This is a genomic window from Legionella anisa (assembly GCF_001467525.1).
GTDB lineage: Bacteria > Pseudomonadota > Gammaproteobacteria > Legionellales > Legionellaceae > Legionella > Legionella anisa.
Map to the genome: position 1 here is coordinate 1 of NZ_LNXS01000027.1, position 52,031 is coordinate 52,031.

The following is a 52,031-nucleotide window of genomic DNA, read 5'->3' on the forward strand; positions in this document are numbered from 1 at the left end:
CCCTTTGGCTCTGTTTGCAAAAGGGAATTTAAAAAAATGAGAGGATCACTCAGGGCTTCGCCTGCACCCAGGCTACATTACTGTTATCCCTGTAGACTTAGAATACTTATTTTCCTGGTTAAATTTTGTTAGGAACTCTCAGGGCTTGTCCGCGGGGTCTAGTGTTTAGTGCAGATCTCCTGGATCCCGCGGACAAGCCCGAGAACAAGTCGTGGGGGAGGGACGTTGGAGTAGAGCTGGCCAGGTTTTTCAGTGATGTGTAGAAGATTCAGTTCGTAGTACCCAGGCTCTAAGGAACGAGATTCTTGCAGAACAGTATTTTTAAAGTAGAATGAGGGTACATCATAATTATTCATTGAGTTAGCCATTCATGTTGCAGCATTACAAAACCCAAGGGGGCGTTGAAATAGAGTGCTCTCAGATCACTCTAGAGTACCAACAAGGTATTGAAAATCTTCTTGAGCATTTAGATTCACAAAGAGGAGCATTATTTGCTTCAAGTTTTGAATATCCAGGACGTTATACCTGTTGGGATATCGGTTTTTATAATCCGCCTCTAGCTGTTATTTGCAAACAGAATGTAATTCAAATTGATGCGTTAAATCATCGTGGCAAAATATTATTAACGTTTATTATTCCATTATTGGAAAATGAAGCGTCTTTAGAAGTTGTGGCGCAAAATAATGAATCCTTGCAAATCAAAATTAAGGCATCTGAACGGGTTTTCAGTGAAGAGGAGCGCAGTCAACAGCCCTCAGTATTTACGGTAATCCGTTTGATATTGTCTTTTTTTAAATTGGAAAATGAATCATATTTGGGATTATATGGCGCTTTAGGTTTTGATTTGATTTTTCAATTTGAAGAGTTACAAAAGCATAAAGAAAGAGAGCTGTCCCAAAGAGATATGGTTCTTTATCTACCTGATGAAATTTATGTAGTCAATCATCGCAAAGAAGAAGCTTTTCTTCGACGTTATGATTTTCAATTTAAAGGTCAATCAACAAAATCTTTGCCGAGAGAGGGAGTTTCTGAAGGATACCAATCACCTAATAAACCCGACAAAGAATGTGATCATATGCCAGGTGAATATGCTCAGGTTGTAAATACGGCCAAGGAGCGTTTTGCTTGTGGTGATTTGTTTGAAGTAGTTCCAAGCCAGACTTTTTACACCCATTATAAAGAGCAACCTTCTTCTTTATTCAAACAAATGCGTCGATTAAACCCTTCCCCTTATGGTTTTTTTATTAATTTGGGTGATGGGGAGTATTTGGTTGGTGCGTCTCCTGAAATGTATGTACGAGTTCAGGGAAGAAGGGTTGAAACGTGCCCCATTTCCGGAACGATTAAACGGGGCGCTGATGCAATTGAGGATGCAGAAAATATTCAGATCTTACTGGATTCAAAAAAAGAAGAATCTGAATTAACCATGTGTACTGATGTGGATAGAAATGATAAATCCCGAATTTGTGAAGCAGGCTCAGTGAAAGTTATTGGTCGTAGACAAATTGAAATGTATTCACGATTGATTCATACCGTGGATCATGTTGAAGGCATTTTAAGGGAAAACTTTGATGCTGTAGATGCTTTTTTAACTCATATGTGGGTTGTTACTGTAACGGGTGCGCCTAAAATTTGGGCTCTTAACTTTATTGAAAAACATGAAAAATCTCCTCGCAAGTGGTATGCCGGTGCGGTGGGTTGGTTTGGTTTCGATGGAAATTTAAATACAGGTTTGGTTTTAAGAACCGTACGTATCGAAAAAGGAGTTGCTGAAATTCGTGTAGGCGCCACATTGCTTTATGATTCAGTTCCTGAATCTGAAGAACAGGAAACACGCTTAAAAGCATCTGCTTTTTTAGACATGTTGCAAAAGCGAGAAGCCAACATCCAGGCAGTGACAACGAAGTTGCCTTTGATTGGAAAAGGCAAGCACGTCTTACTTATCGATCATCAGGATTCTTTTGTACATACTTTAGCAAATTATTTCCGGCAAACCGGGGCGGAGGTGAGCACAATTCGGTTTGATAGGGCTTTACATTATTTACAAAATCAAAAGTATGACCTGGTGGTTTTATCGCCAGGACCTGGTAAACCCAGTGACTTTAATCTATCTCAAACAATTGCCGCTGCTGCCTCTCGTCATATCCCTTTGTTCGGAGTATGTTTGGGTTTGCAAGGAATTGTTGAGCATTTTGGTGGCATTTTGGATGTTCTAGAATATCCCATGCACGGCAAGCCATCCATTATAAACGTTGTAGACAATCCAAAAATATTCTCGGGTTTGGGGGAGCACTTTAAAGCAGGGAGGTACCACTCACTCTATGCACGTTTAAATGCGATACCTAAAGAGTTGAAGGTTACAGCGATGAGTGATGATGGGATTGTGATGGCTATTTCGCATCAGCAGTTACCCATTCATGCAGTTCAATTTCATCCTGAAACTATATTGTCTTTAGTAAATCAAGCCGGACTCAAAATTATTAACAATTTGATGGGGATGATTTAACGTAATGCGCAATAAGATATTAATGCTTTACGCTGTATCTTTTGTTTTAGGCATTGTAGTTGGCCTTGTCGGTTCAACATTTCGCTTGTCAATAGATTTATTGGGTAACTCGCTCGATAATTTTTTTCATTTTCTTAGTCTTCATGGGTGGCCGGCCGGATTGATTTCAGGATTGGTTTCAATGATTATGGTTTATGCTGCATATTTTGTAGTGAAGCAGTTTGCACCTGAAGCATCAGGAAGCGGTGTGCCGGAGATTGAAGGCGCATTACTCCATTTAAGACGCATATCTTGGCGCCGCTTATTACCTGTAAAATTCTTTTTTGGTATTTTGGTACTCTCTGCCAAAATGATTTTGGGACGAGAGGGACCCACGATCCACATTGGAGGTAGTTTAGGAGAAATGCTGGGAGGTTTATTCAACCTGACGCGGCGTAGAAAGGACAGTTTAATTGCCGCAGGGGCTGCTGCAGGCTTAGCAGTTGCATTTAATGCTCCTCTAGCAGGGGTTATCTTTGTCATGGAAGAAATGCGAAATCAGTTCAACTATTCTTTTACCAGTTTCAGTATGGTGGTTATTTGCTGCATCACAGCTACAGTCATACTTGAATTGATAATTGGTCCCCAGCCTACGATCCCAATGAATGTATTTGAATTTCCTCATCTTGATTCTTTATGGCTATTTGCTCTGTTTGGTATTGTGGTAGGCTTTGTAGGACTTTTATTTAATCTCTCATTAATAGGTACCCTAACGCTCCTGGAGAAACTTTCTTCAAGACAAAAAACATATTACGTCTTGGCTGTAGGATTTTTGATTGGCTATTTAGCAGTACATCATCCAGAAGCTGTAGGTGGTGGCATGCACATTATTCATCAGGCATTAACCCTGTCACCAGGATTTGGTTTTTTGTTCTTTCTTTTAGTAGTACGATTTATAGGAACCATGGCCTGCTATGGAACCGCAGTTCCGGGAGGAATTTTTGCCCCGATACTATCTTTAGGTACACTTCTTGGTTTGGCGATATTCCATATTTTAGAAATTTTGCATATTGACTTTTTAACCCAACCGGGGATGTTTGCAGTGGCGGGAATGGCTGCACTTTTTGCCTCATCTACGCGCTCACCAATAACCGGAGCAGTATTGGTGGTAGAAATGACTCATAATTATTATTTAATCTTTCCGGTAATGATGGCATGCATTACCGCAACGATTGTGCTCCAGCTCACCCCCAATGGGCCTATCTATGAGCAATTATTAAATCGAGCTCTTAGTTTGGATGTTTCGAGAAAGAAAATTGCATCTAGTAAATAAAATACTGCACCCAGGCTACATTACATCCGGCCTTAATCTACATGAACAATAATTTTGCCAAAATGTGCTCCTGATTGCATGTATTGATGTGCTTCTTCAATTTGTTCCAGTTTAAATTCTGAATCAATAATGGGAGTCAATTTTTTTATTCTCAAGTTCTCTATCCACTCTTTATGAGCTTGACTCCATAATTTATTTTTTTCTTCAAGCGATTGAGAACGAAGTACAAAGCCAATGATTTGCAATCTTTTGCGCATAATCAATGCAAGATTGCACTCCACTGAACTTCCCTTCAGACACGCAATCTGGATGAGCTTGCTTTTAGGCTTCAATAAATGCAGATGCTTATTAAAATAATCACCACCTATAAAATCAACAATTAAATCAACGCTGTGATCTTCAATTAAGTCTTCAAAATCCTGTTTATGATAATTAAACACCTGATCTGCACCAAGTTTAATTGCTTTTTCTACTTTCAAATCTGTTCCTGCGGTGGTAATTACATGAGCATGGATCAATTTTGCCATTTGAATTGCCAATGAGGCGATGCCGCTTCCTGCTCCATGAATAAGCAAGGTTTGTCCCGATTGGAGCTTTCCTAAATCGAATAAACTGGCATAAACGGTTGTTAGTGCTTCAGGAAGTGCTGCTGCAAGCGAATAACTCCAATTTTCAGGGATGTGTTGGGCTAGCGATTCTTCGACAGGACAAAATTCAGCATAAGCACCACTACCGACCAATCCATAAACTTTATCACCGGGTTTGAATTGAGTGACATTTGCACCCACCTCGACTACTTCTCCGGCAACTTCCAGACCCAGAACATCTGATTCTCCGGGAGGAGGGGGGTATTTACCATAACGTTGCATGATATCTGCCCGATTAAGGGCAGTCACTTTAACACCCACTAAAATTTGTGACTGACTGTATTCTGGCTTAGGACCATTCTTGATAATCAATCGACTGTGTGGGCCTGGATTTTCTATGTATACGTAGCGCAAAATGGTTTCCTTAATTAACAATTAAATGTAGCCTGGGTGCAGCGCAGCGGAACCCGGGGGTTCTTTTAGGGATAAGCTTTTGCAAACCCGAGTTCCGCTTCACCCAGGCTACTTTACTTTAACGCAGACACTTTACTTAAAAAAACATACCTATATAATGCTTATACAGACCCTCTTATATATTGGGCAATGGCTAAATTCAATCATCAACGTCTTTCTGCTTGGCTTTTTATCATTCCACAACTTATTGTTACCCTGATGTTTTTTATTTGGCCTGCATGTAATGCATTATTGCAGTCGTTCTTTTACACGGATGCTTTTGGCTTACATAAAAAGTTTGCAGGATTTTCCAATTTTGTGGATCTATTTCTTGATCCGAGTTATAGCAAGGCAATTGGGGTAACCTTTATTATTGCTTTGAGTGTGACTTTTTTCACAATGAGTTTAGGACTCCTTATGGCCATATTAGTGAATAATAGAGGCAAGACGCAAGGGGTTTACAAATCTTTATTAATTTGGCCTTATGCTATAGCTCCTGCAGTAGCAGCAATTTTATGGCGCTTTTTATGCCATCCCACTTTAGGATGGCTGACGCAGCTTTTGCAATTATTAGGGATTAATTTTGACTATGTAAATAATGTAAACCAAGCATTTTCAGTAATTATTCTCACTGCCAGTTGGCAACAGTTCAGCTATAATTTTCTATTTTATCTCGCAGCGCTCAAAGCGGTTCCTTCGTCATTAATTGATGCGGCGATTATTGATGGTGCCTCTGGATGGCAACGTTTTTGGCAAATTATTTTTCCACTTTTATCACCAACTACTTTTTTCTTGCTCATTATCAATTTAATGTATGGTTTTTTTGATACTTTTGGCATTATTCAAGTGATGACGCATGGCGGACCTGGGAACAGTACGACTAATTTGATTTATAAGGTATATCAAGATGGATTTGAGGGAATGGATTTGGGAAGTTCGTCAGCGCAATCAGTACTGCTGATGTTTATTGTAATTATTGTTTCTTTAGTGCAATTTAGATACCTCGAAAAAAAGGTTCATTACGCATGAAATCATATTTCGCTCGTCTTTTCCAGCATGGTTTTTTATGCTTTTTTGTGATTTTGATGTTGTTGCCTGTTTATTTGGCTCTTGTCGCTGCCAGTAATGAAGGTAGCGCTATGATGCAATCTCATATTCCTATGGTTCCAGGGGGGTTATTATTCAAGAATTTGAAAGCTGTGATGACCGAAGGCTTGTCGGTTACAGGCGGGGAACCTATTACTTCGATGTTGTTAAATAGTTTTTTTATGGCTCTAACCATTGCTTTGGGAAAGATTGTTTTTGCCTTAGGCTCAGCCTTTGCGTTGGTTTATTTTGATTTTCCTTTTAAAAAATTATGTTTTGCATTGATCTTTACTACGATGATGTTGCCCATTGAGGTCAGGATTGTACCTACCTTTCAGGTTGTTGCTTCATTTGGATTATTAAATTCATTTACTGGGCTAACGTTACCTCTATTTGTCTCTGCAACCGGAACTTTTTTATTTCGTCAGTTTTTTAAAACCATACCGGCTGAACTTGTTGATGCAGCAAAACTAGATGGGGCAGGTGCTGTACGTTTCTTTTTTGATATTGTTTTACCTTTATCCAAAACGCAAGTTGCATCATTATTTGTCATTTTGTTCGTGTACGGTTGGAATCAGTATCTTTGGCCATTAGTGATTACTACGGAGACAAAAATGGCTACAGTAGTTATGGGGATTCGCTATTTAGCTGGAGTAGCAGATCAAGTTCCACAATGGCACTACATTATGGCTGTTGCATTGATTGCTTTGGTTCCGCCTTGTATGGTGGTCATGTTAATGCAGCGCTGGTTTGAAAAAGGGTTAAAGTAAGCATGGCAACAGTCAGTCTCATTGACGTTTCAAAAAGCGTCGGCGCAACAACGATTCTGGATAAAGTAAACGTTAGCATCAAAAAAGGCGAGTTTATGGTGATTGTTGGTCCTTCTGGGTGTGGCAAAACTACATTATTACGCTTAATTGCTGGTTTGGATGATTTAAGTTCGGGTTCGATTTTGATTAATGAGCAATGTGTCAATAAAATACCTGCAGCGAAAAGAGATATGGCTATGGTTTTTCAAAATTATGCTCTTTATCCTCATATGAGTGTATTTGAAAATATGGCTTATGGATTAAAAATGAGGCGTTTTAAGAAAGCGGATATTAAGCAACGAGTCGATGAAGCAGCTCAATTGTTGCATTTAACTCCTTATTTAGAGCGTAAACCACAGGCACTTTCCGGTGGACAAAAACAAAGAGTTGCGATGGGAAGGGCTATGGTTCGTTCTCCGGCTGTTTTTTTATTTGATGAGCCTTTATCCAATCTGGATGCAAAATTACGTACAGAAATGCGTCATGAGATTCGCCGTTTACATCAACAATTAAATACTACCAGTTTGTATGTAACTCATGATCAAACTGAAGCAATGACTATGGCGGACCGTGTTATGGTACTTAATCAAGGAGTTGTTGAGCAGATAGGTACTCCCCAGGAACTGTATCAAAATCCTGCTACCTTATTCGTTGCAGGATTCACAGGGCATTATCCTTTGAACATAGTATCTGGTGTCTTCGATAAAAATAGCAATACAGTACAAACAGATATGGGAGTTGATTATCTTATCCCCGAATTGGCACAGAATTTTGAAGATAAGGACGAGCTCATTATGGCAATTCGAGCGGAACATGTTGGGCTTAGTTCTGAAAACAATCCACAAAGTATCTCAATTCATGTCGAGTTTGTAGATAATATGGGTGCAGACAAATTAATACATGCGACATGTATCAAGAATAATCAGCCTCTTAATTTGCGTGTTACTGCGGATCAACACATTTCGAGTGGACAACTCTGGGTTGAGCTACCTAAAATTAAATTACATCTTTTTCATCGTAAGTCTGGAAAACGTATTGGAGAATGGCGTGAGTAAAGAAAAAAGCAAACAACTAAAACCAATTGATACACCAGTCTATCGCTATTGGTCAGCATTGTATAAGTCTTTCTATTCACGACGTCTTTATGTGGATGTGGGAAAACGTTGGCGAGGGTTTGGTATTCTCTATCTCTTGTTGACCATCGCCTTATTAACAATTCCTTTTGCTTTAAGAATGAGCTTTAGCCTGAATCAGGCGTTTAAAGAACAAATTACGGAGCCTTTATCAAGGATTCCTGTTTTTTATATACAAAATGGAGAGGTTTCTTTTGATAAACCCATGCCTTATTTGATCAAAAATGATCAAGGAGAAGTAGTTATTGCTATTGATACAACAGGAAAAATCAATGATTTCCCTTCCCAATATCCTTACCTCTCGATTTTGATTAACAAAAATAAAATTTCTCTTAGAGTGCCCAGTTTGAAACTTTTTAATATGGCGGAAACAAAACCCAGTAAAGGGACTCCATTTGTCCAAACTTTTGATAAAGGAACTAATCTAGTATTTGATGGTAAAAAAATTGCAGAAGAAAATTCAATTAAAAATGTGACTTTTTATTCACAACTAATGATTTATCCTATGGTTGTAGCCATGTTATTTTCAATTTTCATCATTCTTTTCCTGGTCTTAGCTTTTTTAGGACAAGTTTTTTCAAATATATTCTTTTCTTTTAATGTAACCTTTGCCCAATCATGCCGGCTTTTAGCTGTTGCTGGAACCCCTATGTTATTGCTGCTACTGGCCATGCTCACACTCAATTCAATTTTTATGGGTTCGGGTTACATTTTATTCGCATTGCTTACTTTCTATTACAGCTTTGCACTTTATTCTCTACGCGCAGAAAGCAGACGCCTTGCCATTTTATAAGAAATTGTATTTTGTTGTCATGGAGTTGGAATTAAACCGTTTACGGAATTAATAAATATGGAGCATATGCACGTGGTGACTTTATGAAAGAGTTGATTCATTTTGCACATGGGAATGGATTCCCTGCTTTATGTTATAAACAAATGCTGGATCAACTCGAGAAAGAATTCGATTATTGTTATATTGACAAGATTGGTCATGACCCTTTGTTTCCGGTTGGCGAAAACTGGCATAATCTGGTTTTAGAAGTCATTGCCAGTGTTAAAAAACAGGCTGATCGCCCTGTAGTAGCAGTTGGACATTCTTTAGGTGGAATTTTAAGCTTACTCGCAGCAGCTGAACAACCTGAATTATTTAAAGCGGTCATTATGTTGGATTCACCCTTAATTGGCACGTTTAAATCAAGCATGGTTCGTTTGGCAAAAGCCCTGGGTATTATTGATCGTGTGACGCCGGCGTTTAGAACCCGAAGTCGGCGTATATATTGGAAAGATCATGATCAATTAATGAGTTATTTAAAGACACGGGATCTATTTAAGACCTTTACTGATGCCTGCTTAAATGATTATATTACCTACGGTTTAGAGTATCAAGATGACGGTTATCATCTGCGATTTGATAGACACATTGAGTATCAAATTTATCGAACTATTCCACACGTCATTCCAAACTATGAAGGTAAGTTATTAATTCCTGTAGCATTAATTTATGGTGACAAAAGTACTGTGGTTGGTAAAATGGATGTGCGCTACATGAAAAAATATTTTAATGTAACAAGTCATAAAACCAAAGGGACCCATTTATTTCCTATGGAACACCCGGAAGTTGTGGCAAAGCAGATTATAAAAATTGTGTCTGGTTTATACTTAAATAGTACGAGTGGTCGAAAGACCTCAAATAATTAAGGAGAATAATGTGCTACACGCTATTTTAGTGCTCATAATCATTGGTGCTGCAGGGATATTGCTTACCAGGCAAGCAGCAGTTTCAGTGTGGGCTATTAGCTTTGCTCTATTTAGTGCTCTTGTTTTCATGTATGGTTCTCCAGGATTGGCGACTCAAATAGCGCTTGTTTTAGTGGAGCTTATTTTAATTGCTGGCTCTATAAAACCTTTAAGACGAATATTATTATCCAAGTATTTTTTTAAAACAGTAAGCAAAGCCATGCCTGCCATGTCCTCAACTGAGAGAGAGGCGCTGGAAGCGGGCACTGTAAGTTGGGAAGGTGATTTATTCAGTGGTGCCCCAGACTTTTCTGTACTGAGAAATGCCCCCACGGTTCGTTTGACTGATGAAGAGCAAGCTTTTCTTGATGGTCCCGTAAATACCCTGTGCGGGATGGTCGATGATTGGGATATAACTCATAACCTAACCGATTTACCTCCAGAAGTCTGGCAGTTTATTAAGGAAAATCGATTTTTAGGTATGATTATACCAAAGCGTTATGGTGGCCTTGAGTTTTCTGCTACCGCACAAATGTCTATCTTAGTAAAAATCTATGGTCGCTCAATCACTGCTGCTACAACGATATCTGTGCCTAATTCTCTAGGACCAGGTGAGTTGTTGCTTAAATATGGAACTGAAGAACAAAAAAATTATTACTTACCTCGCTTGGCTGATGGGCGGGAAATCCCATGTTTTGCCTTAACTGGCCCCAATGCGGGTTCTGATGCAGCATCAATCCCGGACAAAGGCATAGTATGTCATCAAGAAATTAATGGTGAAAAAATATTAGGTATCCGATTAAATTGGGATAAGCGTTACATTACTTTATGTCCAGTAGCCACAGTAATCGGATTGGCTTTCAGGTTATTTGATCCGGATAATTTATTGGGTAAAGGTGAGGATGTAGGTATTAGTTGTGCATTAATACCAGCAAGCACCCCAGGAGTTACAAAAGGACGTCGTCATTTCCCATTGAATACTGGATTTTTAAATGGCCCAACTCAAGGGAAAGATGTTTTCATTCCCATGGACTACCTAATCGGTGGTGTAGCTATGGCAGGTTGTGGTTGGCGCATGTTAATGGAGTGTTTAAGTGCTGGCAGAGCCATATCTTTACCTTCCAGTGCTAATGGAGGTGCTCAGGCTGCAGCTTTGGCTTCCGGAGCTTATGCACGCGTTCGCAAACAATTTAATCAGTCCATTGGAAAATTTGAAGGGATTGAGGAGCCCTTGGCCAGGCTTGCAGCGAATGCTTATATCATTGATGCTGGTGTAACAATGGCAGCTGCTGCCATTGATCATGGAGCCAAGCCTTCTGTAGTTGGTGCTATATTAAAATACCACACTACGGAGCGCGCAAGACAGGTATCAATTGATTCTATGGATATTCATGGCGGAAAAGGTATTTGTCTTGGTCCGAATAATTATATGGGTAGAGGTTATCAAGGATCACCTATCGCAATTACCGTTGAAGGAGCGAACATACTCACTCGAAGTTTAATTATTTTTGGTCAGGGAGCGATTCGATGCCATCCCTATGTATTTAAGGAACTTGAAAGCATTAGAAACAATAATCTGGTTGAATTTGATAAGGCATTTTTTTCCCATGCCGGATTTATTATTGCTAACTTTACCAAGTCAGTTATTTTTGCATGGACTGATGCACATTTGTCCAAAGCGCCAGTGAGTAGTGTAAAACGTTATTATCAACTTTTGCATAAATACAGTGCTAATTTAGCATTTCTTGCTGATTTCTCAATGACTGTTCTAGGAGGAGACTTAAAACGTAAAGAGAAATTATCTTCACGTCTTGGGGATATGCTTAGTTCATTGTATTTGGTTTCTGCAGTCTTGAAGCGTTTTCACGAAGATGGTGAACCCAAAGCTGATTTACCTTTAGTTGATTGGAGTTGTCAACAACTCTTGTATGAATGTGAGACGGCAATGCATGGCGTTATTGTCAATTTTCCAGCACGTTGGGCGCGAGTTGTCTTACGCTTGATTATTAAACCTTTAGGTAATCGAAGAAATAAACCAAATGACTTGCTGGGCCATAAGTTAGCGAGAATTCTAATTGAGCCTGGTGAAGCCCGCATGCGTCTCACTCGTTTAGTTTATAGAAAAGCCGGAGACAATTGTCCTTTAGGTCGTCTGGAGGAAGCTTTCCATAAAATTTGCGCGGTTGAGGAGTTGGAAAGAAAAGTAATGCGTGCAGTAAAAGATGATGTTTTAAAATCACTTACTCTGTTGGAACAAATCAATGAAGCTTTGGCTTGTGGTTTACTAACTGAGAAAGAGGCCAAGCAATTAAAAGAAGCAGAGTTGGCACGACAGGATGTGATTAAAGTAGATGATTTCAATGATGAGGATTTGCGTCGACCTACATCAGTAAAACCTGTTAGAAGTAAAAAAGTTATTGTTAATAAAGATGATATTGAATCAGAAATGATTTGATTTTGACTCCCAGTACAAGTAGCTATAAGCATTTTTCATAACCCGGGTGTTCAGCGATTAACCCCGGGTTTTTCTTTGATGCACTACAGAAAAAAATGAAAATACCAGATTAAGTCTTACTATGCTTTAATTATGCAAACATTAGTCTATACTTAGACAGTGTTATCCAGGCAAAGAAAAATACAATCTTTTGCAAGAAAACTCCTTAACATATTAAGGATAATATAAGAATATGGAGATTAGCATGAAACAAAGCTCAGTGAAGGAACATATCATGATGGCCAGTATAGTGGGCTGCTTCATGTTACCGATATCTACTATGTCCTTTGCTGATTCTTTCAATCAATCTGCTCGATTAAGCCATACTAATGGAATAGTCAGTTTTCTATCTGCAGGAATACCCGTTCAGCCCGGGGCAGCAGCTCAACCCGGAATGCCAGCTCAACCCGGAATGCCAGCTCAACCCGGAGGGCCAACTCAACCCGGAGGGCCAACTCAACCCGGAATGCCAACTCAACCCGGAATGCCAACTCAACCCGGAATGCCAACTCAACCCGGAATGCCAACTCAACCCGGAGGGCCAACTCAACCCGGAGGGCCAACTCAACCCGGAGGGCCAGCTCAACCCGGAGGGCCAACTCAACCCGGAGGGCCTGTGCCTGGTGATGTAAATGTGGAGCCTAGTCCAAATGTGCAACCTAATCTAAATAGTCCACCTGGCCCCAATGTTCCACCAACTAATCCTTAAATGTATGTAAATGAAATAGTTTATAGGCTCAGTAGTGGAAATCAGAATGGCCTGGATAAGAAAATCATCAAATGAAACAATCAATCTTATAACTGGAAAGAAAACTATTGGGAAAATTACACAATTAGAATAAGTACTGAAACGCTTTACTTTTGGCAAAAAATATCACATTTGACTTACAATTCAATATAATCTTTCTAAAAAGTCTTAGGCGTTTTCTTTAACATCATCTGGCATGGTGATATTTAATTCAAGCACCGAGTTATCTCCCATGCGTTCAAGATTCACACTGACCTGATCACGTGTGACATGTACGTATTTAGCAATAACAGTAAGAATTTCTTCCTGAAGTTTGGGTAGGTAGTCAGGTGTGTTACGTTGAGAGCGTTCGTGAGAGATTATTATCTGTAAACGCTCTTTAGCAACTGATGCTGTAGCACTCCTTCTGCGCAGGTAATTGAAAATACTCATACCGTCACTTCCTCCTTGTTTTTGCCGAATAAGCGACGCAATAATCCTTTGCGATCATTATTTATGAAGCGCATAGGCCTTTCTTCGCCGAGAAAACGAGCAATTGCATCTTGATAAGCAATTCCGGCGTCACTTGTTTCATCAAGCACTACTGGTGTACCTGTATTTGAAGCTTTAAGTACAGATTTTGATTCTGGAATAACACCAATTAATGGAATGGCTAATATTTCCTTTACGTCAGTAACAGAAAGCATGTCACCACGCTCAACGCGTTCTGGATCATAACGTGTTAATAACAAATGCTCTTGGATTGGTGCTTGATTTTCAACGGCTCTTTTTGTCTTGCTTGCAAGTATTCCCAGGATACGATCAGAGTCACGTACAGAGGAAACTTCTGGATTAGTCACAACGATTGCATGATCAGCAAAATACATAGCCATTAATGCACCCGCTTCAATTCCAGCAGGTGAATCACAAATAATAAAATCAAAATCTTTTGCAAGATCATTAAGGACTCGTTCAACCCCTTCAAGAGTTAATGCATCTTTATCCCGAGTTTGTGATGCAGGAAGTATAGAGAGGTTTGCAATACGTTTGTCTTTAATTAAGGCCTGATTTAGGCTTGCTTCCTTATTAATGACATTAATAAAGTCATAAACAACCCGACGTTCACAGCCCATGATAATATCGAGGTTTCTTAAACCGATATCAAAGTCAATAACGACAGTCTTGTGCCCTAATAGAGCGAGGCCTGAAGAAATAGCTGCAGAAGAAGTAGTTTTTCCTACCCCACCTTTACCCGATGTAATTACAATTATTTTAGCCAACGCTGAACCCTTCCTATTATTTTTGATTCAACACAATATTTAACCAACAGTGTACACGTTAATTGATAAATAATTCAAGTAGTGATCTGTGGAAAAACATTCTCCAAAATAAAAGAGAAATCTAAAACAATTTTTAACTTTTTATTGCCTTAGGATACCTTTAATTCTTAAATTATTTAGATTAATAAGATTAAAAATATCCTAAGCTTAATGAAAGTATGAAGAATTTTTGATAAAAATAGGATCAATAAGACCTATAATTATAAAGAACTATTTTTGTTTTCTGTAAATTATCTGTTTAATTTGTCCACAATTTATAGTAAACTATTCGGTTAATTTAACTCCTGTAACGAGAATAAAATGGCTCTTTCTATTGTGCAGCAATCACTAACTTTTGATGATGTCCTTCTTATTCCTGCACACTCTTTAATACTACCTAAAGATGTGTCTTTAAAAACAAAGTTAACTCGTTCGATTAGCTTGAACATTCCTCTTGTATCCGCAGCAATGGATACTGTGACCGAGGCCCGCTTAGCTATAGCTTTAGCGCAGGAGGGTGGTATCGGTATTATTCATAAAAACATGACCATTATGGCGCAAGCTGATGAAGTCCGAAAAGTGAAAAAGTTTGAAAGTGGCATGGTGAAAGACCCAATTACAGTGACTCCTAATATCACAGTGAAAGAATTGCTTGATGTAATGACCAAATATAGTATCTCGGGGGTTCCTGTAGTTGATGGTGAAAATTTAGTCGGTATTGTAACCAGTCGAGATATCCGTTTTGAAACCAATTTATCTTTGAGTGTTGAGCAAATAATGACTCCTAAGACAAAGTTGGTCACTGTCAGGGAAGGAGCAAGTCGTGAAGAGGTACGCAGCCTATTGCATAAGCATCGTATAGAAAAGTTGCTTGTGGTTAATAATGCATTTCAATTACGTGGATTGATCACGGTTAAAGACATACAAAAAGCCAAAGAAAATCCTTATGCATGTAAAGATGCAGCAGAACAGTTGCGAGTTGGTGCAGCTGTTGGTGTAGGCGAGGGTACTGATGAACGTATTGAAGCATTAATTGAGGCGGGTGTTGATGTACTTGTTGTTGATACGGCACATGGGCACTCACAAGGTGTGCTTGATCGCGTAAAATGGATTAAGAAATATCATCCGGATATAGAGGTAATTGGAGGAAATATAGCCACTGCTGCAGCAGCTCGAGATTTATATGCGGCGGGTGCCGATGCAGTAAAAGTAGGTATAGGTCCTGGTTCTATTTGTACTACGCGAATTGTAACCGGCGTTGGTGTCCCTCAAATTACTGCAATTGCAAATGTGGCACAAGAACTAAAAGGAAAGATTCCATTAATTGCTGATGGCGGTATCCGTTTTTCTGGGGATGTGTGCAAAGCGCTTGCTGCAGGTGCAGATACGGTAATGCTTGGAAGCATGTTTGCAGGTACGGAAGAGTCTCCAGGAGAAATTGAATTATATCAAGGTACAACCTATAAAAGCTATCGAGGTATGGGATCAATTGGGGCTATGGCTTCATCACAGGGTTCTAGTGACCGTTATTTCCAGGATGCATCATTAGGTTCTGAAAAATTAGTTCCAGAAGGAATTGAAGGACGTGTTCCTTATAAAGGTTTGGCGCAAACAATTATTCATCAATTGTTAGGTGGTTTGCGTTCATGCATGGGATATACAGGATGTGAAAGTATCGAACAATTACATACTAAGGCTGAATTCGTACAAGTGACTAATGCAGGAATGAGGGAGTCACATGTTCATGATGTAAGTATTACAAAACAGGCACCAAACTATCAGGTAGATAATTAATAATGAGTGATTTAAAACAACATCCTTTGCTGATCCTTGATTTTGGTTCTCAATACACACAGCTGATTGCACGACGTGTGCGCGAATTAGGTGTTTATTGCGAAATCCATCCCTTTAATATAACGCAAGAACAATTTGCAGCCCTAAATCCTTGCGGCATCATTTTGTCGGGTGGTCCAGCGACTGTAACCCACGATGAGAATCCACGAGCTCCTCAATGGCTGTTTACTGCGGGGTTGCCTATTTTGGGGATTTGTTATGGAATGCAAACCATGGCAGTGCAATTAGGTGGTGAAGTACAGTCATCCTCAGTTAGAGAGTTTGGTTATGCTGAATTAAAATTACATGGTCACAGCAAATTGTTTTCACAAATTGAGGATCGACTCAATTCTGATGGAAATGCTTTATTAGATGTCTGGATGAGCCATGGAGATAAGGTGACAAAATTACCTCTCGGTTTTAAGGTCGTTTGTGAGACACGTAACGCACCGATTGCCGGAATGGCTGATGAAAGTCGTCACATGTATGGGGTTCAATTTCATCCAGAGGTAACACATACATTACAAGGGATGCGCATTTTATATCGTTTTGTTGTCGATATCTGTAACGCGTCAACTAATTGGACATCTGAACTCATTATTGATGAAGCAATTAATAAAATCAGAACTCAGGTAGGAACTGAGAGGGTTTTACTCGGCTTGTCTGGTGGTGTGGATTCTTCTGTTGTTGCTGCTTTATTACATCAAGCGATTGGTAAACAGTTGGTTTGCGTTTTTGTAGATACTGGAATGTTGCGCTTTAATGAAGCAAGTGAAGTTATGGAAATGTTTGGCAAGCACATGGGTATTGAAGTTATTTCAGTTCAAGCCGAAGAGAAATTTTTGCGTGCGTTAAAAGGCGTTACCTGTCCCGAAGAAAAGAGAAAAATTATTGGACGTACTTTTATTGAAGTATTTGATGAAGAGGCACTAAAAATTCCTGGAGTTTCGTGGTTGGCGCAAGGAACAATTTATCCTGATGTTATTGAGTCGGCAGCAACGAGTACAAATGGTGCTTCAGTCGTAATTAAATCCCATCATAATGTGGGCGGCTTACCGGAAACATTGAACTTGAGATTATTAGAGCCTATTCGTGAATTATTTAAGGATGAAGTGCGTAAAATAGGACTTGAGCTAGGTTTGCCTCACGATATGGTCTATCGTCATCCGTTTCCTGGGCCAGGCTTGGGCGTGCGAATTTTGGCGGAAGTTAAAAAGGAGTATGCCGATATTTTACGTCGAGCCGATGCTATTTTTATTGATGAATTAAGGAAAGCGGATCTTTATCATAAAGTCAGTCAAGCTTTTGCTGTATTTCTACCCGTTAAAAGCGTTGGTGTGATGGGGGATGGACGTAAATACGATTATGTGATTTGTCTTCGTGCTGTTGAGACGATTGATTTTATGACAGCGCATTGGTCACAATTGCCCTGGGATTTTCTAGGTCATGTATCCAATAGGATTATTAATGAAGTAGAGGGCGTATCTCGTGTAACGTATGATATTTCCGGTAAACCACCTGCTACGATTGAATGGGAATAATTGTAGCCTGGGTGCAGCGAAGCGGAACCCAGATTTCGCTTCGCTGCACCCAGGCTACGGTTTAAAATTTTTTGAAAATGAATGATCACTACTGGATGCAAAAAGCATACGCACAGGCTATTATCGCCCAAGAAGAAGGAGAGGTTCCTGTTGGCGCTGTGGTGGTAAGCAAAGACCACCAGTTATTAGGTTTGGGACGAAATTTCATCCAAAACAGTCACGATCCGTCAGAACACGCCGAAGTCCGTGCAATTAGACAGGCATCGCAACAACTAAAAAATCATCGTCTGTTAGATACAACACTCTATGTGACTCTTGAACCATGCGCTATGTGTGCCGGACTTATTGTGCATGCACGAATTAGAAGACTGGTTTTTGCAACTAGAGATTTTAAAGCAGGTGCCGCAGGATCTGTTTATAACTTATTACAAGGTTATCCTTTAAATCACAAAGTTCAAATTGACGAAGGAATAATGCAAGCGGAGTGTTCTCTTCTACTCACAGATTTTTTCCAAATGTGTCGATAAAGTAACCCGGGTTTCGCTGCGCTGCACCCAGGCTACTCTACTAATTTTACTTGTAGAGAAAGGAGTAATTCACTTTGAAGTGAGTAATTCTTGGATCAGTCTTTGTTTTAAAGCTTCCTTTTCTTCATTAGCTAATGACTGATTTTGTTGATTTGTAATGTAGAATGTATCCTCCGCGCGCTCTCCAGCAGTCACAATTTTTGCGTTATGTAAGTGAATATTTAATGTTGAAAAAATTCTACCTATTGTTGCCAATAATCCAGGTCTATCTGCCGTGACTAAAAATAAACGAGTTTGATTATAAGAGAGAGCATCATTGTAATGGATTTGAGTTTTGACATTAAAATGTGCTAAAGCACGCGAAAGTCTTTTTCGTGCTACAACGGGCAATTGTTCGGTTTTTGCTAAATGGGTACATAGAGCTTGTTGAATATCATGCGAACGTTGTTTATCAAAGAATGCCTGATTTTGTTCATCTAAAATAATATAAGTATCTAAATCATATTGATTATCACAGGTAAGGATCATTGCTTCCTGAATGGTGACATTGTGGTTACTTAAAACGGTTGTTGCAATAGCAAATCGATCATCTCGGTGAGGCATGTAAATAAAAACTTCGGTTCCTCCCTGGCTGTGGTGGGGCATAATCATGACCAGGGGGAATTCAGTGCAGGCAAGTATCGCTTTGGTATGGCGTGCTATGATTTCCGGGGACTCATGCAAAAAATATCTTTCCTTGAATTGCTTCCATAAATTTTCTACTGCATTTGTTGCGATACCTTCTGTAACCAACATAGATAATGCATATTGTTTGCGTGCTTTGATGAGTGCAGTTTCATCGATTAACTCTTGCTCTTTATGTAGCATATGTTTCGCAGCGCGATACAACTCTTTAAGTAGAGAGTCTTTCCATGAGTTCCATAAAGTGGGATTGGTACCGCAAATATCAGCAACCGTTAATAAGTACAAATAATCGAGGTAGTGGGGATGGGGTAAAAGTTGGCAAAAATTTTTAATGGTATTGGGGTCATAAATATCTTGTCTTTGTGCTGTTTGTGACATGATGAGATGATTACGCACAAGCCAAACAAGTAAATCACTGTCTTCTTTTTCAAGATTGTGATTTTGTGCAAAATACGATGCTTCAATCGCACCTAATTCTGAATGATCACCACCTCGTCCTTTAGCAATATCATGGAATAATGCGCTTAAATACAGTAGTTCAGGTTTGTTTAAAGTTTGCATTATTTGTACACAGAGGGGGAATTGTTCCGCATAGTTTATTTCTTTGAAGCGGGACAAATTTCGAATTACGAATAAAGTATGTTGATCTACGGTATAAACATGAAATAAATCATACTGCATTTGTCCGGTTACCATAGCGAAACATTCAAGATAATGCGCTAGAACGCCATATCGGCCCATTCGATGTAAGGCCTTGTAAGGTCCATCCGCAGTTTTAAGGATATTCATAAACAATTCTGTTGTTTCAGGCGATGCTTTAAAGCGTTTATTCATCAGATAGAGTGATTCCCTAATTAATCGAATAGTATTTGCTCGAACTCCATCAATATCAGGCCGTTTTGCTATCCAAAGAAATAGTTTTAATAGTGCCTGTGGATGGTGAATGAAAACGCGGGTATTCCTGACTTCAATGTAATTGTTGGATAGTTGAAATTCATTATCCAGATGAAACAGTTTTTGCTTTGGGGAGTGGGCGATGGTTTCATCAAACCATTGCAATAACATCTCATTGAGCTCTCTATTACGTTTAATTACCTTAAAGTAATCCTTCATGAATTGTTCTATGGCTAGTGAATGAGGTTTATCTTTATAGCCAAAAAACTGGGCTAGTTTGATTTGGTAATCAAAGGATAAGCGTTCTTCTGCTTTTTCAGCTAATACATGTAATGCAAAACGCACACGCCAGAGAAAATGCTGACAATAAGTAAGTTTTTCATATTCTTTATCTGTAATGAATCCATAGTTTATGCCATCAGCTAATTTTTTAATGTTAAAATGGCGTTTACCAATGCTGAGCAGAATTTGTAAGTCACGCAGACCGCCAGGACCATATTTGACATTGGGCTCCAAGTTATAAGCTGTTTCACCGTACTTGGCATCGCGTTTTTTTTGCTCTTGAAGTTTCGCTAAAAAATAATCTTGGCTGGTCCACATGTGTAAGGGATGGATTTGATAAGTTAATTCTTCCATTAATGCACCGCGGCCACATAATAAAAACATATCCATGAGACTGGAAATTACTGTGACATCTTGACACGCTAGTTCTGCACAAGAAGAAACACTAGTGATTTGATGGCTGAGATCCAAACCTACATCCCAGCAATCTTGGATAAAGTTTTGTGCACGATGCAATTGTGATTTAGAGACTTTATCAGTATGCAGCAACAATATATCAATATCGGAATAGAGCTGCAGTTCTCGACGTCCATAACTGCCAAGAGCAAGAAGACAAAAAGCATCATGATCCAGTTGATTCTTAGTAAATAAACCAATAACCAAATCATCAATAAAGCTAACTAATTTACGAGTGATGGTAGTGATATTGGTTTTATAATCGAATTCTTCGCGAAGTTTTTCTTTAAATTGTTTTAGAGTATTTTTAAGATGTTGCAGTTCTAGTGCCATCCCTTTTTTTTCCGCATCCTGTTCCTGAGAAAAGAGAAGAGCTTTCGTCTGTTTACTTTCGTTCTTCATCGCGCAAAGTCAAAATTTCTACACCATCATCGGTAACCAATAAGGTATGTTCCCATTGGGCTGAAAGGCTATGATCTTTAGTGACTACAGTCCATTGATCAGGCAATAAGCGGGTATGGTGTTTTCCAACATTGATCATAGGCTCTATAGTGAAAGTCATACCTGGTTCCAATTTCATTCCTGTTCCGGGTATTCCATAATGCAATACTTGAGGATCTTCATGGAAGATGCGACCTATACCATGGCCACAATAATCGCGGACAACTGAGCAACGATTTTTTTCTGCATGTTGTTGTATGGCATAACCTATATCACCTAACTGTACTCCGGGTTTTACCATGTCAATTCCGATAAACAAACAATCATGGGCTACCTGAATTACATGTTTTGCTTTAACTGATGGTGCACCAATAACGAACATTTTACTGGTATCCCCATGATAGTCATTTTTGATTACCGTGACGTCGATATTAATTATGTCCCCATCTTTTAAAACCTTTTTCCCCGGGATTCCATGACAAACCACATGGTTTACTGAGGTACAAATCGACTTTGGGAAGCCATTATAATTTAAAGGGGCAGGAATTGCTTTTTGTGTATTCACAATGTAGTCATGACAAATGGTATTCAGTTCGTCAGTGGTAATACCTTCTTGTACATGTGGACCGATCATCTCCAGAACTTCGGCAGCAAGTCTGCCTGCAATACGCATTTTTTCAATTTCGTCAGGGGTCTTTATAGTAACTGCCATATGAATCCAAAAGTGTTAATTGATTGTCTAATATATTTTGTTCCAATATATATAGTGTAGGTTAAATAAGAACTGTATGTATTAATCATTTTGGAACGAAAAGCATATTAGCATAATTGATTATGCATGTCACCGAATCCCAATTTAGTGTGCCATAATGACCCATAGTCTCTATTTATTTGTCATGAAATGTGTTGCGCTTACTTTCATTTCGAGTACTATACTTTATTAAAAACAGGCCTCTTCAATCTAAGGAAAGGAAATGAAACTCCGCGCACGTGTTTTAATATCTGCCTTATGTTTTCTACTATGTACTTGTACTTCTGCTTTTGCTTTTGAGGGGCATGGGGGAGGTTATCATGGTGCGATTCCAAATACTGGGTATCATAATAATGGGTATTATAACAACTACCAGGGCAGTTATTACCATAACAATGAATGGTATGGAGGAAGTATAAATGCGAATACCTGGAATGATGGTATTTGGTATGATGATAATTTAAATGATGATACGAATGTGGTTCTGGGAGTACCTAATGAAGGTTATTATGATCCTTCATGCCAAACAATAGACGATTGTAGTTCAGGTACTTGTGTTCTGGTAAATACATGTGATCAAGAATAAGTGTATGCATAAAAAAATATATCAATGGGCAGTCATAGGGGCCGGTCCTGCTGGGATCGCAGCAGTGGGTAAATTATTGGATAATGGTCTTTTACCAGAGGATATTTTATGGCTTGATCCTCATTTTAAGGTTGGGGATTTTGGCCTTTATTGGCGTAATGTCTCGAGTAATACTAAGGTCAAATACTTTAAAGATTTTTTATCGGCAGTCCATTCTTTTCATTATCAAGAGGCTCCGATTGATTTTCAATTAAATCATTTACCATTAGATGAAACCTGTACTTTGAGTTTCATGGCAGAGCCTTTGCAGTGGATTACAGAAAATTTTTTACAAAAAGTCCAAGCAGTAAAAACAACGATTCATAATATGTTTTTATCTAAGCGCTTATGGTCTTTAAGTTCAGATTCACAAACATATCATGCTAAAAATGTAATATTGGCTACAGGTGCATTGCCATCATCATTAAATTATCCAGGTGTTAATGTAATTCCTTTTGATACAGCAATTGATAAGGAAAAATTGTCTGCTGTTATTCATCATGATGAAACTTATGGCGTATTTGGATCTTCTCATTCTGCAATCATTATTTTAAAGCATCTTGTAGAGTTAAATGTTAAAAAGATCATTAATTTTTACCGATCACCCTGCTGCTACGCTATTGAGATGGATGATTGGATCCTTTTTGATAATACAGGGTTAAAGGGGCAGAGTGCAGCCTGGGCCAGAGAACACATTGATGGGGTTTTGCCCTCCAATCTCGTACGTTACAATGTCAGTGAACCAAATATTGCACGTTTTTTGCCTGAATGTAGCCAAGTAATTTATGCAGTCGGTTTTGAGCAACGTAAAACTATTGTTATTGGTGATTATGAAAATTCACGCCATAATCCCTATGTCGGTATTATTGGACCAGGGCTATTTGGTTTAGGTATTGCCTACCCAGAAACCAAGGCGGATGCCTATGGTAATGTAGAATCTCAGGTAGGCTTATGGAAGTTTATGGTTTACCTCAATAAGGTGATGCCTCTTTGGCTTAAGTATACAACTTAATTCTAGTTCCAGCCCTTGGGGATTAATTGGCTCATTATCCCGAGGGCTTTAAAATATAGAAAAAATACTTTTCAACCTACACAACACCTACTAAAATGAGTCTTTTTTTAATTTAAAAAATAATAATGCAAAGGATTGGTATATTATTCTGGCTTTCAGTATGTATCTTCGTTTGGGGGTGGCCAAACAATGCAGAATGTGCACTTGAGCGTGATTTTCAATCTTGGTTTAATGTAACAGCGATTGGTAAAACTCATAGTAAGGACAAAATACTGAGTCGCGTACGATATTGGTTAGAAACACAAGAGCGTTTAGGTGATGATAGCAGTCGTTTTTCACAAATATTAGTACGTCCAGGATTGGGTTATGCCTTAACAGAGAATCTGAGTATCTGGGTTGGATACGCCTGGATATACACAGGAAAACCTAATACTTCTAATCCATTTGAGGAAGATCGAATTTGGCAACAAATTTTGTGGGCTAAAACCAATCGATATTTGACATTTACTAGCAGAACACGTACGGAGCAGCGGTTTCTAGAAAATAATCCTAAAACGGCTTATCGATTTAGACAGCTTATTAAAATTTCAGTACCGCTTAAACAATATACTCAATTTAGTTTTGTTACGAGCGATGAACTGTTTCTTCATAAGAATAATTTTGTGGGTACAAACAGTCGTGGTTTTGATCAAAACCGATTTTTTATTGGTTTGGGGTATAAAATAAATCCAATAGTTTCTACTGAAGTTGGTTATATGAACCAATACATTCGACGTTTTGGGGTTCCAGACTTTTTAGCCAATATTGCATCAATAAATTTTTTTATAAATTTCTAAAAGTGAGCATTTTCAAGATGAACTTAAGTGAAAAGTTGCAAGTTATCTTGAGTATCATCTTGAAAAGCATCTTCTTAACGACTTCCGCCAGCGCCACCAAGTCCTCCAGCGCTACCAGGTCCTCCAGAGCTACCGCTTCCGCCAGCGCCGCCAACTCCACCATAACCTCTATTGTCCATTTTAGAAATTTCTCCAGGTTTTGGTGTATGACATCCTGCTAAAAAAGAGGTTAATAATAACAATAATAGTGCTTGTTTCATGAATGTCCTTATTATATCGATTAAAAAGAATTTAAAATTCTTAGGTTGAAAATCAGACCCTTTTGACTCAAGCTAGTGAAATGTAAACAGATCCTAGTCAACAAAGTATAACTATTTTTTACATGCCTGCAAAAGCAGAATATTTTTTTGCACTCATTCTTGAGGTTACAAAACACTTATTTTTCTTTTATATTCTTTGTCTTGGCGAAGACAGTGCAACACTAAATGATTTTAGGAATTATCGATTGATGTTGAGTTTTCTGTTTGGTGTGAGCGGTAATGCCAAAATTTTGGCAAGGACAAACAACACAAGGTTACTCCTATAATGCATAATACACCACCTGAGATCAGAGCAGTTGTAATACCAAAACTGGTGGCAATAAATCCAGCACGTGTATCCCCTAATTTAGGTCCGCTCAAATAACTGATCATTTCAATACCGGCTAACCTTCCACGATATTCCGTTGGAATAGTATTATTCCACAAAGTAGTGCGAAATATTCCGCTTATCGCATCAAAAGCTCCTGCAAGTGCTAAGAAAAACAGGATTAACCAAAGCGAACTTGATAAACCAAACCCAATCATTGCTGCGCCCCACAGTACAGAGGCAATGGCAATGGCTCTACCATCATGGTTTATTTTTGCAGTCCAACCACTAAAAAATGAAATAATCAGTGCTCCTGCAGCAGGGGCAGAATAAAGCAAACCTAAGGTTTTTGCACCACCAAGTGATTGGGCTATAGCAGGAAGTAACGAATTAGGCCATGCAAAAACCATGGCGATAACATCTACAGCATAGCTTCCTATTAATTCCTGCCGATTAAATGCAAAAGAAATCCCTTGTTTTAGGGATGATAAAATGGAAGGATGCTTCTGTATGGCCGGCTTGGGTATCGTATGAATTCTGACCAAAGCGATTAATGAAATAAAAAATGTAATTAAATCAACGAAGTAAGTAATAATTATGCCGTATTGTGCAATAATAAGTCCAGAAAGGGCAGGTGCAATAATCATACAAAAACTGAATTTAAATGTAGCAAGCGCGCCCATTTTTTTGTAATCACTAGGCTTAACAATCTGTTGCATAACGCTATCAAAAGCAGGACGATGCAGTCCATTAATCGCAGACATACACGCTGAAATGATAAAAATAAGGCTTAGTGAGGGGGATGGCTGGTATGAGTTAAGAGCAAGTAGAAAACATCCTCCGGCAAGAAGTAATTCACTAATAATTAATAAACCACGACGATTGTATCGATCAGCAAATACACCACCAATCAGCGCAGTGATTAATAAAGGCAATAATTGAACCAAACTGAGTAAACCGACCAAAAAAGTTGACTGAGTCATTTGGTAAATTTGATAGGGCACTGCGACACTGGTGATCATAGTACCTATAAATGAAATAAATTGACCTAAATAGAGTAATCTGAAGTCTCGATTTTTTTTAAGAAGAGAGAGATCTAACAACTGGCTCATTTTGAAATACCCAAATGTGTAGAACAGAAAATAAAAAGACAAGGGAAGATTTTATTCTTTTTAATTGGTTCAGTACAGCACTGATTTGTTCTGGGAAAAGCAATTATTAAGCAGCTGATCTAAGAAGATTCAGAATCATTATTGTTATTATTTTGTTTTTTATTATTTTCTTGATTTTGGTCTTCATTTTTTTCTTTATCATGAAGTTTCAAGGGATCGATAAAGCTCACCGGAGTGGAATAAGTGCAATAAAATTTTGTGCAAATTTATTTAGAGTTTTTAGAATAAGATCTAAATAGTTCATATCGAATTTCCTTATTCTACTTTAGCTATTTGCCGATATAAAAGATTCCGAGTCAAATCCATTGTAGTTTAGCAAAAAAATTTGAAAGAAAGTAATTATTATGGTTGTAATTACTATTTTCAGGTTGCTGTAAAGTGAGCAATTTAAATTAAGTGGTTCATAAGGAATCAGTATGGGTTGAAAATAATAACAATTGACATATAATGTACATCAGTTTAAATTAAATCATAGAGGTTATATGCTAAAAATTACGAACAGCAATAGTCATGAGCACAGTCATGCAAATTCTGAAGTTACAAAAAAAGCTCCGGTTTCAGCTACACAACAAATCCTTCAGCCTAATCAAATAATTAAACTATTAAAATCAAAGTCTCGTCAAAAAGAAGCAGAAAAAGCTTTTTTATATGCATTCGCAGATATAGAAAAACAAGTAGTATTGGATTTTATTAAAACACTGCACGATTTACCTTTAACAACCCCTGATAATGATGTCGCTGCAGTAATTTATCAATGGTATCTCTCAGTTGGCCTGCAGAATAAGAAGGGATTTGAAATGACTGATAAAGAATATCAGAATAATAAATCTGCAAGTATTGCCCGTATCATCACTTCTCATTTATTGCCGAAAAATAAGGAAAAATTAAAAGGTAAGGCGCTTCTTGATGTAGGTGCAGGTGATTGCGCAATGACTTATTTAGTAAGTAAACAGCTAGAGATGGAAGCAAATGCAATTGATATTCAAACAGAGATTGACTGGGGCGGTGAAAATAGCAGTGACAAAAAAAGAAAAAATCATTATATGACACAACTTCATAACTATTATGAATATGATGGTAAGGATCTCTTAGGTGTGCTTAAAGGGAAAAAATTTGCGGTTGTTATGTATAATCATTCATTACATCATTTCCCTTCGTTTCAAGCGCAGCTCGACAGTTTAAAACAGGCAAGTCAGATTTTAGAACCAGGTGGAATACTTTTTTTATCAGAGCATGCGAATTGTTTTGATGAGGACATCTTGGATCTATCTCATATTTTATTATACCTAAGGTATAGTATCGATAAACAGCAAATTCTTTGCCCTGAAGATGCTATGAAGGCTATTTTAAAATTTAAATCGGAATATCAATCTCTTTATTTTTCTAAAAATATTCTTGATGTGATCACCAATCAATTGGGATTTACTCTGGCTAAAGAGGAAATTCGTTCTCCAACGGATGTAGCAAAAGCAACATTTTTCTGTTTTGTAAAAAAACCTTCGAGAGCGGAGTTGACTTATTCTCCATATTTCTTTGATGAAGATAAGGCAAGTAGACTTCATCATGTGAAAGATTCTGACCATCAGGATCTACCTCAAAGAAGATATCCTGCTGAAGCTTTTAATTAATTACTGCAATTAAGCAAAGTTAGCCTGTATTGAACTTGGAATTAGATACAGGCTTCAAAAAACCATGTGAGCATAAATTACATCATGGGAACATAAGAAGTTTCCTCAGTTTCCAATGTTGAATTTACACCTAGGGTTTTTAAAAAATTGGAGCAGATTTCTTTAGATTCAGGAAATATTTTTTCATAAAAGGAAAAATCTTCAACTGTTTGATTCACGGTATCTTTCATGTATGCCTGCACATATTTTTTGTCTTCGAAAAGATAAGACTGGCGATCTAAATTGACTAAAATAGTTAAAACATGTTGTTGATATGCTTCAATTAATTGAGTGACATTTCTTCGATTTTCAAATAAATTAAGACCTAAAGAAGTGCTGCGGATCGTTTCATCCAGTCTTACTACATTTTTATCCCAATACTCATTGTAGCGGTATTCAAATAAGGAATTTTGAAATTTCATATTTATCCTTTTATTAATCAAAAATAATAAATATATAGGCAGAATATTAAGAAAATATTAAATGCAGTGAATTAGGGTCTGTTTCCATTTCTACTATCTTGGCCAAACTGTACTGATTTTCTGCGTTCCGATGCTCTCATACTCATGTATGCTGCGCTTCGGTGCTCGAAAATCAGGCCATTTTGACTCAATTTAGCAAAATGTAAACAGGCCCTAATGTTTCATTAAAATTCATTTCTTAATGTATCTTTGGAAGACATTTCCCATACAGAGTGTACAAAGTCAGAATCTTCCATTTCAGGAAGTGTAACTGTTTGGGGCAATGAGGGATTTACATCCGCAAAGTGATTTCTTACAATTTCTCCATGAAGCAAGTCTTTTAAATCGGTTATATAAGCAATAATACGCTCTGCGGGTAAACTCTCGATAATTGCTTCATGGGTACATTCTTCCGGTAAATCTGTGTGTTCAAGTAAAGCGTCATATAAAGAAGATAACACAATGAGTCTTTCTGCAACCCCCACGATTAATCCACTTTTCCCATTTTCAATTTCTTTATCCTTTAGAAAGCCTGAGAATAAATCATTAAGAGCAACAGTTCCTCCATATGTTATTAGGGGTTTATTCTCCGATAAGTATTTAGATAATGCCTCAATTGTTACTCTGTCAAAACTCCCTCTTATTGGCAGACCATCATCAGGACAAGTACCATGAATTCTATAATAAGGTACATTACGTTCTATTGTTGAGGCCAAGCCACCAATACTTGGAGGTTTTGTGCTAAAAAAGCGTAGCTTCCCAATACTCATGCCGACACTCCGAATAGATAAATATACTTCAAAAATCAAAAGTAATTAGAGCGTTCATTTTTTCATACCTTATTATTAATTATAGTCATTATTTGGTTCCGCGCCGTTTGGCAGCGTATTCTTGGACCAAATTACACTTTAATTCACAGTCTACTCATTGTATCGCTTAAGTAGCGTTTAACATTGCGATAAGGTTTTCGGATGCACTAAGTTTAAAAAATCTTCACTTTTGATTTTTAGAAGCTGAGTATGATTACCCGCATTAAAAACGAACCACTCTTGATGTGCAAGGCTATCTGCAAGATAGACATCCATACCATAAAGTTCGCCAAACAATGGTATCGCTCCAACTTCACAGTCGGTAAATTTGTCTTGAAATTCAAATTCCTTAGCAATTTCTGCACGTTTTGCCTGAGTTTCTCTTTTTAATAGATTTAAATCCAAACGAGCATGAGCGGGAATTGCTACAAGTGCAAATTTTCCATCCAATTTGACAACTATAGATTTAGCAAAACAGTTTCCTTTAATATGTGCTGCCTGTGCACATTGGGACGCTGTATATGCTCTAGAGTGGCTGATAGTCTTATATGCGATATCATGGTTATGCATGTATTTTTTTAGTGATGGGCTTAACATGGAGTTCTCCTGAAAAAGGTCTATTTGATTAATTATAGTCCTTATTTAGCCCTGACAGGGTGATTTTGCTGCTTATACAAGGGGAGCTAGTCAGCCAAAAAGCTTCATTTACACGCGCACCAACGGTGGCAGCTCGACAAGAACAGAGAGTCCCAAGGCAGCAAACGCGGAGCTCGTTGTACTATAATTGATACAAATCAATGAATATAATGGTGCAAATATGAATAGGGACGCAGAGGTATTAGAAATTTATCATCGAAATATAAGTAAAGAAGACAAAATTCGTTTACTTGAAGAAATTGCGCTTGATCTGCATAATGAAATGGAAGCCCAAGATCAAAATATGCATCCAGAAATTCATAATAAATTAGCTGAAGGCTTAAGACTCGCAACGAATTTTATAAGGGAATTACATCATCAAAATTAAAAATAATTTCCGGATTAAGAAAAAGAAGGTTTCATAAGCTTGCAATAACCAACAAAGGATTCTGGGTGGCTTGTGCTATCATCTGTTGGGAAATGGCATCGCATTGAGTCCAGCAAATCATGTTCTTTAAAATCAAACAATGATGCTTTAAAGCCTTCATGATTATAAAATCCTTTCGCTGCATGATTTGCATTGCGCGTATAAAGCTCCATCCCTGTTGCTTGAGGGTAGTGTTTTGCTATTTGCATTAATGAGTTTTTGCCCAAACCCAAATTATGAAATGCGGGTGATACAGTAACAAATCTCAGGTATACGTGACCGGATTTATAATTAAGCTCAGTCGCAAAAAAGGCAACCGGGTGATCTGAAAAACGTACAATAAGATAATCAATTTTTTTAGAACCAGAGTGAATTTTTTTGTGTTCTTGATCAAAATCTTCTTCAAAATAATGTTGCAGCATAATAAGCTTGATAATATATTGCCGCGCTTTTGCTGCATTTTCATTTTCAAATAAATCATCAAAATGTTCTTTTATAAGATTAGACTCTTCGAGTAAAGGGTTTTTTTCATGGCTCAAATACTTTGTTAATGGTTTTATCACATTTTCCAATAAGTCTTGATAACCATTTTGGGCATGTTTGTTAAAGAAGTCTTTTGCATGCTGATAAACTTCACTACCAAACTGCAATTCTTCAACAGTACGCTTACAATAGGAAGATATGTAGGCAGCTACAAAATTTTTACGAATTTTTGGCCAATCATTCTCCTTAGCTGCATTCCATTCAAAATGAAAACTATTAAAAAATTGCATTTTAGTGCGCATACTGAGTAGTCTCATGTAAAAATGGGTTGCATTATTATAGAAGTACGATAACAAATAGCCAATATCCTTATAATAAATATTCCATTAGAGTATTTTAGACTGAGAATCCGTCTGAGTATCAGGGGTGAATCGGATTTATATTCTTTAATAACAGCTATTTTAAAAAACAATTTAAGCGCATACGGGTATTTTGTGGAGGTTACTATAATCAACTGATTTTTTTCCTCTGAGGAATGCATAATAAATGCAGCCTGCTTATTCCATTTGGTCCCTGGATTGTAATAAATCCTGTAAAGGTTGGGGTAATATCAAGCGAATCTTATGTGTTAGTTGTGCTTCATTTTTTTGCCAAAGGATACCTAAATAAATAATACCAAAGCCGATAACCGTCAAGGCAACAGGGAATAAGTAGCTGAGTTTAAATACCTTGAATGCCAAATATCCCAAGTAGTAACAACTGCCTAAAGCTCCAAATAATACAAACACTTTTCTGTTTAAAATAACTCCAATCAAGATCATTAACAGATTGATACACAGATAGATAAATTTAGAAAGCTCATTATCCGAGTGTTGCGCACTAAGTCCTCCCCAAAAAGTTATAACTCCAAATATATAAAGCCAGAAAGCAAAGTCTGCTGAATTTCTTGACCGAACATCCACCCAAAAAGCAATTAATACGGTAATTATGCCGAAATACATAGAAACCATGGCGCCTAGCTCATAGGTATAGTTTTCAGGATCAAGCATGGAAGTAAGATCCATAGACATGTACCAGAGGGTAACGGCAATCGGCATAATCATAAAGGGGTAGCGATAGATCCAAGCCATTATAATTCCAACTATAAGCGTCCCCATCTCCATGTAGAACCAGTTCCATTTGATATAGACATGGTAGTCATGGTACACGCTATTATCTGGCCACCAACCCATGCCTTGCTGTAATCCATAAATAGCTAGTGGAGTAAGGCAGATTACAAAGGTGGCACATATTCCGGCGGGTATTTTATAACCGATATCATATAATTTATGAGTCAGTGCAACACCCAGAATGGCATAGCACACTGAGAGAAATAAAATCCCCCAGCCTCCATACATTTCCCACCCCAAATTCATAAATAATGTCATGGCACCTATAGCAATAAGTCCACCAAAATAATACAGAACGTTCGTAAGATTAAATCCGGGACTTTGTTCGGGAAGATTTTTTATGAATTCAATTAAATCATTCGCTTGTTTTTCTGTAATGATTTTAGCTTCAATGGCTTTACTCATCATATTCCGGGAAATTTTCATCAAATCTCTCCATGAGATGCGGAATTCTTTTCCAGTAATAAGATTATAGCTTAGACTCAAGAACAAATGCGCAAAACGTACGTAAATAGTCCTGCTGCCAGTGTAGCTTTCTTTTGGCTTCAGGAATTCATTTTACTTTAGTATATTTAAAACTACTGTCTTTTATTTTATCATTTAATTGAACCACCGCTTTCTCTCTATTCTTTGGAAGAACTCTTTTGGTGGCTGCTAAAGAGATATGGGGAGTATAATTTTCTGGAATAATATCTGCATACATTTTGAAATTTGTATGATAATCCTGGTTATATTTTTTAAGTAATAAAGTCAATTTCAAATTAATATTTTTTAACTCAGCTTTAGTTGATTCCTCCGGGAACAATACAATCGCATTGCGAGTACATTTTTTATTGTTTGGTGTCGGCTTAGGGCATGATGGTGATACTTGATAAATACCCGATTCTCCAAAAAAATAGTCTATAGGTGATTCAGCTTTTAACTCATCTTTCATCATCTTTTCTAAGTTTTTATCACTTTTTCCGTTTACAATCCATCCGAGCGTAACATGATAGTTAGGCATGTTTTTTTTATTTGTATAGTTATCTTTTCCAATAACTGATTCCTTTACAAACTGATCATAAATTTTTGTTTTATCAGTTGGATTAACACGCAGTAGCAAAACAAGATCTGTTGGTTTTGCTGCAAAAGATAGAGAAAAATACATTAAAGAAAAAAGAGTGGTAATTAATTGTTTTTTCATAATTGACGCCTAATAATATTCATTAGACTATATCAATTCAATATTAATTAATTCTTAATTAGCCTTAGTAATTAATGAACATAGGTGTGAAACACACGAAAATGAGAGCTTCCAATCTCAGTATAACCAGATTTAGATATAGCCATGCATTATTAGTAGTTAGGAGAATTATCTGATAGTGACGGGCTTTTTCATCGGATTGCTTTATTTGTCACAAAATTATTGACTAATTCAAAAAGAAATCTATTACTTTATAAAAGATCATTTATTTCAGATTTTATCAGTCTGATTATGAGAAATTAGATGGTAAAGTGACATTTTTAAATCAATGTAATACAAGAAACTACTTTTTTCTTTTCTAACAGCAAAAGGAGAATAAATGGATGCAATTGCTGTTATTATAAATAAAATGGCTAAAAATTCCGCTAATGCCATACTCTATTTAGATGGTTTAAAAAGTGCGAATATTTCTTATATTCTCTATGAGACTATACCAAAAAATTTGCCGGCAACGATAAAGAAATGTATTGAAAAACATAAAATTATATTGGTTGGGGGAGGAGATGGGACGATACGAACCGCAGCTCATTATTGCGCCTATACTTCAGTAATTTTAGGGGTAATTCCCTTGGGAACTCTTAACCATTTTGCTAAGGAACTTGACTTACCTAGCGACGTTAAAGAAATAGTTGTTAGTTTAAAAAAATTTCATACAATTAAAATCGACTTGGCTGCAGTCAATGATATTATTTTTATTAATAATTCTTCCATTGGATTTTATCCAAAATTTGCCGACAAACGAGATCAGTATACTAAGAGTTATAATAAATGGTTAAGCTACATACCGGGGTTTATAAAGAGTTTTAAAAAACATCCGGCCTTTACTTTAACTGTAAAAAGCAAGAGTCTGGATTTATCGTTACACACTTCTTTTTTGATGGTCAGTAATAATGTATATTCTTATCAGTTTCCAGCAACAATTAAAAGAGAGAACTTTCAAAAAGCATTGCTCGGACTTTATTACTTTAAAGAGGGAAAAATACAACTATTTAAAATAATCCAAAGTATATTTTACAATAAAAATCTCTTTGAAAAATTTCAATCAAAACATCCTATTGAAATCCATTTTAATAATGAGAAAGAAATTAAAATTTCTGTAGATGGCGATACCATCAAAACAAAAACTCCATTGCATTATCGAACATTGTCTCGCTCTTTAACTCTTTTGAAGAGTTCATCATGAAAATAATACACATTTCCGATCTTCATTTTGGCATGCACAACCCTATGATTATTGAATCGCTTCTGGAAGACCTAAACTTATTGAAACCCGATGTTATTATTATATCTGGTGACTTAACACAAAGAGCTCAACCTAAGCAATATAAACAATTATTAGAATTCTTGCAGCACTTAACTATGTCTCTGCTTATTGTTCCGGGCAATCATGATATTCCTTTCGATAATCCCATTGGCCGTTTTTTATACCCATTTAAACGCTACAACGACTACATTTCTGCTCAGCTGGAGGTAAGTTTTAATAATAAAGAAGTAAATATTCTGGGGGTTAATAGTGCCAATCCGTACCAGGTTAAAGATGGTAGGTTAAGTCAAAAGACATTAGGGCGCATAAAAAATCATTTTTCATCTACTTCCAAGCAATTAAATATTTTATTTTTTCATCATCACCTTAAATATTTTTCAGGAATACATCATCCCTTAAATAATGCAGAAAAATTTATAAATTATTTAAAAGAAAGTCCTATTCATATTGTATGTACAGGTCATCTGCATTATGCCAATTTAACATTGATTACTAAAAATCAAGGAGATCAATGTGCATTACTACACGCTGGTTCAACATCTTGTTTACGAACTAAAGATGGAAAAAATAGTTATTATTCAATCAATACAAGTCAATTGAAGTGCTCTATTGATTGGCGGGTTTTTGTTAATAATGCCTTTATATCCCATAAGATTTATGAACTCGATTTTAATCCTATGGCGAAAGTAGATTCGTTGAGGAGTTGATAAACATTAGAGTATAGATGTTTTTGACACTGCTCAGCTACGCTATTTTCCAAAGTTAAATAAAATTAAAACGCCAGCAAGAACGCACCACCTATCGAGCGTCCATCCCGACTCACTGCTTATCCAATTTATCCCGATATGTCAATACGTGTATTTCACGGATTTAACTTAAAGAGCAAATGAAGCACAATTTGTCATTAACTTTGACGAATGGATAAATGCTTGTTCCAGCAATTCATTAGCCTGAGCGAGTCGAATTCAAGAAAGAGGAACCAGCCGCATTGAAGATGAGGAGAATCCATTAATGTACGATCTAGCAACCCAAAAAGCCTTATTACTGATTAAAGAGGGAAATAACCTGGATGGTGTTTTAGCACTTTATGAAGCCTGGATATCAGGAAGCAACTCTGCCGAACTTTTTTTTAAAAAAGATGAACCGCTTGGCTCTATCCCATTGATGCAAAAGGTTCTTGAAGCCCGAACAACATCGTGCGATAGCACAGAAGATTTTAAATTAGGATTGTGCTATTTATCAGGTATTGGCATAGCCCAATCGGATGAGAAAGCACAGGAACTTTTTTCTATACTGGCAGGAAAGCATCATGCTCCAGCCCAAAACCTGCTAGGATGGATGTATATTGAAGGTCGTGCAGGCAAGGAATTAACTAAGGACGGGCGTGATGACAAAGCAGTTAAATTACACCTTCAAGCGGCAACAGCAGGATATGCTCCAGCCCAAAACCTGCTGGCATGGATGTATCAAAACAACCGTGCAGGCAAAGAATTAAGCCAGGATGAGCGTGATGACAAAGTAGTTAAATTATACCTTCAAGCGGCATCAGCAGGACTTGCTCCAGCCCAATACAACCTGGCATGGATGTATGAAGAAGGTCGTGCAGGCAAAGAGTTAACTCAGGATACGCGTGATGACAAAGCGGCTCAATTATACCTTCAAGCGGCAACAGCTGGAGATGCCACAGCCCAAAACAACTTGGCATGGATGTATCTCGAAGGTCGTGCAGGCAAGGAATTAAGCCAGAATGAGCGTGATGACAAAGCGGTTCAATTATACCTTCAAGCGATAAGGGCAGAGCATGCGAGTGCAGCATGGAGCCTGGCTGTTTTCTATCAGAAAAGTAACTCCGACTTAGCCCTTAAATATTTCTCGATTGCTGCAATTTTATATCGAACTGCGAATGTTGATGTCCAGCGGTGCATTACTAAAATACACAGATTTCCTGCATTGGCATTAAAAGACTATGCTTTGGCACGAATTCACCAGTTAGACAGCGAAGCCATAGCCAGGCAATGTGTGGCATTCAAGGAGCTAAAGCGCCCCTCCGATTGCTTGTTGTTTATCAATGAAGATCTAGAGCGCCTGGGTGATAACACTACCTATCTTCGGAGTGTTTTTGAGAAACTCAGCTCCTTTGCCAACGAATCGTCGGTCTTGTCACTGACCGAAAAGGCAGCGCTTGCAAAGTTGCTATTAAAAATGATGACTCACTTATCTCAAGGCGACACCAGCACAGTGCTAACGGTAGAAGCACAATTAGAACCCATCCAACCCTATTGTACCTTACTCGTTAAACATCAGCTCGAGCTATTTCTTCACTTTGATAACGAAGCCAAAGCTGACTTGGAGGCACTTGCCACCCAATTATTATCCTGCGTCATGCTATTAGATACCAGGCATCATCCTGAGTTCATCCATATGTTTGCCAAGTTACTTGCAGCCATTCCGGATGATTCTGCATTTTGGCAAGAAAACAATAATAATCTGATTCGCCTCTTGATTGCGGCATTTAGTAATGGGGAGCAACCAATGCTCATCAAAAAACAGTTTAGCCCTCCCCAATTTAAAGCCCTGCTCATGCATATTATCCAGGCACCATTAGACGCTGCACTCGATGATGAACCCCCCGCTATCGATGAAGCGGGTCTGCAGATGATGAAGCAATACGGTGTTTCCATTGACATCCCTGCCATTACAAAGCAAGTAATCCAACAGCAAACAACAAGGCCGGCAACAAGCCAAAGCACCTCGGTAACTACGTTAACGGCTACTTATCCAAAAACACTCCTGGGGCGGCGCCAATATCCTGAGCCAGTCGAATTCAAGGAAGGGAAAAAACCTCAATTCAAGTAGGCTTTGTCGACAATCATCCGGGAGTGCCGAGGTGCCCTCGTAGTTATCGACAGCATCCATGCACGCTCGCTCACGCCACTGCCCCTTATTTTTTATAAGGGGATACTCTCTTGATTGCCATCATTAAAATTTTTTAACTTACATTCCCGCAGCTTGTTCCATAGGTATCGACATAAATAGAAGTAATTAGCATTTAATATGCGATTTAACTAAAAAGATTGTATTGTAAATAGATTTGGAAGTTAGTTTAAGAAGACGTTATAAACAATTAGTTAGGTCGCATATGATAACAAGTGATTTACTGAGTCCAGGAGTTAAAAGTAGTTTAAAAAGTAACAAAGCGTTTAGCGAGACCCAAGTAGCCTGGGTTTTTTTAATAACGAGTGCTACGAGCTGAGCGAGTTGGCCAAACCGATGTTAGAGCATGGAATTAATCAGTCAGCAAATGACTGCTCTTATTTTATTGGATATAGCATTTTTTGGGGAAACCAGAATATTGTCTTTCTCTCAATCTGATTGAGGACACAAGTCTTTATACAGAATCGCTTATACCACTGCAATCATAAAAAAAGGCTGTTAGAATTTATTTCAAATCAGGAGAAATATATGTGGACTAGGGATTTGTTTATTGATGATATCTCTGTTAGATTTTTACGCTGATGTAGTTAGTGGATTTTTAATTTGTAACGCCCACATAAACGATTACTTTTTTTATTATTTTGCATCCTATTGGAGCCATGCAATTTTTCTAATAATTGATCTATCAATGATTTGAAAATTGGAATAATCTACTGCTAATTATGTGCACATGATGAAAGCACCTTGATTTTAAAAGGAAATTAAAATGTCTAACGATCATCTCAACTATCGACCTGATATCGATGGTTTGCGAGCAATCGCTGTTTTGTCAGTAGTTGGGTTTCATGTTTTTCCAACTTTGATAAAAGGGGGCTTTATCGGTGTTGATATTTTTTTTGTGATCTCGGGCTTTTTAATTTCCAGCATTATTCTTAATAATTTAACGAATAATAATTTCAGCATCTTTAAATTTTATAGTCGTCGCATCAAAAGAATTTTTCCAGCTCTTCTAATTACATTGTTGGCCTGTTTAATAGTTGGGTGGTTTATTTTATTCCCACATGAATTTGCACAGCTAGGTAAGCACGTTTTGGGCGGTGCGGGCTTTTTCTCGAATTTTACTTTTTGGTCTGAAGCTGGTTATTTTGATAATTTGGCTGAAACAAAGCCTTTACTCCATCTTTGGTCTTTAGGGATTGAAGAACAATACTATATTATTTGGCCATTATTGTTATATCTCATCTGGAAAAAGCCACGTTTAATTCCATTTGTTCTGTTGATTATTTTTATGGTTTCCTTAACCTTAAATATTAGTGTTGTGCATCGCGACCTAGTCGCTGCTTTCTACTCACCCCAAACCCGCTTCTGGGAGTTGGTAGCAGGGTCTCTTTTAGCATATTTTATCTTTAAAAAACAAGTTCCAGCCGCTGTTCCAGTGTCTATGCCTCGCGAACAAGACACAGAACATAGCTTGACAAGAAGCGTGGCCAACGTCAAAAAACAAGCCGCATTGCATAAGAATTGCTTAAAATCAGGAAAAGCTCTATCCGAGAGCCCAAACGAGAAATACTATATTTTAGAAAATGTTAGCTCACTAGTAGGCTTTATCTTAATCTGTATTAGCCTTTTATTTATTAACAAAACAAAAATTTTTCCAGGCTGGTGGGCGATCTTACCCAATCTTGGAACTTTGTTGATTATTTTGGCCGGACCTAAAGCGTGGTTGAATAAAACCCTCTTATCCCATCGTATTTTGATTTGGATTGGATTAATAAGTTTTCCATTATATTTATGGCATTGGCCCCTTCTTTCTTTCGCATTCATTCTTAAAGGGGAACATATAGGAATAAATGCAGGATTAATGATTATTTTAATCTCGATTATGTTGGCCTGGGCAACCTACTTTTTTGTTGAGAAACCAATTCGCTTAAATCAAAACAAATTTATTGTGTACTTATTGATCTTAATCATGTTAGCAATTGGTTTAATGGGTTTTTATTGTAAAAGTAAAGATGGTTTTTTAAATAGGCCCTTCTGGAAAAATTTTGATGAAGTAAATGCCCAGTTTGTTGGCCCTGATTGGCAATACATAAAAAACGATCTTTGCTTAAATCGCTATCCTTTTGAGGAAGCAAAAGATTATCAATGGTGGTTTTGTATGATCAATAAAAACAAGAAACCAACTGTTATTTTGCTTGGGAATAGTTTTGCAAACCAGCTTTATCCAGGGTTATTACATAGTAAGTTATTCTCGAATGAGACCATACTTTCTATTGGCACTTGCGATGCAGCAACAGTTGGCAAAACTCCTTTAGTGGATTTGGTGGCAGATCCAACTATGCCTTGTGCGGGGGATAGACCCCTACATCAAGAAAAGTTTATAAATGATATTATTAAACAAAATGTTGGTTCTTTAAAATATGCAATAATTGCAGGCCTATACGGAGCGTCAGAAGAGTACCTTACTCGTTTGAAAAGCAGAATAGATTTCCTAGAAGAAAATCATATAAAAGTTATTGTCTTTTTACCTCATCTTTTGTTTAATAAAAAAGATGTCAAAAGCTGTATTAGGCCGTTTGGCAGCTCTTCAGAATGTATATCCGATTTGAAAGAAAGAAACTCCCTCATTCCATTTAATCAAGCAGTAATTAAAACAATATCAAAAACAAATCCAAATGTTGTTTTTTTTGACCCGAATGATTTATTTTGTGATAGCAAGAAATGCTCAAGGATAGATACTAACGGTCTTCCTTTCTATCGTGATCAAATCCATATTTCTGAATATGGAAGTATAAAGTTGATCAATTTGTTTGAAAAGCAGTCTGCAAAAAATCTATCGGAAAAGATAATAAGTTAGGACATAAGTACGTATAGCAATGACAAAAATATTTAAACTTATATCTAACTGAAGGGGACATTTAAGTCATTTGTTGGATATCCAAGATGAATCGCGAAATTATTGAGCTTTAAATATGATTGTTACTGCATATTTTACGTAATGCATATAAACGCGCTTTAAGATCTATTGGCTATAATTTAAACAGAACAGGCATTTACTCTTGGGGTTTTTATTAGATGTCAATTTTTAAATTTGAAGCCAAACGGTCTAAATTAAAGCGTAAAGAAATTTCTCATATTTTAGGTTTAAAAGATAATCCATTTGATACCGCCTTTAAAAATGAGGGTTGGTATGTTGAGAATGCTCAAGAAAGTATAAAAAGCAGATATAAAAACTTAACTAACGGGCGTCCAGTAGCATTCAATCCAATAAAAAGTCAGTCTCAAAATCAGTTTGCCAGGAAAATTAAAGATCTTTCTATAGGAGATTACTCTGGTTTTGCAACAAGATGGCATAAGCATGCATTTACCTTACATGTGATGAAAGATCAGAATGGAACCCATTTTGTATATACAAATCGAGGAGAACGCCATTTAGGTCCAGGTAGCAATGCAACTGTAAGGGTATTTTCAGTACCTGATGCCGATCTTGAGAGATTTTCTAAAGATATATGGACCGCATTTACTTCTGAAAATCGTGATGTTGTATCCAAATTTATCGAAGATAACAAATCTTACTCAACCGCACCAAGCAAACTTCAAAAATCGAATCAAAAAGTAGGAAATTGCTCGATTGCCAATTCGAATATTGCTTGGCATTTTCAGCTGGCCTCTGACTATTTAAAAAAAAATCCGGGTAAAACATATGAAGAAGCATTAATCGCTACGAAAGAAGGGTATAGGGAATTACGTAAGCAAGATAGGATAGAGGCATTTAAAGATCTCTTGGCTCTTCAAACGAATGCTAATTATTCTCAAGATGCTCACATGAATGATGTCCTGCAAGCGCTTGGTAAATTAAATAGAAAAAGTGCTCATGGCCCAAATTATATTCAAATGTTACTCCAAGATCCCGAAGTTAATACAAAATTAACAAGAATGCTAGCCCAACCCGATTTTAAACATCACTTGGATAACTTTTTAGGTGAAATCAAAGGATTCACTCATCGAGAGGGAATACGCAAAAAAATGGAGGTAATGCGGGATAACATTTTAGGTGCTTCTTTTGCGAAATTACCAATATCAGAACAAGAGAAGCTTATAAAACAAGATCCTTCATTACAAAAATATTCTGCGCATTTTAAAAATTTCGCTACCAAGGAACAGCTTGCTCGTTTACTAGGAGAATTCGATACTGGGACATCACCAAAATGGAGCCCGATTATTCAAGACGGGATTGGATGGATTGGTATCGACAATACGCCTAACCACAAGCCTGGCATTGTAACTCGGAATCATAAAATTGAATTAAATGATAATGGAGGTTTTATCGTTCGGAATAAACCCTCTTATCAGATCAATACAAATTTAGAAGAGTGTGAGAAAATAATAAACGGTGTATTAAGACGCATACCACAAGACGTAATTATTCCAAAGCTTAAATCAATTCCTTCCCCTTCAGTCCCTACAGCACTTCCTTTTTTGCCTACGAATCATCAACAAGTGGCTCAATTGTTAAAGGAGATTAAGGGAAAAGATAGTTTTTCCTGGAAGGAGCTCGCTGACGATAAGTTTGGCCGAATAGGTATCGATTACGTCCCACCTTATGCCCCAGGTATTATCACGAGAGATCATAAGATAGAGCTAAGAGACGATGGAACGCTCAAAGTTTTAAATAAGTATCACAACGAAAATGGCATTTCTTATGAGGAAAATACGGATAATCCTCAGGAAATTATAGCGAGTATTTTAAAACGTATCCCTCAAGAGGCTGTTGTTTCGTTGCTAAATTCTACTCCTAAATTAAATCCTATATCTCCTAAGCCTACTTCATCAACTGCATTGGATCCGACTAAAGTAGAATTGGTTTCTCGCTTAATTAATCATTATGCCACAGGTAATTGGAAAGAATATGCAGACGATATTGAATTCGGTATCGGATTTAAAAGCAAACTACCCAGCATGGCATTTCACAATTATCAATTGATGATAACCGCTGATCCCAATAAACCAATTATCATTTTAGATAAAGCTCAAAACAATAAGCCAGTCAATGATGCACTGCGTGGTCAAATATTAGACGCCATATTACAGGATGTCGAAATTCAACGATTGCAAACAGCAGTGCCTTCTGTAGCGGATAAAGCTAAAATAGAACGAATCACTCGTTTGATTAATCATTATGCAAATGGCGCTTGGGAGACGTTTGCGGATAATATCGAGTTTGGTATAGGCAAAAAAAGTAATCTACGCACATTGGTTTTTGACCACTATCAACTGATGGTACCTAAGGATCCCAATAAACCGCTTATCGTATTAGATAAGGCTCAAGGATATAAGGCTATAGATGAGGTACAGCAAGGTGCAATATTAGATGAGATATTAAAAAATGCTAATATAATGCAATTGGAATCCGCTATGCTTCCTGAGCTGGATAAGGTTAAGGCGGAGCAAATTACTCAGTTGATTAATCGCTACGCAATTGGTGATTGGCAGAAGTTTTCAGATAATATCGAGTTTGGTATAGGCAAAAAAAGCAATCTACGGACTTTGGTTTTTGACCGCTATCAACTGATGGTACCAACAGATCCAAGTAAACCACTTATCTTATTGGATAAGCTCCAAGGAAATAAGCCAGTAGACTAGGCACAGCAAAATTCAATATTAGATGCCATATTAAATGATCCTAAAATTAAACAATTACAAACAAAGATGCTTCAATCAGATAAGCCTGCGCCAATTAAAGAAAAACCTTCAGTTTCTTGGATACCCGATAGAAATAAAGAAGGAAAAAAGGTGGCATGTTGCACGTTTAAAACAGAGCAAGCAGCTCAAGCTTTTGCGGATCAGTGGAGTGTCAAACGACAAGGTCAAAAAATTTATTTGGGTGAAGATAGGATTGATTCTGCTATAACAAAGAATCTACCGCAACAAATAGAATTTGCACAACAGTTACAGTCACAGAAGCCTAAGCACCGCATTTTGAATAAATATGGCTTTCAGGATCAACCAAGGAAGCATGATTATCTTGTAGATACTAATAGCTTGGATAAAAAAACAGATGTTCAATTTAAACCAGAAGAAATGCAATCTTTTAAAGAACGGTATAAATCTCAGGTAGGTGATTGTTTAAAAAATAAAATTTTAAATGATTTTAAGGGGCGAATAGAATGTACTTCTACGATAAAAGAATTAAATGATTTAAAAGAAGAATTAGTAAAATCACCCGAATATCATACATTAAAAACAGCGCAGGGATGGTTTACTCAAGCCACAGGTATTAACACATCTTCGGTAGATGCATTTGAAGAAATGTTTAAAGATCAAAGAGCTAATATTAATAATCAAACCAAAACTGAAGCCATTACATCATCAGAGGAAAAATATCATCAAAACAATTACTAAGGGTAGCCCGTTTGCTTGCAAACGGGGGTTAACTTATCATTTCCTCAATCACCAAAATACCCACCATAAGCCCTCTTAAACGGGGATTAAGCGAAAAGGTATTTTGTATACTCCGGGACCTTCTTGAGGGCATCCCAATCCGCCTATTTTAATATGTCGTTGGCCAGAAAAACTTCCGTCGCCATTCGATGTAAAAAATTCGAATATAGTGGATTTGACTTTGTTGCCGTCATTGCACGTGAAGAGGTGAGTAGCCTTTAATTCCCAACGATTATTTTTCCAATGATACTCAATGTACTTGGGAGCTCCGGGAGGAGCATATAAATTAGGCGTATGAGCTACGCAACCTGATGCTTTACAAATAGTGAAGAAATCTTCCTTTTGCTTGCTTGGGCGACTGTTAGGATTAAATTTTCCATTAAACGTTTGTTTTGCTCGATCCAGGTGTCTAATGTAAGAACCATAAATGGGAACAGGCTCTGGACGAGAAGCGGCAACTGCAAATGATGTCATCGCGCAAAGAGATGTTACAATGACAAGTGATTGTGTGCAAAATGCAAATGCTTTAATCATTTTAACTCCTTTTACGGTGTTTCGGAATGAAATATACCTATTATTTTTATTCTTGTCCTAACCATTACAGGCCAGGATACTTTAATATCGTCCATAATTTTTCCAGGGAAATCTTTTTGACATATGATGCAGAATAGAGGCGCGTTATTATGCCTACACACTTAAGATAGCTATTCAAAGTCGATTTAGCAATATCGTCAAGAATAATGCCAAAAAACTAATCTCAATTTATCTGTTATTAAATTGGCAAAAGCGAAATAATCATAAAAAAAGATTAAAGATACAAGTTTTTTGCTGCAATTCCGGATAAAATACTGTACAATATGTGACAATTTTTTAACCATTTAAATTTTATAAGAGTGCTATGACTGATTTAAACCTTTACAGAAATATTGGAATCTTCGCCCACGTAGATGCCGGAAAAACCACTACTACCGAACGTATTCTTAAGCTTACTGGTAGAATCCACAAAATAGGTGAAGTTCACGATGGTGAATCAACAACCGATTTCATGGAGCAGGAAGCAGAACGCGGTATTACCATTCAGTCAGCAGCAGTAAGTTGCTTCTGGAAAGGTCATCGCTTCAACGTTATCGATACCCCAGGACACGTCGACTTTACTGTAGAGGTATATCGTTCACTGAAAGTACTCGATGGCGGCATCGGCGTATTCTGTGGCTCTGGCGGTGTTGAACCTCAATCAGAAACTAACTGGCGTTATGCGAACAACTCAAAAGTATCTCGTTTGATTTTTGTAAACAAACTTGATCGTATCGGCGCAAACTTCCTGAAAGTGACTGAGCAAATTAAAAAGGTATTAGGCGCAAACCCATTAATTATGACCTTACCGATTGGTTTTGAAGACAGCTTCGTAGGTGTTGTTGATTTATTAACCCGTAAAGCGTATGTTTGGGACGAATCTGGCCAGCCAGAAAACTACAAAATTACTGATGTACCCGCCGATATGGTTGACGACGTTGAAATGTATCGCGGGCAATTAATTGAAACGGCACTTGAAATGGATGATGAGTTGCTGATGGCTTATTTAGAAGGAGAGGAGCCTTCAATAGAAGACATTAAGCGTTGTATCCGTAAAGGTACGCTTGAATTAGCCTTCTTCCCAACGTATTGCGGTTCGGCCTTTAAGAACAAAGGAATGCAGCTATTGTTGGATGCAGTGGTTGACTATCTGCCTGCTCCCCATGAAGTTAATCCACAACCTTTGACTAATGCTGAAGGTGAGCCAAACGGCCAATTCGCTATCGTTTCTCCTGATGAGCCATTCCGTGCCTTGGCATTTAAAATCATGGATGACCGTTTTGGTGCTTTAACGTTCGTACGTATCTATTCAGGAAAACTAAATAAAGGGGATACCATCCTTAACTCCTTTACCGGTAAAACTGAACGTGTCGGCCGTATGGTCGAGATGCAGGCGAATGAGCGTAATGAATTACAAAGTGCTGAAGCAGGTGACATTATCGCGATTGTAGGCATGAAAAACGTTCGAACTGGTCACACTCTCTGTGATCCTAATCATGAGTGTACGCTTGAAGCGATGGTATTCCCCGAGCCAGTCATTTCGATTGCAGTGACGCCAAAAGATAAAGGCGCCACCGAAAAAATGGCTATTGCTATTGGTAAGATGGTTGCAGAAGATCCTACGTTTAGAGTGGAAACTGATCAGGATTCAGGTGAGACCATTCTTCGTGGAATGGGTGAATTACATCTTGATATTAAAGTGGATATTTTGAAGCGTACTTACGATGTTGAGTTAATAGTAGGTCAACCACAGGTTGCATACCGAGAAACCATAACCAAATCGATTCAAGACAGCTATACCCACAAGAAACAATCAGGTGGTGCTGGTCAATACGGTAAAATTGACTACACTATTTCTCCAGGCGAGCCCAACACTGGATTCACTTTTATTACCTCCGTTGTGGGTGGGAACGTTCCTAAAGAATTTTTCCCGGCAATTGAGAAAGGGTTCCGCTCAATGATGGACACAGGTACGTTGGCAGGTTTCCCCGTATTGGATGTTGTAATTAACCTCACCGATGGTGCTTATCATGCTGTTGACTCCTCGGCAATTGCATTTGAAATTGCCGCAAAAAGCGCTTTTCGTCAATCCATACCCAAAGCTGCTCCACAATTGCTTGAACCAATCATGAAGGTTGACGTTTATAGCACGGAAGAAGATGTAGGTAATGTTATTGGTGACTTGAACCGTCGTCGCGGCATGATCTCGGGCCAGGAACCCAGTGCAGCGGGTGTCCGCATTAAGGCCGATGTTCCACTTTCAGAAATGTTTGGTTACATCAGTACTTTGCGCACCCTTACCTCTGGTCGTGGTCAATTTTCAATGGAGTTCTCGCACTATGCTGCTTGCCCAAACAATGTAGCTGAAGCAGTAATTGCCAAAGAAAAAGAAAAGAAAGCCGCAGCGCTTGCGTAAGATGGTTAGTAGCTTTTAAAAAGCTCTGTCAGCTTGCTCTGATGGGGCTTTTAAAAGTTCAAATAAAATCAGGTATGGAGTTTAAGGAAAGTTTCTTAACTGATTGTAAACTTTTCTTTAACCTGTCAGTTGTTCACGTGATATGAACGTAGCTTATCCAAAGTTATTGGTTAACAAAAGAATTATGTTTTGCCATTTCAAGCGATTGTCCGCAATCCTCCAGAGTCTCGTCTGAGTGTTGAGTTCAATGTAAGTGTTCACGCAATGGCGTCAACTTAAGCTCACCTAACTCTTACGGATATACTTGTAGCCTGGATGAAACGAAGTGAAACCCGGGTTTCGGTCCTTCACGTAGGCTACCTTAAGTTGACACCATTGCGTGAACACTTACGTGATAGACATTTGTCCGGCGATTCTGACAGGATACGATTTCTGTTTCTCTTTAATTAACTACTTTAGCCATTCGTATTAATTTATTGATCTTAATCTCCAAGGAACTACATTCTGTAATAAGTAAACTAAGCATTAAAGATAAGAGATTTTCATCCTTTTGAGGCATTACATCAGGAACTACTATTAAATTGGGTTTACGTTCCAAGTGAGAGAGATTTTCTTTTAGCTTTATCATGGTGTTACTTAAAAAAATAAAGTGTTCTTTATCCTTTTCATTGAGCCTAACCCCTTCATAAAGAATCAAAGCAATTATTGAGGTATAGTAACGGAAAATATGCCGGAAAGAGTGTAAAATATCAGCCGCAACTTGGGTAAATCCAGAATTCTTGCCGATTTCAACCTGAGCCTCACTAATTAGTGTTTGAAAATGAGGAATGAGTGTTAAGATGTCTGATTCGCACTGAGTTAATTGTTCGGACAAGCCCGTTTTTGAATCATCTATGTTTGCAATGTACATGGATAAAGTGGCATATTTGACTAGAAATTCCTCCATTTCTGAAATGAGCACTTTTGTTGCTCGGTTTGGGAAAAAAAATCTTAGGGTAAAAAAGCCTATTAATATACCAATAATCACATTGGTAGGTCGTATAAACACATATGAAAAATTATTATAATTAACGAGGCAAATAGCCAAGGTTACGCAACCCAAGATTCCAATATAACTTTTTTTAGTCCCTAGAAATAAATAGGTATATAAAAAAATCCCTATTATAAATCCAACAAGATTCATAAGATAATTATTATGAAAAAGAAAAATAATAATAAGACTATATAATGCACTACTAATCGTCGCGAACACTCGCATTGAGCAACGAGTCAATGAAGCGCCAATAGTATGTTGTTCAAACAAAATAATGAATAAAGAAATATAAACCCAAGTTGGCTCGACCAGAGTGAAATATGTTGTAATGATAAAACTAATGATCGTACCAATGGCCATACGTGCAGCCATTATTGTTTTTTGGCTTGTTATTTCTATAGAAAAATTAGATTTGAATAATGACATAGCACGTCGCTCCAATAGGCAGAGGATAATCTTTGGAGTCATAATCAGTGATTTTGATCTGTACAGGAAAACGCTGAGGCAAAAGTATCCAATTATTCGTATCATTGGTTACAGTTTGGAGCTGAGTCTTTGGGTTAGTAATTTGTCGATTAGCAGCCCAAGCGCCAGATACCACCGTTCCATGGTATAATTTTGTGCCAAAGTACATTCGAGGAATAATGTAGACTTTACTGCCGGTCTTTACCATACGTAAATCCAGCTCAGTAAAATTGGCTTGAATGTAAAGACTCTCAGTATCAACAAAGGAAAATATAGGTTTATTAATCTCTATGGGGGTTCCCAAAGATAAAAACATATTTTGGATGCGGCCATTACTTTGGGCATAAACAGTGGTTTGTTCTAAATTAACTTTGGCATAACGCCTTTTATAAATCAACGCTTTGATTTTGTGTTGCAGACTCTGAATATTTTTTTCAACCAAGCTAATTTGCTGTGTTTGCATGTTCACTTTGGCCAAGCTACCAAGATTTTCATATTGCAAATCTTTGACATTAATTTCAGAAATTGCCCCTGATTTTAAAACAGCTTTATTACGAGAATAATTTAAGTTAATTCTGTTGTATTCTTGTGTGTATTGTATGAGTAATTGTTTCTCTTTTTGTAGCTGGTATTGTAAGCTTTGAAGCTCGGCTTTCGCAGTATGTACTTCCTCAATAAGCCTATTATAAGTGAGCTTGTAAGGTTCTTGGAACACAGTAAATAAAGGCTGTCCTTTCTGAACATATTGTTCATTTTTAACATATAAATCAGTAATGTACCCACTGACAATAGCAGCTACAGGACGAACATTGGCGACAACAAAAGCATTATTAGTAAATGGAATTAAAAAAGAGAAAAAATAATATAAAACTGCAAATAATACCAAGAAAAGCAAAACTGTATATGGTTTTAACTTTCGAAGCTTTTGTGTTACCATTTTTCAATATTAGTCATGTTATTTTATGGATCCGTTTAATTGCGCAGCCTGGCAACGCTAATTACTTTAGTCATGACAAGTGTGCTAGTAGCATGCATGCCAAGCGCAAAAAATTCACGACTCACGCCAATTCATATCCCTACATATTTGGAAGACTCAAGCAATGATGCATTAAATAGACTTCCTTATCAAGCTTGGTGGGAAGATTTTAGAGATCCTTTTCTCAATCAGCTTGTTGATAAAGCACTTCGTTACAATAACAATGTTACAATAGCTAAGCGATCAATTCGTGTTGCACAGACTGAGTTGCAAACGATTCGCTTAAATTGGCTTCCAGGTTTGAATCTTTTAATGGGGTTCGCCCAAGATCCTGCTTTAGGAAATCCCGGTGTGTTTTATGGTGTTCTTCCTAGCTATTACCAAAATTTTGTTGCGCTTTATTTTCAACAAAAAAAAGCAGAATTTATCTTGAAACGTTCTAAGGCATATTACCTTGGTGTTAGATTGGCTGTTATTGGCGAAGTAATAAGTAGTTATTTTTCTCTACTCGCATGGAATCACCAATTAGCTTTACTGAAGCAAATTGAACAAGACTATAAAGAACTTTTGGCATCGTTAGAAATAGCAAAAAAACAAGGATTAGCGAATAAGCTACAATTGCTAGCGTTAACAAGCCAATTACAAAGTATTTTAGGACTGAAAAAGCAAGTACAAAATAATATCGTCGCAAGCGAAAATGCGCTACGTTATTTAATTAATCAGCAACCAGGAGTAATAAAATCAAAAAAATCATTTATTAACATACCAAGTAAAGCAGTACCACTAAATAAGATTAATACTCAAGTTATTCTACGTCGTCCAGATGTAATGGTTGCTTTAACATCTCTTCTTGCAGCGTGTAGTGGAATCAATATTGCAGAAGCACAATTATTCCCAGCTGTAACCCTAGATTATTTTTGGGGAAAGGCGAGTTTGAATGGCACATTCAATAGTCCAACCCGTGACGCATCTTATGGCGATATGTATGCAACATTTAACTTATCCCCCTCTATATTTGGACAAATTATCACGAGCAAAGCGATTTTTAATAGGAGTTTGGCAGAGTATAATAATGTCATCCAAAATGCCTTACGTCTGATCGCAAACAGTATCGCTGCCAATCAAAAACTTATGGTTAAGTACCATGAAGACGCTCTCTCTTTAGCATCATTAAAGAAAAAATATCAATTACAACAAGAACTCTATCGCAAAGGTCTTATTAGCCATAATGACTTGTTATACAGCAGGATAGAGATTAGCCAAAGAGACTATGAACTGACCGTAAGCAAATTAGAACAGTTGATTAGTGTTATCAGTCTTTATGAAGAATTAGCAGCAGGCATACTTTATCAGAAACGGTTCTAATAGAAAATTTAACGTCCTAATTATCTGTAGAATCACCGTCATGAGTTCCATTTTATCAGTTTTTTATTTTTGGCAAATAAAGATTTGGAGTGATCATATAATGTACTATAATTATATTTAGTTTTTCGGACCTTATCTTCAATCAGAGGTAAAGTTGATGAAAAAAAATATGATGAGTTGTATTTATTCAGTTTTTATTTTTTTATTCTTTATCTTTGGTCCTGCATATGCTGAAGATGGAGGTGAACCCCCTCGCGTCGCTCGATTAAGTTCCATCAATGGCTCTGCTAGTTTGCTGCCCGGAGGTGAGACTCAATGGGTAAAAGGCATAGTCAACCGTCCATTAATCCCCGGTGATCGCATATGGTCAAGTAATAAATCATTTCTCGAATTACAGATGGGTTCTACAACCGTGCGCATGGGTAATCAAACCAGTCTTAAAATTCTAAACCTTAATCAAAAAATGACCCAGTTACAACTTTCAAGTGGGACCTTAATTGTCAAAGTTATGCGTTTGAATCCTGGGCAAACAATTGAAATCAGTACTCCCATCCTTGCTTTTAGAATAACAAAACCGGGTTATTATCGAATTTTTGTCAATACTCAAGCAAAAATTACGCTGATAAGTGTAATAAAAGGAAAAGGGGCGGTGTATGGTTCAAAGGGCTCTTACATTGTTAATCAAGGACGATCGTATCCTTTGGGTGTCAATCTAAAACTATTTAAGCCAACTGGTATTCCTGCTCCGGATAATTTTGAGCGTTGGAGTCGTTTGCGAGATCGTATGGGCAAAGGCATTACCCAATATGTATCTACTGAAATGATTGGCGAAGAAGATCTACCACTCCATGGAACTTGGAAAAAGACCCCTAAATACGGTCAGGTTTGGATTCCGAATAAAGTCAGTCCAAATTGGGCCCCTTATCGTACAGGTCAGTGGATGTGGATACGCCAATGGGGTTGGACCTGGGTGGATAAAGAGCCTTGGGGATTTGCTCCATTCCATTATGGTAGATGGGCTTATCTTGAAAGAAGATGGTGTTGGGTCCCTGGACCAAGATATGCCCAGCCTGTTTATGCACCTGCCTTGGTGGTATTTGTAGGAGGTAACAATTTTAACCTGAGACTGAGTACTGGTGCGCCGGGAATTGCATGGTTTCCTCTAGCCCCAGGAGAAATTTATATTCCTCCCGCCACACTGGGACGTAATTATTTCATCAATGTCAATACAAGCAACACTCAGATTAATAATACCTACGTAAATAATATTTACATTAATAGAAATACCAATATTTTCTATCAAAATGTAAATGTAGCACCTGCAATAACTGCGGTGCCCACTCAAACATTCGTCAATTCACAACCTGTTAGCCAGGCATTAGTAACTGTTCCTTCTCAAGAAATACAACAAGCGCCTAAAACTCCTATTGCGACGGTTGCTCCTGATATGAGTAGTGTGTTAGGAGCAAGTTCTGCGGAGTCTCAACCGCCCAAAGAAATTTTAGATCAATCAGGAGTAGTAACTGTTACTCCTCCAGCACCTCCTGTTCCTTTTTCTAAAGAGAAAAAATTACTGGAAAAAAATCCCGGCTCTCCTTTATCTACACAGGAAACACAATCCCTAAAACCAACTGAATCAGCCGAAAAATTAGATGTAGTTAATCCAACACAAACATCTACTCCCATTAATGAAGAAATTATCAATCAAGCCCCAACTGTACCTGATCCCACATTGATTAAACCTCAGGAGCAAGTACAGCCACAGCCTCAGGAGCAAGTACAGCCACAGCCTCAGGAGCAAGTACAGCCACAGCCTCAGGAGCAA

Annotated in this window: 42 protein-coding genes; 26 read left to right on the forward strand and 16 right to left on the reverse strand. The window is 37.6% G+C overall.

The window, feature by feature from the left end:
• The first annotated feature begins 370 nt into the window (after positions 1-370).
• Together Lani_RS09010 and clcA are read left to right on the forward strand one after the other, a co-directional pair.
• The gene (locus Lani_RS09010; RefSeq protein WP_019233072.1) at positions 371-2,506 is read left to right on the forward strand and encodes an anthranilate synthase component I; all 2,136 of its coding nucleotides are present in this window, start codon (positions 371-373) and stop codon (positions 2,504-2,506) included.
• A 4-nt stretch (positions 2,507-2,510) separates the two neighbouring features.
• Positions 2,511-3,818 carry a H(+)/Cl(-) exchange transporter ClcA gene (clcA, locus tag Lani_RS09015; RefSeq protein WP_040522258.1) on the forward strand — a complete coding sequence of 436 codons (1,308 nt, stop codon included), beginning with the start codon at positions 2,511-2,513 and terminating at the stop codon, positions 3,816-3,818.
• 32 nt (positions 3,819-3,850) lie between these two features.
• Here the strand turns inward: clcA and Lani_RS09020 are convergent, their stop codons facing one another.
• Positions 3,851-4,819 (reverse strand): NAD(P)H-quinone oxidoreductase, encoded by a 969-nt coding sequence (locus Lani_RS09020; RefSeq protein WP_019233070.1) that lies wholly within the window; start codon positions 4,817-4,819, stop codon positions 3,851-3,853.
• A gap of 189 nt (positions 4,820-5,008) precedes the next feature.
• Here Lani_RS09020 and Lani_RS09025 point away from each other — a divergent pair, with 189 nt between their 5' ends.
• From Lani_RS09025 to Lani_RS09055, 7 genes are all read left to right on the forward strand, one after another.
• The gene (locus Lani_RS09025; RefSeq protein WP_019233069.1) at positions 5,009-5,887 is read left to right on the forward strand and encodes a carbohydrate ABC transporter permease; all 879 of its coding nucleotides are present in this window, start codon (positions 5,009-5,011) and stop codon (positions 5,885-5,887) included.
• Positions 5,884-6,714 carry a sn-glycerol-3-phosphate ABC transporter permease UgpE gene (ugpE, locus tag Lani_RS09030; RefSeq protein ID WP_019233068.1) on the forward strand — a complete coding sequence of 277 codons (831 nt, stop codon included), beginning with the start codon at positions 5,884-5,886 and terminating at the stop codon, positions 6,712-6,714. Before Lani_RS09025 ends, ugpE begins: the two co-directional genes overlap by 4 nt.
• Before the next feature lie 2 nt (positions 6,715-6,716).
• On the forward strand, positions 6,717-7,808 hold the full coding sequence (locus Lani_RS09035; protein WP_019233067.1) for an ABC transporter ATP-binding protein: 1,092 nt from the start codon (positions 6,717-6,719) through the stop codon (positions 7,806-7,808).
• Entirely contained in the window at positions 7,801-8,679 is an 879-nt protein-coding gene (locus tag Lani_RS09040) for a DUF1189 family protein (protein WP_019233066.1), read from the forward strand. The genes Lani_RS09035 and Lani_RS09040 overlap by 8 nt, the downstream gene beginning before the upstream one ends.
• An 83-nt stretch (positions 8,680-8,762) precedes the next feature.
• On the forward strand, positions 8,763-9,584 hold the full coding sequence (locus tag Lani_RS09045; protein ID WP_019233065.1) for an alpha/beta fold hydrolase: 822 nt from the start codon (positions 8,763-8,765) through the stop codon (positions 9,582-9,584).
• Between the two features lie 10 nt (positions 9,585-9,594).
• Positions 9,595-12,078: an acyl-CoA dehydrogenase gene (locus Lani_RS09050; protein ID WP_019233064.1), complete on the forward strand. Its 2,484-nt coding sequence runs from the start codon at positions 9,595-9,597 to the stop codon at positions 12,076-12,078.
• Between the two features lie 244 nt (positions 12,079-12,322).
• Positions 12,323-12,826, forward strand: a complete 504-nt coding sequence (locus Lani_RS09055; RefSeq protein WP_058388511.1) for a hypothetical protein — start codon at positions 12,323-12,325, stop codon at positions 12,824-12,826.
• 207 nt (positions 12,827-13,033) lie between these two features.
• Here the strand turns inward: Lani_RS09055 and minE are convergent, their stop codons facing one another.
• Together minE and minD are read right to left on the reverse strand one after the other, a co-directional pair.
• On the reverse strand, positions 13,034-13,297 hold the full coding sequence (minE, locus tag Lani_RS09060) for a cell division topological specificity factor MinE (protein WP_019233062.1): 264 nt from the start codon (positions 13,295-13,297) through the stop codon (positions 13,034-13,036).
• Complete coding sequence (minD, locus tag Lani_RS09065) at positions 13,294-14,124, reverse strand: septum site-determining protein MinD (RefSeq protein WP_019233061.1); 831 nt, start codon at positions 14,122-14,124, stop codon at positions 13,294-13,296. The genes minE and minD overlap by 4 nt, the downstream gene beginning before the upstream one ends.
• A gap of 360 nt (positions 14,125-14,484) precedes the next feature.
• On the opposite strand from minD, the gene guaB reads away from it, so the two are divergent.
• The 3 genes from guaB (at position 14,485) to tadA (ending at position 18,064) form a co-directional block, all read left to right on the forward strand.
• Entirely contained in the window at positions 14,485-15,957 is a 1,473-nt protein-coding gene (guaB, locus tag Lani_RS09070; protein ID WP_019233060.1) for an IMP dehydrogenase, read from the forward strand.
• 2 nt (positions 15,958-15,959) lie between these two features.
• Positions 15,960-17,537, forward strand: coding sequence for a glutamine-hydrolyzing GMP synthase (gene guaA, locus Lani_RS09075; RefSeq protein WP_019233059.1), 1,578 nt, complete (start codon positions 15,960-15,962; stop codon positions 17,535-17,537).
• Positions 17,538-17,614: 77 nt separating this feature from the next.
• Positions 17,615-18,064 (forward strand): tRNA adenosine(34) deaminase TadA, encoded by a 450-nt coding sequence (gene tadA, locus Lani_RS09080; protein WP_040522256.1) that lies wholly within the window; start codon positions 17,615-17,617, stop codon positions 18,062-18,064.
• 69 nt (positions 18,065-18,133) lie between these two features.
• Here the strand turns inward: tadA and glnD are convergent, their stop codons facing one another.
• Positions 18,134-20,713: a [protein-PII] uridylyltransferase gene (gene glnD / locus Lani_RS09085; RefSeq protein WP_192814484.1), complete on the reverse strand. Its 2,580-nt coding sequence runs from the start codon at positions 20,711-20,713 to the stop codon at positions 18,134-18,136.
• A gap of 52 nt (positions 20,714-20,765) precedes the next feature.
• Positions 20,766-21,533 carry a type I methionyl aminopeptidase gene (gene map / locus Lani_RS09090; RefSeq protein WP_019233056.1) on the reverse strand — a complete coding sequence of 256 codons (768 nt, stop codon included), beginning with the start codon at positions 21,531-21,533 and terminating at the stop codon, positions 20,766-20,768.
• Between the two features lie 262 nt (positions 21,534-21,795).
• Between map and Lani_RS09095 the strand changes: the two genes are divergently transcribed.
• The 3 genes from Lani_RS09095 to Lani_RS09105 all read left to right on the forward strand — a co-directional run bounded on the left by Lani_RS09095 (position 21,796) and on the right by Lani_RS09105 (position 24,045).
• Positions 21,796-22,158, forward strand: coding sequence for a hypothetical protein (locus Lani_RS09095; protein ID WP_019233055.1), 363 nt, complete (start codon positions 21,796-21,798; stop codon positions 22,156-22,158).
• 4 nt (positions 22,159-22,162) lie between these two features.
• Positions 22,163-23,209, forward strand: coding sequence for an FAD-dependent oxidoreductase (locus Lani_RS09100; protein ID WP_019233054.1), 1,047 nt, complete (start codon positions 22,163-22,165; stop codon positions 23,207-23,209).
• A 125-nt stretch (positions 23,210-23,334) separates the two neighbouring features.
• On the forward strand, positions 23,335-24,045 hold the full coding sequence (locus Lani_RS09105) for a DUF2490 domain-containing protein (RefSeq protein ID WP_019233053.1): 711 nt from the start codon (positions 23,335-23,337) through the stop codon (positions 24,043-24,045).
• Positions 24,046-24,119: 74 nt separating this feature from the next.
• Here the strand turns inward: Lani_RS09105 and Lani_RS20460 are convergent, their stop codons facing one another.
• Both Lani_RS20460 and Lani_RS09115 read right to left on the reverse strand, forming a co-directional pair.
• Positions 24,120-24,305, reverse strand: coding sequence for a hypothetical protein (locus Lani_RS20460; RefSeq protein WP_019233052.1), 186 nt, complete (start codon positions 24,303-24,305; stop codon positions 24,120-24,122).
• A 231-nt stretch (positions 24,306-24,536) separates the two neighbouring features.
• Complete coding sequence (locus Lani_RS09115) at positions 24,537-25,784, reverse strand: MFS transporter (RefSeq protein WP_019233051.1); 1,248 nt, start codon at positions 25,782-25,784, stop codon at positions 24,537-24,539.
• 542 nt (positions 25,785-26,326) lie between these two features.
• Between Lani_RS09115 and Lani_RS09120 the strand changes: the two genes are divergently transcribed.
• Positions 26,327-27,472 carry a methyltransferase domain-containing protein gene (locus tag Lani_RS09120; protein ID WP_019233050.1) on the forward strand — a complete coding sequence of 382 codons (1,146 nt, stop codon included), beginning with the start codon at positions 26,327-26,329 and terminating at the stop codon, positions 27,470-27,472.
• 77 nt (positions 27,473-27,549) lie between these two features.
• Here the strand turns inward: Lani_RS09120 and Lani_RS09125 are convergent, their stop codons facing one another.
• The 3 genes from Lani_RS09125 to Lani_RS09135 form a co-directional block, all read right to left on the reverse strand.
• The gene (locus tag Lani_RS09125; RefSeq protein WP_019233049.1) at positions 27,550-27,933 is read right to left on the reverse strand and encodes a hypothetical protein; all 384 of its coding nucleotides are present in this window, start codon (positions 27,931-27,933) and stop codon (positions 27,550-27,552) included.
• 224 nt (positions 27,934-28,157) lie between these two features.
• The gene (locus tag Lani_RS09130; RefSeq protein ID WP_019233048.1) at positions 28,158-28,742 is read right to left on the reverse strand and encodes a hypothetical protein; all 585 of its coding nucleotides are present in this window, start codon (positions 28,740-28,742) and stop codon (positions 28,158-28,160) included.
• Between the two features lie 177 nt (positions 28,743-28,919).
• Positions 28,920-29,378, reverse strand: a complete 459-nt coding sequence (locus tag Lani_RS09135; protein ID WP_019233047.1) for an aminoacyl-tRNA deacylase — start codon at positions 29,376-29,378, stop codon at positions 28,920-28,922.
• A gap of 220 nt (positions 29,379-29,598) precedes the next feature.
• Here Lani_RS09135 and Lani_RS09140 point away from each other — a divergent pair, with 220 nt between their 5' ends.
• Positions 29,599-29,805 carry a hypothetical protein gene (locus Lani_RS09140; RefSeq protein ID WP_019233046.1) on the forward strand — a complete coding sequence of 69 codons (207 nt, stop codon included), beginning with the start codon at positions 29,599-29,601 and terminating at the stop codon, positions 29,803-29,805.
• 14 nt (positions 29,806-29,819) lie between these two features.
• Here the strand turns inward: Lani_RS09140 and Lani_RS09145 are convergent, their stop codons facing one another.
• From Lani_RS09145 to Lani_RS09155, 3 genes are all read right to left on the reverse strand, one after another.
• Entirely contained in the window at positions 29,820-30,629 is an 810-nt protein-coding gene (locus tag Lani_RS09145) for a GNAT family N-acetyltransferase (protein ID WP_019233045.1), read from the reverse strand.
• 255 nt (positions 30,630-30,884) lie between these two features.
• The gene (locus Lani_RS09150) at positions 30,885-31,922 is read right to left on the reverse strand and encodes a hypothetical protein (RefSeq protein ID WP_019233044.1); all 1,038 of its coding nucleotides are present in this window, start codon (positions 31,920-31,922) and stop codon (positions 30,885-30,887) included.
• A 127-nt stretch (positions 31,923-32,049) separates the two neighbouring features.
• Positions 32,050-32,679 (reverse strand): hypothetical protein, encoded by a 630-nt coding sequence (locus Lani_RS09155; protein WP_058388512.1) that lies wholly within the window; start codon positions 32,677-32,679, stop codon positions 32,050-32,052.
• Between the two features lie 379 nt (positions 32,680-33,058).
• On the opposite strand from Lani_RS09155, the gene Lani_RS09160 reads away from it, so the two are divergent.
• The 6 genes from Lani_RS09160 to Lani_RS09185 all read left to right on the forward strand — a co-directional run bounded on the left by Lani_RS09160 (position 33,059) and on the right by Lani_RS09185 (position 43,339).
• Positions 33,059-33,922: a diacylglycerol/lipid kinase family protein gene (locus Lani_RS09160; RefSeq protein ID WP_019233041.1), complete on the forward strand. Its 864-nt coding sequence runs from the start codon at positions 33,059-33,061 to the stop codon at positions 33,920-33,922.
• Entirely contained in the window at positions 33,919-34,710 is a 792-nt protein-coding gene (locus Lani_RS09165) for a metallophosphoesterase family protein (protein ID WP_019233040.1), read from the forward strand. The genes Lani_RS09160 and Lani_RS09165 overlap by 4 nt, the downstream gene beginning before the upstream one ends.
• Positions 34,711-35,014: 304 nt before the next feature.
• Positions 35,015-36,859: a tetratricopeptide repeat protein gene (locus Lani_RS09170; RefSeq protein WP_019233039.1), complete on the forward strand. Its 1,845-nt coding sequence runs from the start codon at positions 35,015-35,017 to the stop codon at positions 36,857-36,859.
• An 844-nt stretch (positions 36,860-37,703) separates the two neighbouring features.
• Positions 37,704-39,794: an acyltransferase family protein gene (locus Lani_RS09175; RefSeq protein WP_019233038.1), complete on the forward strand. Its 2,091-nt coding sequence runs from the start codon at positions 37,704-37,706 to the stop codon at positions 39,792-39,794.
• 218 nt (positions 39,795-40,012) lie between these two features.
• Complete coding sequence (locus tag Lani_RS09180; protein ID WP_019233037.1) at positions 40,013-42,580, forward strand: hypothetical protein; 2,568 nt, start codon at positions 40,013-40,015, stop codon at positions 42,578-42,580.
• Positions 42,581-42,646: 66 nt separating this feature from the next.
• Positions 42,647-43,339 carry a hypothetical protein gene (locus Lani_RS09185; protein WP_019233036.1) on the forward strand — a complete coding sequence of 231 codons (693 nt, stop codon included), beginning with the start codon at positions 42,647-42,649 and terminating at the stop codon, positions 43,337-43,339.
• A 75-nt stretch (positions 43,340-43,414) separates the two neighbouring features.
• On the opposite strand, the gene Lani_RS09190 is transcribed toward Lani_RS09185, so the two are convergent.
• The gene (locus Lani_RS09190; protein ID WP_019233035.1) at positions 43,415-43,912 is read right to left on the reverse strand and encodes an MBOE_33420 family protein; all 498 of its coding nucleotides are present in this window, start codon (positions 43,910-43,912) and stop codon (positions 43,415-43,417) included.
• Between the two features lie 364 nt (positions 43,913-44,276).
• Here Lani_RS09190 and fusA point away from each other — a divergent pair, with 364 nt between their 5' ends.
• Positions 44,277-46,367 (forward strand): elongation factor G, encoded by a 2,091-nt coding sequence (gene fusA / locus Lani_RS09195; protein WP_019233034.1) that lies wholly within the window; start codon positions 44,277-44,279, stop codon positions 46,365-46,367.
• 442 nt (positions 46,368-46,809) lie between these two features.
• Here the strand turns inward: fusA and Lani_RS09200 are convergent, their stop codons facing one another.
• Both Lani_RS09200 and Lani_RS09205 read right to left on the reverse strand, forming a co-directional pair.
• Entirely contained in the window at positions 46,810-47,826 is a 1,017-nt protein-coding gene (locus tag Lani_RS09200; protein ID WP_019233033.1) for an FUSC family protein, read from the reverse strand.
• On the reverse strand, positions 47,807-48,802 hold the full coding sequence (locus Lani_RS09205) for an HlyD family secretion protein (RefSeq protein WP_019233032.1): 996 nt from the start codon (positions 48,800-48,802) through the stop codon (positions 47,807-47,809). Before Lani_RS09205 ends, Lani_RS09200 begins: the two co-directional genes overlap by 20 nt.
• Positions 48,803-48,898: 96 nt before the next feature.
• On the opposite strand from Lani_RS09205, the gene Lani_RS09210 reads away from it, so the two are divergent.
• A complete protein-coding gene (locus tag Lani_RS09210; RefSeq protein ID WP_051045695.1) occupies positions 48,899-50,206 on the forward strand; it encodes a TolC family protein in 1,308 nt (435 codons plus the stop codon).
• 157 nt (positions 50,207-50,363) lie between these two features.
• On the forward strand, positions 50,364-52,031 hold a 1,668-nt coding region (locus tag Lani_RS09215; RefSeq protein WP_058388513.1), incomplete at its 3' end, for a DUF6600 domain-containing protein.

Coding starts and splice junctions, on each gene's coding strand:
- Lani_RS09210 (WP_051045695.1), top strand. CDS start 48,899: ATGCCAAGCGCAAAAAATTCACGACTCACGCCAATTCATATCCCTACA.
- Lani_RS09200 (WP_019233033.1), bottom strand. CDS start 47,826: ATGTCATTATTCAAATCTAATTTTTCTATAGAAATAACAAGCCAAAAA.
- guaB (WP_019233060.1), top strand. CDS start 14,485: ATGGCTCTTTCTATTGTGCAGCAATCACTAACTTTTGATGATGTCCTT.
- Lani_RS09100 (WP_019233054.1), top strand. CDS start 22,163: ATGCATAAAAAAATATATCAATGGGCAGTCATAGGGGCCGGTCCTGCT.
- Lani_RS09045 (WP_019233065.1), top strand. CDS start 8,763: ATGAAAGAGTTGATTCATTTTGCACATGGGAATGGATTCCCTGCTTTA.
- Lani_RS09165 (WP_019233040.1), top strand. CDS start 33,919: ATGAAAATAATACACATTTCCGATCTTCATTTTGGCATGCACAACCCT.
- clcA (WP_040522258.1), top strand. CDS start 2,511: ATGCGCAATAAGATATTAATGCTTTACGCTGTATCTTTTGTTTTAGGC.
- glnD (WP_192814484.1), bottom strand. CDS start 20,713: ATGGCACTAGAACTGCAACATCTTAAAAATACTCTAAAACAATTTAAA.
- Lani_RS09115 (WP_019233051.1), bottom strand. CDS start 25,784: ATGAGCCAGTTGTTAGATCTCTCTCTTCTTAAAAAAAATCGAGACTTC.
- Lani_RS09135 (WP_019233047.1), bottom strand. CDS start 29,378: ATGTTAAGCCCATCACTAAAAAAATACATGCATAACCATGATATCGCA.
- Lani_RS09120 (WP_019233050.1), top strand. CDS start 26,327: ATGCTAAAAATTACGAACAGCAATAGTCATGAGCACAGTCATGCAAAT.
- Lani_RS09150 (WP_019233044.1), bottom strand. CDS start 31,922: ATGAAAATTTCCCGGAATATGATGAGTAAAGCCATTGAAGCTAAAATC.
- Lani_RS09180 (WP_019233037.1), top strand. CDS start 40,013: ATGTCAATTTTTAAATTTGAAGCCAAACGGTCTAAATTAAAGCGTAAA.
- ugpE (WP_019233068.1), top strand. CDS start 5,884: ATGAAATCATATTTCGCTCGTCTTTTCCAGCATGGTTTTTTATGCTTT.
- guaA (WP_019233059.1), top strand. CDS start 15,960: ATGAGTGATTTAAAACAACATCCTTTGCTGATCCTTGATTTTGGTTCT.
- Lani_RS09035 (WP_019233067.1), top strand. CDS start 6,717: ATGGCAACAGTCAGTCTCATTGACGTTTCAAAAAGCGTCGGCGCAACA.
- Lani_RS09170 (WP_019233039.1), top strand. CDS start 35,015: ATGTACGATCTAGCAACCCAAAAAGCCTTATTACTGATTAAAGAGGGA.
- Lani_RS09010 (WP_019233072.1), top strand. CDS start 371: ATGTTGCAGCATTACAAAACCCAAGGGGGCGTTGAAATAGAGTGCTCT.
- fusA (WP_019233034.1), top strand. CDS start 44,277: ATGACTGATTTAAACCTTTACAGAAATATTGGAATCTTCGCCCACGTA.
- Lani_RS09175 (WP_019233038.1), top strand. CDS start 37,704: ATGTCTAACGATCATCTCAACTATCGACCTGATATCGATGGTTTGCGA.
- Lani_RS09160 (WP_019233041.1), top strand. CDS start 33,059: ATGGATGCAATTGCTGTTATTATAAATAAAATGGCTAAAAATTCCGCT.
- Lani_RS09055 (WP_058388511.1), top strand. CDS start 12,323: ATGAAACAAAGCTCAGTGAAGGAACATATCATGATGGCCAGTATAGTG.
- minE (WP_019233062.1), bottom strand. CDS start 13,297: ATGAGTATTTTCAATTACCTGCGCAGAAGGAGTGCTACAGCATCAGTT.
- Lani_RS09205 (WP_019233032.1), bottom strand. CDS start 48,802: ATGGTAACACAAAAGCTTCGAAAGTTAAAACCATATACAGTTTTGCTT.
- tadA (WP_040522256.1), top strand. CDS start 17,615: ATGAATGATCACTACTGGATGCAAAAAGCATACGCACAGGCTATTATC.
- Lani_RS09145 (WP_019233045.1), bottom strand. CDS start 30,629: ATGCGCACTAAAATGCAATTTTTTAATAGTTTTCATTTTGAATGGAAT.
- Lani_RS09105 (WP_019233053.1), top strand. CDS start 23,335: ATGCAAAGGATTGGTATATTATTCTGGCTTTCAGTATGTATCTTCGTT.
- Lani_RS09025 (WP_019233069.1), top strand. CDS start 5,009: ATGGCTAAATTCAATCATCAACGTCTTTCTGCTTGGCTTTTTATCATT.
- Lani_RS09140 (WP_019233046.1), top strand. CDS start 29,599: ATGAATAGGGACGCAGAGGTATTAGAAATTTATCATCGAAATATAAGT.
- map (WP_019233056.1), bottom strand. CDS start 21,533: ATGGCAGTTACTATAAAGACCCCTGACGAAATTGAAAAAATGCGTATT.
- Lani_RS09190 (WP_019233035.1), bottom strand. CDS start 43,912: ATGATTAAAGCATTTGCATTTTGCACACAATCACTTGTCATTGTAACA.
- Lani_RS09185 (WP_019233036.1), top strand. CDS start 42,647: ATGCTTCAATCAGATAAGCCTGCGCCAATTAAAGAAAAACCTTCAGTT.
- Lani_RS20460 (WP_019233052.1), bottom strand. CDS start 24,305: ATGAAACAAGCACTATTATTGTTATTATTAACCTCTTTTTTAGCAGGA.
- Lani_RS09130 (WP_019233048.1), bottom strand. CDS start 28,742: ATGAGTATTGGGAAGCTACGCTTTTTTAGCACAAAACCTCCAAGTATT.
- Lani_RS09125 (WP_019233049.1), bottom strand. CDS start 27,933: ATGAAATTTCAAAATTCCTTATTTGAATACCGCTACAATGAGTATTGG.
- Lani_RS09095 (WP_019233055.1), top strand. CDS start 21,796: ATGAAACTCCGCGCACGTGTTTTAATATCTGCCTTATGTTTTCTACTA.
- Lani_RS09155 (WP_058388512.1), bottom strand. CDS start 32,679: ATGAAAAAACAATTAATTACCACTCTTTTTTCTTTAATGTATTTTTCT.